At 35.5% G+C, this 57,671-nt stretch carries 44 protein-coding genes (2 of these 44 running past the window's edge); 18 read left to right on the top strand and 26 right to left on the bottom strand.

Translation table 11 applies throughout. The features are described from left to right. Window positions 1–753, top strand: the 3' portion of a protein-coding gene (locus QMO11_RS04105; RefSeq protein WP_282036155.1) for a DUF2797 domain-containing protein. The gene continues 42 nt to the left of window position 1, outside the view; 753 of the gene's 795 nt are visible here — the last part of the coding sequence; its start codon lies off the left edge, out of view; its stop codon occupies window positions 751–753. A gap of 37 nt (window positions 754–790) precedes the next feature. Beyond that, on the top strand, window positions 791–1,453 hold the full coding sequence (locus QMO11_RS04100; RefSeq protein WP_282036154.1) for a potassium channel family protein: 663 nt from the start codon (window positions 791–793) through the stop codon (window positions 1,451–1,453). A gap of 261 nt (window positions 1,454–1,714) precedes the next feature. Here the strand turns inward: QMO11_RS04100 and QMO11_RS04095 are convergent, their stop codons facing one another. From QMO11_RS04095 to QMO11_RS04070, 6 genes are all read right to left on the bottom strand, one after another. Next, a complete protein-coding gene (locus QMO11_RS04095; RefSeq protein ID WP_282036153.1) occupies window positions 1,715–2,965 on the bottom strand; it encodes a hypothetical protein in 1,251 nt (416 codons plus the stop codon). Between the two features lie 78 nt (window positions 2,966–3,043). Then, window positions 3,044–3,784, bottom strand: coding sequence for a DUF6261 family protein (locus tag QMO11_RS04090; protein WP_282036152.1), 741 nt, complete (start codon window positions 3,782–3,784; stop codon window positions 3,044–3,046). Between the two features lie 710 nt (window positions 3,785–4,494). Further along, window positions 4,495–7,914: an efflux RND transporter permease subunit gene (locus tag QMO11_RS04085; protein WP_282036151.1), complete on the bottom strand. Its 3,420-nt coding sequence runs from the start codon at window positions 7,912–7,914 to the stop codon at window positions 4,495–4,497. Between the two features lie 23 nt (window positions 7,915–7,937). Further along, window positions 7,938–9,065, bottom strand: coding sequence for an efflux RND transporter periplasmic adaptor subunit (locus QMO11_RS04080; RefSeq protein ID WP_171973216.1), 1,128 nt, complete (start codon window positions 9,063–9,065; stop codon window positions 7,938–7,940). A 58-nt stretch (window positions 9,066–9,123) separates the two neighbouring features. Then, a complete protein-coding gene (locus QMO11_RS04075; RefSeq protein ID WP_282036150.1) occupies window positions 9,124–10,536 on the bottom strand; it encodes a TolC family protein in 1,413 nt (470 codons plus the stop codon). A gap of 48 nt (window positions 10,537–10,584) precedes the next feature. Continuing rightward, window positions 10,585–11,211 carry a TetR/AcrR family transcriptional regulator gene (locus QMO11_RS04070; protein ID WP_282036149.1) on the bottom strand — a complete coding sequence of 209 codons (627 nt, stop codon included), beginning with the start codon at window positions 11,209–11,211 and terminating at the stop codon, window positions 10,585–10,587. A 141-nt stretch (window positions 11,212–11,352) separates the two neighbouring features. Here QMO11_RS04070 and QMO11_RS04065 point away from each other — a divergent pair, with 141 nt between their 5' ends. The 4 genes from QMO11_RS04065 (at window position 11,353) to QMO11_RS04050 (ending at window position 16,086) form a co-directional block, all read left to right on the top strand. Continuing rightward, window positions 11,353–12,321 carry a hypothetical protein gene (locus tag QMO11_RS04065; RefSeq protein WP_282036147.1) on the top strand — a complete coding sequence of 323 codons (969 nt, stop codon included), beginning with the start codon at window positions 11,353–11,355 and terminating at the stop codon, window positions 12,319–12,321. Window positions 12,322–12,916: 595 nt separating this feature from the next. Beyond that, on the top strand, window positions 12,917–14,212 hold the full coding sequence (locus QMO11_RS04060; protein WP_282036146.1) for an O-acetylhomoserine aminocarboxypropyltransferase/cysteine synthase family protein: 1,296 nt from the start codon (window positions 12,917–12,919) through the stop codon (window positions 14,210–14,212). Between the two features lie 62 nt (window positions 14,213–14,274). After that, window positions 14,275–15,471, top strand: a complete 1,197-nt coding sequence (locus QMO11_RS04055; RefSeq protein ID WP_282036145.1) for a homoserine dehydrogenase — start codon at window positions 14,275–14,277, stop codon at window positions 15,469–15,471. Window positions 15,472–15,645: 174 nt separating this feature from the next. After that, entirely contained in the window at window positions 15,646–16,086 is a 441-nt protein-coding gene (locus QMO11_RS04050; RefSeq protein ID WP_282036144.1) for a DUF4395 family protein, read from the top strand. Here QMO11_RS04050 and QMO11_RS04045 read toward each other — a convergent pair. Continuing rightward, entirely contained in the window at window positions 16,083–16,943 is an 861-nt protein-coding gene (locus tag QMO11_RS04045) for a LytR/AlgR family response regulator transcription factor (RefSeq protein ID WP_282036143.1), read from the bottom strand. The two genes, QMO11_RS04050 and QMO11_RS04045, sit on opposite strands and share 4 nt — an antisense overlap. A gap of 423 nt (window positions 16,944–17,366) precedes the next feature. On the opposite strand from QMO11_RS04045, the gene QMO11_RS04040 reads away from it, so the two are divergent. After that, on the top strand, window positions 17,367–19,868 hold the full coding sequence (locus tag QMO11_RS04040; protein ID WP_282036142.1) for a mechanosensitive ion channel domain-containing protein: 2,502 nt from the start codon (window positions 17,367–17,369) through the stop codon (window positions 19,866–19,868). Here QMO11_RS04040 and QMO11_RS04035 read toward each other — a convergent pair whose 3' ends face one another. From QMO11_RS04035 to QMO11_RS04010, 6 genes are all read right to left on the bottom strand, one after another. Beyond that, the gene (locus QMO11_RS04035; protein ID WP_282036141.1) at window positions 19,869–20,339 is read right to left on the bottom strand and encodes an aminoacyl-tRNA deacylase; all 471 of its coding nucleotides are present in this window, start codon (window positions 20,337–20,339) and stop codon (window positions 19,869–19,871) included. Between the two features lie 146 nt (window positions 20,340–20,485). Beyond that, the gene (locus tag QMO11_RS04030) at window positions 20,486–21,817 is read right to left on the bottom strand and encodes a glucose-6-phosphate isomerase (RefSeq protein WP_282036140.1); all 1,332 of its coding nucleotides are present in this window, start codon (window positions 21,815–21,817) and stop codon (window positions 20,486–20,488) included. Window positions 21,818–21,894: 77 nt separating this feature from the next. Beyond that, window positions 21,895–22,890 (bottom strand): NAD(P)H-dependent glycerol-3-phosphate dehydrogenase, encoded by a 996-nt coding sequence (locus QMO11_RS04025; RefSeq protein WP_075603260.1) that lies wholly within the window; start codon window positions 22,888–22,890, stop codon window positions 21,895–21,897. Between the two features lie 92 nt (window positions 22,891–22,982). Continuing rightward, window positions 22,983–24,710 carry a lysine--tRNA ligase gene (gene lysS, locus QMO11_RS04020; protein ID WP_425595534.1) on the bottom strand — a complete coding sequence of 576 codons (1,728 nt, stop codon included), beginning with the start codon at window positions 24,708–24,710 and terminating at the stop codon, window positions 22,983–22,985. 482 nt (window positions 24,711–25,192) lie between these two features. Then, window positions 25,193–25,429: a fascin domain-containing protein gene (locus QMO11_RS04015; protein WP_282036139.1), complete on the bottom strand. Its 237-nt coding sequence runs from the start codon at window positions 25,427–25,429 to the stop codon at window positions 25,193–25,195. Between the two features lie 251 nt (window positions 25,430–25,680). Continuing rightward, window positions 25,681–27,501, bottom strand: coding sequence for a T9SS type A sorting domain-containing protein (locus QMO11_RS04010; RefSeq protein WP_282036138.1), 1,821 nt, complete (start codon window positions 27,499–27,501; stop codon window positions 25,681–25,683). 788 nt (window positions 27,502–28,289) lie between these two features. Between QMO11_RS04010 and lipA the strand changes: the two genes are divergently transcribed. The 7 genes from lipA to ahcY all read left to right on the top strand — a co-directional run bounded on the left by lipA (window position 28,290) and on the right by ahcY (window position 38,566). After that, entirely contained in the window at window positions 28,290–29,153 is an 864-nt protein-coding gene (lipA, locus tag QMO11_RS04005) for a lipoyl synthase (RefSeq protein ID WP_282036137.1), read from the top strand. 2 nt (window positions 29,154–29,155) lie between these two features. After that, entirely contained in the window at window positions 29,156–29,857 is a 702-nt protein-coding gene (lipB, locus tag QMO11_RS04000; protein ID WP_282036136.1) for a lipoyl(octanoyl) transferase LipB, read from the top strand. Window positions 29,858–30,009: 152 nt separating this feature from the next. Then, window positions 30,010–31,731, top strand: coding sequence for a single-stranded-DNA-specific exonuclease RecJ (gene recJ / locus QMO11_RS03995; RefSeq protein ID WP_282036135.1), 1,722 nt, complete (start codon window positions 30,010–30,012; stop codon window positions 31,729–31,731). Between the two features lie 181 nt (window positions 31,732–31,912). After that, on the top strand, window positions 31,913–32,746 hold the full coding sequence (locus QMO11_RS03990; protein WP_245820793.1) for a hypothetical protein: 834 nt from the start codon (window positions 31,913–31,915) through the stop codon (window positions 32,744–32,746). A gap of 158 nt (window positions 32,747–32,904) precedes the next feature. Further along, complete coding sequence (locus QMO11_RS03985) at window positions 32,905–36,024, top strand: ATP-binding cassette domain-containing protein (RefSeq protein WP_282036134.1); 3,120 nt, start codon at window positions 32,905–32,907, stop codon at window positions 36,022–36,024. Between the two features lie 67 nt (window positions 36,025–36,091). Beyond that, a complete protein-coding gene (locus QMO11_RS03980; RefSeq protein WP_282036133.1) occupies window positions 36,092–37,018 on the top strand; it encodes a bifunctional riboflavin kinase/FAD synthetase in 927 nt (308 codons plus the stop codon). A gap of 90 nt (window positions 37,019–37,108) precedes the next feature. Then, complete coding sequence (gene ahcY, locus QMO11_RS03975) at window positions 37,109–38,566, top strand: adenosylhomocysteinase (RefSeq protein ID WP_282036132.1); 1,458 nt, start codon at window positions 37,109–37,111, stop codon at window positions 38,564–38,566. Window positions 38,567–38,620: 54 nt separating this feature from the next. Here the strand turns inward: ahcY and QMO11_RS03970 are convergent, their stop codons facing one another. From QMO11_RS03970 to rluF, 6 genes are all read right to left on the bottom strand, one after another. After that, window positions 38,621–39,742: an endonuclease/exonuclease/phosphatase family protein gene (locus QMO11_RS03970; RefSeq protein ID WP_282036131.1), complete on the bottom strand. Its 1,122-nt coding sequence runs from the start codon at window positions 39,740–39,742 to the stop codon at window positions 38,621–38,623. 12 nt (window positions 39,743–39,754) lie between these two features. Further along, a complete protein-coding gene (locus tag QMO11_RS03965; protein WP_075603272.1) occupies window positions 39,755–40,651 on the bottom strand; it encodes a rhomboid family intramembrane serine protease in 897 nt (298 codons plus the stop codon). Window positions 40,652–40,690: 39 nt separating this feature from the next. After that, on the bottom strand, window positions 40,691–41,449 hold the full coding sequence (locus QMO11_RS03960) for a rhomboid family intramembrane serine protease (protein WP_075603273.1): 759 nt from the start codon (window positions 41,447–41,449) through the stop codon (window positions 40,691–40,693). 80 nt (window positions 41,450–41,529) lie between these two features. Next, complete coding sequence (gene mutL, locus QMO11_RS03955; protein ID WP_075603274.1) at window positions 41,530–43,458, bottom strand: DNA mismatch repair endonuclease MutL; 1,929 nt, start codon at window positions 43,456–43,458, stop codon at window positions 41,530–41,532. Window positions 43,459–43,538: 80 nt separating this feature from the next. Then, window positions 43,539–43,862 carry a hypothetical protein gene (locus QMO11_RS03950; RefSeq protein ID WP_282036130.1) on the bottom strand — a complete coding sequence of 108 codons (324 nt, stop codon included), beginning with the start codon at window positions 43,860–43,862 and terminating at the stop codon, window positions 43,539–43,541. Between the two features lie 195 nt (window positions 43,863–44,057). Next, window positions 44,058–44,789, bottom strand: a complete 732-nt coding sequence (rluF, locus tag QMO11_RS03945) for a 23S rRNA pseudouridine(2604) synthase RluF (protein WP_075603276.1) — start codon at window positions 44,787–44,789, stop codon at window positions 44,058–44,060. Between the two features lie 47 nt (window positions 44,790–44,836). Between rluF and QMO11_RS03940 the strand changes: the two genes are divergently transcribed. Together QMO11_RS03940 and pdxH are read left to right on the top strand one after the other, a co-directional pair. Further along, window positions 44,837–45,721, top strand: a complete 885-nt coding sequence (locus tag QMO11_RS03940; protein WP_282036129.1) for an MBL fold metallo-hydrolase — start codon at window positions 44,837–44,839, stop codon at window positions 45,719–45,721. Between the two features lie 260 nt (window positions 45,722–45,981). Beyond that, window positions 45,982–46,620: a pyridoxamine 5'-phosphate oxidase gene (gene pdxH / locus QMO11_RS03935; protein ID WP_282036128.1), complete on the top strand. Its 639-nt coding sequence runs from the start codon at window positions 45,982–45,984 to the stop codon at window positions 46,618–46,620. A gap of 57 nt (window positions 46,621–46,677) precedes the next feature. Here the strand turns inward: pdxH and QMO11_RS03930 are convergent, their stop codons facing one another. Further along, window positions 46,678–47,937 carry a hypothetical protein gene (locus tag QMO11_RS03930; protein ID WP_282036127.1) on the bottom strand — a complete coding sequence of 420 codons (1,260 nt, stop codon included), beginning with the start codon at window positions 47,935–47,937 and terminating at the stop codon, window positions 46,678–46,680. A gap of 191 nt (window positions 47,938–48,128) precedes the next feature. Here QMO11_RS03930 and QMO11_RS03925 point away from each other — a divergent pair, with 191 nt between their 5' ends. Beyond that, window positions 48,129–48,710, top strand: a complete 582-nt coding sequence (locus QMO11_RS03925; RefSeq protein ID WP_282036126.1) for an acyl carrier protein phosphodiesterase — start codon at window positions 48,129–48,131, stop codon at window positions 48,708–48,710. A gap of 29 nt (window positions 48,711–48,739) precedes the next feature. Here QMO11_RS03925 and ilvA read toward each other — a convergent pair whose 3' ends face one another. Continuing rightward, window positions 48,740–49,993, bottom strand: coding sequence for a threonine ammonia-lyase (gene ilvA, locus QMO11_RS03920; protein WP_075603280.1), 1,254 nt, complete (start codon window positions 49,991–49,993; stop codon window positions 48,740–48,742). Between the two features lie 395 nt (window positions 49,994–50,388). On the opposite strand from ilvA, the gene QMO11_RS03915 reads away from it, so the two are divergent. Further along, window positions 50,389–52,410 carry a LamG domain-containing protein gene (locus QMO11_RS03915; RefSeq protein WP_282036125.1) on the top strand — a complete coding sequence of 674 codons (2,022 nt, stop codon included), beginning with the start codon at window positions 50,389–50,391 and terminating at the stop codon, window positions 52,408–52,410. 7 nt (window positions 52,411–52,417) lie between these two features. On the opposite strand, the gene QMO11_RS03910 is transcribed toward QMO11_RS03915, so the two are convergent. The 5 genes from QMO11_RS03910 to QMO11_RS03890 form a co-directional block, all read right to left on the bottom strand. Continuing rightward, entirely contained in the window at window positions 52,418–53,125 is a 708-nt protein-coding gene (locus QMO11_RS03910; protein ID WP_282036124.1) for a Crp/Fnr family transcriptional regulator, read from the bottom strand. 375 nt (window positions 53,126–53,500) lie between these two features. Then, on the bottom strand, window positions 53,501–54,286 hold the full coding sequence (locus QMO11_RS03905; protein WP_075603284.1) for an ABC transporter ATP-binding protein: 786 nt from the start codon (window positions 54,284–54,286) through the stop codon (window positions 53,501–53,503). Between the two features lie 10 nt (window positions 54,287–54,296). Then, the gene (locus tag QMO11_RS03900) at window positions 54,297–55,160 is read right to left on the bottom strand and encodes an ABC transporter ATP-binding protein (RefSeq protein WP_282036123.1); all 864 of its coding nucleotides are present in this window, start codon (window positions 55,158–55,160) and stop codon (window positions 54,297–54,299) included. A gap of 23 nt (window positions 55,161–55,183) precedes the next feature. Next, the gene (locus tag QMO11_RS03895) at window positions 55,184–56,275 is read right to left on the bottom strand and encodes an ABC transporter permease (protein WP_282036122.1); all 1,092 of its coding nucleotides are present in this window, start codon (window positions 56,273–56,275) and stop codon (window positions 55,184–55,186) included. Window positions 56,276–56,419: 144 nt separating this feature from the next. Then, a protein-coding gene (locus QMO11_RS03890) for a CmpA/NrtA family ABC transporter substrate-binding protein (RefSeq protein ID WP_282036121.1) crosses the window boundary here: on the bottom strand, window positions 56,420–57,671 show its 3' portion. Its footprint extends 155 nt past the window's final position; the window shows 1,252 of its 1,407 coding nt (coding positions 156–1,407); the start codon falls outside the window, past its right edge; it ends in the stop codon at window positions 56,420–56,422.

The following is a 57,671-nucleotide window of genomic DNA, read 5'->3' as shown; positions in this document are numbered from 1 at the left end:
AATTCAGAGGTTGTATACACGCTCCCAGTAGGTGATGATAGAATTGATCTTAACCCATTTATTGGTAAAAACATTCAACTTACTTTTTTAGATCAGATAAACTGCGTTGCCTGCGGTAAGAAAACCAATAAATCGTTTTCGCAAGGCTTTTGTTACAATTGCTTTCAAAGCTCGCCAATGGCAAGTGAGTGTATATTACGACCAGATCAGTGCAAAGCACACTTAGGCGTTTCGCGCGATATGGAATGGAGTAAAACACATTGTTTGCAGCCACATATTGTATACTTGGCAGTATCGTCTAACTTAAAAGTAGGTATCACTCGTCAATCGCAAATTCCAACACGTTGGATTGATCAGGGTGCGAGTGCAGCCATTATATTGGCAACCGTTCCGAATAGACATATTGCTGGTACCATAGAAAAGTATTTGATGCAATATTACAGCGATAAAACCAGTTGGCAAGCTATGCTAAAAGGTACATCGGCCGAAGTTGATTTAGTGGCTGAAAAGAAAGTTGCCGCAAGTAAGTTACCTGTTGAATTACAACAATATATTCAGAAAGAGGATTTATTAACTCAAATTAATTTTCCGGTAAGTGCTTATCCCGATAAGGTAAAGAGTGATAGTTTTGATAAATCTAAAACCGTATCAGGCGTATTAAAAGGGATCAAAGGTCAGTATTTGATTTTTGAGGACAATACGGTACTTAATGTGAGAAAGCACCGAGGATATTTAGTTGAAGTTAGTTTGTAAGTTAAGCCTATACTTAATCAATATAATTCTATCAATTATGAAGAAAGTAATTAAAAAGTTTATCAACAATCAGTTATTGGGAAATACCATTCTGTTTGTGATTATTTTGTGTTTAATTATTTCTTCGCAGTTATTCTCGAACTATCCAACGGGGCAAGGCATTAACAGAGTTATATTTAATGTGTTAATTGTTACTAGTTTATTATCTATCAAGCAAGGCTTTAACAAGCTTTTTACTTTTGCACTTATTACGGTTATTAGTATAGAAGTAATTAGTTATATCATTAATATACCTTACCTGGAGTTTATTTCCGAAGGGCTTAAAATATTATTCTTCGCCAATATTGTTTATTTATTATTTAGGCAAGTGGCCAGTAGTAAACGTGTTGATAACCGGGTGATTTTAGAGGCCATAAATGTTTATTTATTATTTGCCATAATAGGGAGTTTGTTTGCTGCTATTATTTACATGGGTAATAATAATGCATTTCTGTTTAATACCATTGATAACCCGAATTACTCCGATTTCTTTTATTTTGCCACAATAACAGTTACCACAATTGGTTATGGCGATATTACGCCAGTTACCAACTCGGCGCAGTTGTTAACTATGATATTAGGCTTGGGCGGACAGTTATATATTACGCTTGTTTTAGCTATGTTAGTGGGTAAATATTTGAGTGCACCGTCGAAAAAATAAGGACATAAAAAAAGGGATTTCAACCGTTGTTGAATCCCTTTTCTTTAACCTAAACCCTAATCTATGAAAAAAAACTTCTTATGTCTGTTTTATGCGGATTTTTATAAAATTGGAATGCCTTAGAGACATTCCAATCTATAACCTAAACCCTAACCTATGAAAAAACTCTCATGCTCTTCGTATAGGAATATTGCAAAGCATGTGCCAAAAATATCTTACAATGTGTTTTTAGACTTTGTTAACACATGAAACTACTTTAAGCTATACTGCACAACTTGCTAGCATTTGTTTAAACTCTTGTTTTTGAACTTGGTCAGCGTTGCTTCCTCTACTAATATATTCGCTTAAACCATCGAGGTTGGCTAGTTGTAGGGTTTCTACATCAAAGGCTTTGTTTTTTAATTCGGATAGTTCGCCCAGGCCTGCTTCATTAAATAGTTCTAGTAGCTGTGGATATTGGTTTTCGGGCATATTAACAAAGGTGCTGAGTCGGTCAATTTTCCAGTAACTAATATCGTGTTTTCCCAAACCACTAATTTGCTTTAATTTATCACCTTCGGGTGTTGAGTTGTGTGTAATAAACAAAAATGTTTTGCATATCAGTTTATCCTCAATAACATCCATTACCATGTAGCCCACTATTACACCGTGTAGTTTGTAGGGTAGCAATAAATATTGTTTATAGGCTAATATTGATTTAATTTTTACCGTGTTTTCCCATAAAGCATAATGCAGCGCTTCGGTACTAAGTAGGTTCAGTCGCTCTTTTAATCGCCGTAAGGCATGTGCTTGAATGTGCAAGCTTAATGAATCATGTTTTGTTTGATGTGTAGCAGGCAGTACGGTATTGCAAACCTCTATCCACCTGAAACCAATTGTGAAATCGGGCGAGCCTAATTGAAATATAGGGCGATAGTTACCATTTATACCAACGTAGCTTTTTTTGGCATTTACACCAGATAGTTCGGTTATTACATCTAATGCCGGATTATCTTTAAAGATGGCTGCAATTCTAACGTTTATTGCTATATATTTTGTGCTTGGTATACTCATTTGTAAAGTAACCCGAACTAACATTAATACATAGCGTTCAAAGAATTGTCTGTAGAATTTTTTTTCCAAATCTTTAAATTTGTCTATCTCGGGGTTGTTTCTATCCCCCGTTTCGCGGGCTATTCGTTTTTGCATACCTATGGAATAAGTATACAATATTATAATATCGAAAATGGTTGCATTTCGGTCAGCAACATCTAATTTTTCTTTTAATAGTTTAAAGCGTATTAGTTTGTTTATTTTTTTTAATTCTACCTGAGTGAGTAAATGGTTACAAGATTCGGCAGGTAATAGCTTGGGTAAATTATAGAACATATGGTGTAACTCGCTGGACTTAAATTTTGCATAACACGTTACTAGTTTAGCATCATTTAAAGCAAAGCGAAGGCTACTCAGATATCGTTTATAGGCGCTGGGGCCGTTGTATGTTGTAGTTTTCTTTTTTCTTTTTCGTGCCATGGTAAAAAAGGATCAAAGGTTTTTGGGTATCATAAAGGGCACCAACTCATAAGAGTTAATGCCCATTAGTAGTGTAATTTAGTTTGAGATTTCTTCTGCCTTGCGGGTTGCTTTGGCTTTTAGTAGGGCATCTTGCTCAATAATATATTTATTGATGCCTTTTAGTGTATTGTAACAAGCTTCGTCTTTATTTAGGTTGGATAAACCCTCTAAAACATTAAGCCACATTACAAAATCGCCCTGAATGGCTTTGCGTAAATCGCGTACCTTGGGGCTTTGCTTATTGCCATTTTTGGTACGTTCAATGTTGTAGTTTTTAAAGGCTCCGGCTGAGCCTTCGAGCCTGTTGACATCGGCAGTAAGCTCTAGGGTTTCAAAGTGAGCTTTATTTTCAGGTGTTGCCCAAGCAGCAATAACCCTATCGAGCTGTGCAGTTTGTGCATCAAGCGAAAGCCTATCTAAATTAATATCGAAAGTATCGAATACACTAAGCAGAGTAATAGCCGCATTTTTTTTTGCTGCATCGCGATTAATCGCATTACTTTGAAGCATCACCTTTAGGTAGGCATAATCATCATCGCGCTGCGCGTCGAGCTCACTCCTATCAGAGTAATTTACTTCTTTACTCAATACAGCATTAAGTGTAGTCATGTTTTCTATGATGGGTGCCAGTGCTACTGGTATTACATGCTCGGGTGCAAAATTTTGCTGCTGAGCCACTTTTATACTATCTGAAATAAGAATATAAAAGCTGTCGTTTGTTAAAGCTGGATAGTTTACTGATTCTCTGTGGATTTTTGTAAATTCAGTTGTTGACATAATTCAAGTTGAGTTTATTTATGATTATTGATTTATTGTTTAAGCAAATAGCATAAAGCCTCGTAGATGGCTTGCTTAAAAATTAGACTATCTGCTACAAAGTTGATTATGGCTTGCTATTTTTCAGCAAGGCGTATTTTAAAGTAAAAGTATGTTGCTTAAAATAAGCATGGCTAATATTGGCTTGTTTGTTCCTTGCTTATAAATTAAATGTATATAAACAGCCCGGGATACACGATTTAAATTTTAAGCAAGCTATAATCAGCTTCGGGTGGCTAAATAATATTTTTAAGCAAACACTTTTTCTAATTAAAATACGGTTTTGGAATGGAGGGATAAGTTGCTATTAGCGTAATAGCTATCCCTTAATGGGTCGTTGGCTTAACCAACAAATGGCACGTTTAAAAACAAAACCAAGGTTGTGAAATAAGATTTTATAAATACTTGTGGGTAGATTCATTTAGGCTTGGTACTGGGTTGTTTGTTTAATTTTACTATTATCTAAAATATTGATTTTGATTAATATATCCAATAGTTTGGGAGGATTAGTTATAAACAATAGCGTATAACACAGCTGTGGCATGTGCTACAAATACAGTGTTTTTAGGGCTTACTAAGGCTCTAGTGTTTATTGCAGAGAATCGGTTTTACACCATAAAAAAAGGCCGCTTCAATTAAGAAACGGCCTTGTTATATAGCGATGTAATAACTTACATATCTGCCTCTGTTTTTGGCTTGGCTACTTTATTTCGAACTTTAACAGCTACTAAAAACATAACCGGAGACATAATTAAGGTTAACACTGTTGAGGTGGTTAAACCAAAAATTACGGTCCATGCCATTGGCGACCAGAAATCGGCATTATCGCCACCAAAATAGACGTGTGGATTTAACTCAGAAAGTAAGCCAGAAAAATCGAAGTTAAAACCTGTTGCCAAAGGAATCAAACCTAATACCGTAGTAATTGCCGTAAGTAACACTGGACGTAAACGTGTTTTACCACCTTGTACAATACACTCCATTTCTTCAGCAATAGGTAAGCGCTCAAATTCTTTTAAGCCCAATTCTTTTTTACGATCCTTTCTTAGAATATCAATGTAATCGATGAGTACAATACCATTATTTACAACAATACCTGCAAGGGATACAATCCCTACCCCTGTCATCAGAATCACAAAGTCCATCTGAAAGGTTCCCAATCCAAAAAATACACCAATGGTACTTAAAAGCACGGTACCCAATATGATAAATGGCTTAACAGCAGAGTTAAATTGCGTAATTAATATCATGGCAATTAAAGCAACCGCAAGAAGCAGTGCACCCACCAAGAAATCAGAAGTTTCTTTTTGGCTCTCTTGCTCTCCGGTCATTTTCCATTTATAACCAACAGGCATTTCGTACGATTTTAAAATTTCGCGGATACGCTCATTAATGGTATTGGCATTAAAACCTTCGTTGATGTTTGAGTAAATAGTAATTACCCTATTGTTATCGATACGATTAATTTTTTCGTAGGTAGTGCTGTATTTATAATCGGCAACCGACGAAATAGGCAAGAAATAAGGTGTACCATTTTGCTCAATTCTCATTTTAAGATTCAATAAATGACTGGTACTATTTCTGTACTTCTCATCTAAACGAACCATAATATCAAATTCGTCTTCGTTCTCCTTATACTTATCCACGTTGCTACCATAAACGGCAGTTCTAATGGTACCTGCAATCATTTGAGTTGATAAACCTACCCTACGTGCCTTTTCACGGTCAATTTCAAGCAGCATCTCTGGCTTATTCGGATTCAGATCAATCTGAAGCTTTTCGATACCCGGGATTTTATCATCGTTAATTACACGAATCATATCCTCAGTAGTAGTTAATAGCTCTTGAAATTTGTCTCCTGAAACCTCAATGTTAATAGGTTTACCAACCGGAGGTCCTTCATCTTCTTTCTCAATAAATATTTTAACGCCTAAATAGCCCTGAAATGCATCGGTTAATTCGCGCATTATTTCGGTGGTACTAATACCAAGTCTGTCTTCGTAATCAACAAAAGTAATAGTAGTTAATGCTTTGTTTGGCGATCGATCTGCTTCAAACATTCCGCCTTTACCCTTACCAATGGTTAAACCTACCGATTTAATGATTGGCTCGTATTTACCTATTACCTCGTACATCTTGTTTTCAACGTCTACCATAATGGATTCGGTAACATCTAAATCGGTTCCCAAAGGTAACTCGGCAGTAATGTAAATGGTTTTAGGCTGACTGCTAGGGAAAAATATGGTATTTGTACCCGCAGCACCATAAAACATGATAGAAAATATGAATAGTAAAACAGAAGATACAAGAAGTATTACCGATGTTTTTTTACCCAAAGCTTTACGTAAACTGTTTTCGTACATGCTTTCCATTTTAGGAATTCCTTTTCCTTGAAACCATACGGCAAATGGTTTAACAGCAAATACATTGATGGTAGTTATTAGTAGAGGGATGATAAATATATTACCCCAAAGCATGCTTCCACCTATATAAAACAATACTCCAATAGCACCAAGAATTCCCACAATGATGAAGGTTTTTTTGCGGTTTTTCTTTTCAGTGATGTCTTCAATTTTCATGAATTGTGCAGCAAACACAGGGTTTAATACCAAGGCTACAAATAGCGACGATGCCAACACAATGATAAGCGTAATAGGCATATAGCTCATAAAGTCGCCCACAATACCCGGCCACATTAGCAATGGTAAAAAGGCTGCTAAAGTAGTTGCTGTTGATGATATAATAGGAATGGCAATTTCGCTGGTACCTCTTTTAATGGCTTCTAACTTTGAGAATCCTTCCTCGTGTAAACGATACGAGTTTTCAACCACCACAATGGCATTATCAACCAACATACCAAGGGCCAATAATAAACCAAATAAAATCATGGTATTAATGGTGTATCCCATGGCTGAAAGTACATAGAATGAGATAAACATTGACATAGGGATAGCCAAACCTGAGAAGATGGCATTGCGGATACCCATAAAGATGTAAAGCACCAAAATAACCAATAGCATTCCCATAAGGATACTATTTTCGAGATTACTAATCTGCGATTTTATACTGGTTGATTGGTCATCGGTAATTACAATATTTAAATCTTGCGGAAGCTGACGGGCTTCTTGTTTCTCTCTAATAATGCGGTAAATATCATCGGTAGCATCCAATAAGTTTTCGCCACTTCGTTTTACAATAGAAAGTGTTACCACTGGTTTACGATCTAATACCGAGATAGAAGATTTCTCTTCGAATCCATCAACCACTTCGGCCACATCTTTAATGTATCTGATATTTCCATCTTTGGCACTCACAATGGTATTGCGAATTTGCTCCATCGATTTATAATCAGCCTGCGTTGTAATAGATCTGCGTGTACCATCTACCTTAAGCTCTCCGGCTCCAAGGGTGATGTTCTCCGCCAATAGGGCTTGCTCCACATCGTAGAAAGTTAAATCCATTGATTCCAATAAAAACGGATCAACATTAATTTGAATTTCACGCTCATCAACCCCTACTATATCTGCTTCTCTAATGGATCTTAATGCTTCAAAATCGTCTTGTAAATCCTCCGCAAATTTCTTCAGTGCGTAAATAGAGTAATCTCCCGAAAGGTTAATATTTAAGATAGGGAATTCTGAAAAGTCGATATCATCAACGGTAGGTTCCTTTTCTAAATTATCAGGTAATTCTGATTTTGCTTTATCAACGTTATCCTTAACATCCTGTAAAGCTTGTTTTACTTCAACATCGGTTTCAAACTCAACAATAATTAAACTGTAATCCTGAAACGATGCCGATGACATTTTCTTTACGCCATTTAAACCCTTTAGCTCCTTTTCTATAGGGCGCGTAATAAGGTTTTCCATGTCGGAAGGACTATTACCGGGGTGAACGGTATTCACCATTATGTACGGTATCACTACCTCTGGAAATAACTCACGTTCCATTCCTCTATACGAACTAATACCTGCAACAAGCAGAAAGAAAGTTAGTATGTAAATGGTGTTTTTATTATTAAGCGCAGCAAGGGTTGGCTTAAACTTCCGATAGCCTTTGTTTTCTGTGCCTAGTTCTTTTTCTTGACTCATTATTTATTATTTGAAAAGGTGAGTTACGATTTTACTATAGCTATCTCGGTTCCGTTTACAATTTGATCGTAACCAACCGTAATAATTTGATCTCCGCTTTTTAAACCTTCTGAGATAATGGTTTTATTATCAGAATTAAAAATTGAAGTTACATATTGCTTTTTTGCGATGCTTTTACCGTTTGATTCTGTGGCAACAAAAATAAACTCGCCTTCAAAATCTTGCTTCACTAAAATAGATGGTACAATAATTAAATCGTCGGCAGAAAAAACTCTCAACTTAACCGATGTTAATAGGTTGGGCTTAATTTCGTGCGATTTATTATCTAGGTTAATTCTAACTCTAAAAGTTCGTGAGATATCATTAATTACAGTTGATGAACGGTAAATTTTTGCATCCACTGTTTTCTTTATCGATGGAAAATAGATTTCTGTAGCATCTCCTTTATTGATGGTTCCTAAAAACTTTTCGCCAACTTCAGTATTAACGTATACTTTGTCAATATTTACCACACGCGCAAAAGGTAAGCTTGGACCCGCAATTTCGCCTTTACGTTGAAATACTTCATCCACTACCCCATTAATCTGACTTTTAACACTCATCATATCTTTTTGAGCATTAAGCGATCTTAAGTTTTGTTCTAATGATTCTTTGTTCGATTTAGCTTGCAGGTATTCCATCTCTGAACCAATATTCTGATTCCATAATCTCTCCTGACGCTCAAAAGTAGTAATGGCTAAATTAAGGTTCACTTTGGCTTGCTCAATTTGCGTATCCAAAGCATCATTATTAAGATAGGCCAATGTTTGTCCCTTACGTACATTATCACCTTCTTCCACTAAAATCTCAGTAATTTTTCCGGCTCCTTCGGGACTGATGATTGTATTTTCATCGGCCTTAACCTTACCTGTTACCTCTATATAGTGATTGTAAGTTTCAGGGGTAATTACCTTAGTGGCCACATTAACTGCGCCTTCTTTGCTTCCTGATTCTTCTTCAATCTCTTTCTCAAGTTTCGTAATTTGTTTTTTCAACTCAGTGAAATCAGCTTTTAATTCAGCTAACTCACTTATTTTCTCTTTTGTTTCACTACCCGAACATGCAGCAAGCGAAATTGCTATAAATCCGATTAATATATTACGTGTTTTCATATGCTTAAAATTTATCGTGGTAACCAACATCAGTGTATTGGTAAGAGTTATTAATAGTTTATAATTGGTTTGTTGCTTGTTGATATGCTAAATAATTATTGTAGTACTCTACAGCTGTTTGTCTATAATTAATATGGGCTTGTACCAGTTTGTTTTCGGTTTGCGTAAGCTCTAAACTGTTTAGCAATCCATTCTGAAACTTAATTAATGATTTTTGGTAGATGCGTAAGGCAATCTCACGCGCATCGCGACTATTTATGTATTGCATTCTGGAATTAACCAGGTTGTTTTTTGAAATATAGTAACCGCTTTTCAGGTTTTGCTCTAACTGCAGTCTATCGTTATTCAGTTTCGATAATTCAAGCTTCTCTTGTTTTAATTGAGCAGCTCGTGTACCGCCTGATAGAATTGGAATAGATAGCGTTAAGCCAATGGCCGACCCTGAAGTTGGTATTAAATCGTTTAACTCATAACCTAAGTAATACAAATCGTAATTGTAAAACGCATTCAGCTTAGGCATAAATAAAGCCTTCTGGTTTTTAATAATAAGGTTCTGAATATCCACTTGTGTATTCATAGTTTGATAATCGATATGCGTGGCATAATCAAATGAATTACCCGGCTCAAGTGGAATTGGCGATAAAAGATCCTCCATTGTACTTGAAATCTTAAGCGGCTTATCAATATCAAATCCCATGGCATACTTTAAAACTACCTCGGTTACATGCAACTGTCGTTGCGCCTCAAGAAATAATTGATTCGATTCGTTAACCAAAAGTCTGATTTGGTCCACATCAATATCCTCTCTAAATCCATTTTCATAAAGAGCCTTGGTATCTTTAAGCGTTTTTTCGTTCGTTTCTAAATTTAATTTAAAATCGATTACGTTCTTTTGAGCAACAGTAACTAAGAAGTAGGCTTCTGAAACTGCTTTTCTTACTTCAATATCCGTTTTGTCTTTTGTGTTTTCAGATAATTGCACATAAACCTTACTAGCCTTTAATCCAACAAAAAAGGAACCGTCAAACAGTAGTTGATCTACTCTTCCACCAATCATGCTAGAGTAGTCGGTACCAAAAGTGATTTTCTGAATCATTTCCTCACCAGAGTCAGGATCTGTTATGGCAAGTACATTTTCTTGTAAAGCAAGGTTTTTAGAAAAATTACCATTTACATTAACCTGCGGTAAACCTGTTCCTAATACTTCTCTTACCTTTTTCTCTGCTTTAGTAATTTCAATATTGGCATTCATGCTTTGGTAACCAAACTCTGTTGCATAAGCCAATGCCTGATCTAATGAGAATTCCATGGTATCTGATGGTACACCCAATGTATCGTTGGCTAACGCTAAGGAGTCGGCTGCGGTGTTAGTGCTATCAACCGGCGTCTGTGATTGACTATAAGCTGTTTGTATTATCATTAAAAAAGCAATTGCCAAAGGGATGCTTTTCTTAAAAAATTGTTCTTTCATATATGTATTAGTTTTTTACGTTTCAATTTTGGATGGGATGAATAAAAATTAGTTATCGTTAAGTTTACTTTTCTGCATCAGTTTGTTTAATACTTGCCTTCCTTTCTCAGAACATAGGCCATTCAAGTGGTATAGAAAATATTGTTTATAAAAGTGGCGTGATGCTAGGTCTTGGTCGCTAATCTCATTTATGTCTGGATGGAAATAAGCAGCAGTTACTGTGATAGTATGTTTGGCAATGTAAACAGGGTCAATATCTTCTCTAAAAAGTCCTTGTTCAATTCCGTCTTCAATAAACTTATGTGTTGATTCGAAAAGGAGTTCTCTTTTGAACAATCCAAAACTCAAAAATAAATCGGGATAGAACTTTTTAAGATCGTAAATAAATGTGGGCTTTATTTTCAGGTAAGTTTCAATGTATCTATCTTGATGCTCAATCTCTTTCTCAATAACATTTAAAGTAGAATCGTTAAATTCTTTAGTGGTAGATTGCATATAGCCCTTTAATGCCTCTATGGATTGTGTAACTATATCTGTTTTATCCTTATATAATTGATAAAGCTTTTTTTTAGAAATGCCTAGTTCAGCAGCAATGTCATCCATACTGATACTCTTGATGCCAAATTCGAGAAATTTGCTCAATATTTTCTCAATGTGCTTCTTGTTTTCATTCATGCCGCAAATTTATACCAAAGATTTGACAATGGAAACTATTTTTACGTTAAAAGTTTCTTAAGTTTCAACTTCAATTAGTATAACATTTTCAAGTCATTATCGTTAAACGTGGTATGTTATTCTAGTTTAGCTTGTTCTTAGATGTTTAGAAGTGTTTTTGTAATTTTAATTTTAGTCGTTAGTGTCCCGTGCAGTGCACAGTTCCTAGGTAAACTGAATAAGGGTACTTCGAAGAGAGAGATTAGAAAACGACAGGAAGAAGCGGACAAAAAAAGTTCTTATAATAAGTTTAATAAATTACAGCCAATGGGTAAAAAGGCCACATTGGTGCGTAACGATTTTCTGTGGAGTTACTCAACTGCTAATGTTGTTCCTGATAAAGGAGGAGATATTTCACTTCTATTTCCCAGTAGAATCTCTTTAGGAAGAAGTGATGAAATTGGAGGATCAATTGGTACAATGTTATTTGTGCCAAACTTGTATTACAAAAAACGATGGTATAATAATAAGTTTATGGTAGCCAGTAAACATCAATTGTATTCTTACACTCCATTGTTATATTTATTCGACCGGACTAATTCAAATGCTATACAAAATGCTAATAGTATACCTAATACTATTGCACTGAAGAACGAGCTTATTTTTAGTATGCCCTTTTTAAAGGAGATTAATTGTGGAGCGACGAAAGAACCTTATTTAATAATAAGTGCAGCTATTGCTATTGACTTTGGTATTAGAGTTAATCAAGCCGATTCAATTAGCTTGGATAATAAGTTTCTTACACCACGCAGCGGCGCTGTTGTGGGCAACAATATATTTGGTACTGTCCGATTACAAGCCGATTACATGATATATAATAACTTGTTTCTATCTGCAGGTATAAGAGGTATCATCTCAGATAATACCTATCCAAATGCAATAGAGCATAATGCACATGTGAAATATTCATTTTCACCCAAGGTATCAGTGAGCGCAGGATACTGGCTCACACTTAATACCGGAGGTGGAACTCCGATACTACCAATTATTGATATATCTTATCATTTTGGTTTACGAGAAGGAAGAAGTAAAGGCTTATTTAGTAAGAAAGGTTACAATACTCTTAAATAAACCTTAATAATTCGGGTTAAAAATAGACTAGTTACTATTTAATGATCATTAATATTGTAACTGCTACTACAAACGCTTGTAAAATTAAAAAACGTACTGGTACGTCAATGTCTTTTAATGTAGATGCTACTTGTAATTTAATCTGTCTCATGGCTTTTTAGTTTTGTGTTCTATTAGTAGATGATGCAACTTTTAAATAGTTGCGTCATAACTGAATAAAAATTTCAATAAAAAAATTAATGAGTTAAATAAAGTTTTGATATTAACTGTGAGTTAACAAAATACATGCCACTATTGTCGGAATTATTGTAATGTATAAAGCAGTTATTTTTTTTATTCTCTTTATTTTTCTCTTTATTTGTTTGAAAGAAATTTTTAGTGTTTGAACAAATTCACATATCACCATTCTTATTAGTGCGTAAACTTCGTTTTACACACTCCATTCATTCTACATTTATTTGTAGTATGATGCGTTGTATGATGATGTCACGTTAGTGATGCAGCGCGTTATATACTAAACAAATTGCCATATAATGCGTTCGCCATTATAAACGTTAAGCTTATAATTAATAGTAACCATTAAATATAATTGACCATGGCAGATTTAAAGTTTGAAACATTACAATTACATGCAGGACATGAGGTTGACTCTGATACAAATTCCAGAGCTGTTCCTATTTATCAAACCTCATCTTATATATTTAACGATTCAGAACACGCTGCAAATCTGTTTGGTTTAAAAGAGTTTGGAAATATTTACACCCGTATTATGAACCCCACTACGGATGTATTTGAAAAGCGTATTGCTGCCCTCGAAGGTGGTGTTGGTGCTGTTGCTGTAGGATCAGGTCAAGCGGCTCAGTTTATTGCAATGAATAACATTGTTGAGGCAGGTGATAATTTTATTTCATCAGCTTCATTATATGGAGGTACTTACAATCAGTTTAAGGTACAGTTTAAACGCTTAGGTGTAAATGTAAAATTTGTAGTAAGTGATGATCCTGCTGATTACGAAGCTCAGATTGATGAAAAAACAAAAGCAATTTACGTTGAAACCATTGGTAATCCTAAATTTGATATACCTGATTTCGAAGAGTTAGGGGCCATTGCATCCAAGCACGGTATCCCTTTAATTGTAGATAATACTTTTGGAGCGGGTGGTTATATTTTTCGACCTTTAGAGCATGGTGCTAACGTTGTTGTTGAGTCGGCCACTAAGTGGATTGGTGGACATGGAACTTCAGTTGGTGGAGTTATAGTTGATGGAGGTAATTTTGATTGGGGTAATGGTAAATTCCCATCGCTTTCAGAGCCTAGTGAAGGATATCATGGTTTGGTATTTTCTGATGTTTTTGGTGTAAACGGACCATTCGGTAATATTGCGTTTGCCATAAGATGTAGAGTGGAAGGTTTACGCGACTTCGGACCAGCACTTAGCCCATTTAATTCTTTTCAATTAATTCAAGGTTTAGAAACGCTTTCTCTTCGTTTAGATAGAACAGTTGAAAATGCCTTGAAAGTTGCCCAGTGGCTTGAGGCTCATGATGAGGTTGAGTATGTCAACTATCCAGGCCTAGAGAGTAGTCCTTATCATGATAGAGCTAAAAAATATTTGAAGAGAGGATTTGGAGGCGTAATGACTTTTAAAGTAAAAGGAGAAGCTTCGCGTGGAGATAAGTTTATTAATAGTCTTGAGTTGGTAAGTCATTTGGCTAATATTGGTGATGCAAAAACATTAATTATTCACCCAAGCTCTACTACGCATGAACAATTATCATTAGATGAGCAAAAAGCAACAGGTGTTGAGCCTGGTTTATTACGTTTATCTGTAGGAATTGAGCATATAGATGATATTATTGCAGACCTAAGTGTAGGTTTTGCAAAATCATAATTTTTAAATATTAATGGCTTCTTGTAATTGTTACAGGAAGCCATCTTTTTATCCAGATTAGAATGAACAAGAAATTAAAAATAGGATTATTTGGCTTTGGAGTAGTAGGTCAAGGTTTATACGATGTTCTAAAAAAGAGCCCTGCACTCAACGTAGAAATCGTATCTATATGCGTTAAAAATAAGAAACAACGTTCACTACCTGAAGAGTTATTCTGTTATAGCCCAGAAGATATTTTATCGAATAAGGATATTAATCTAGTAGTAGAGTTAATATCTGATGCCGATGAGGCTTACCCAATAGTAAAGCGCTCTCTAGAGTGGGGTAAAAATGTTGTTTCAGCTAATAAGAAAATGATTGCTGAAAATTTGGCTGAGTTAATCCAACTGCAAAAAGATTATAACGTTTCATTATTATATGAAGCCTCTGCTTGCGGAAGTATTCCTGTTATTCGAAACCTTGAAGAATATTACGATAATGATTTATTATTATCTGTAACGGGTATCCTTAATGGTTCATCTAATTATATTCTTACCAAAATATTTGATCACAATAAACCTTATAACGAAGCATTAAAAGAAGCTCAAGATCTTGGTTTCGCGGAGGCAGACCCGACTTTTGATGTAGATGGTTTTGATGCCTTATTTAAGTTGGTTATTCTTACTGCACATAGTTTTGGTACAATTGTAAATCCTGAGGATGTATTAAATTATGGAATTTCTAATATATCTGATTTCGATATTAATTACGCGAAAGAAAAAGGCTTTAAGATCAAACTTGTAGGGCAGGTAGAGCGACTTGATAATAATAAGCTATCTCTTTTTGTTTTACCTCGTTTGGTGAATAGAGATAAATACATCTACAATGTTGAGGATGAGTTTAACGGCGTTGTTGTAAAAGGATTGGCTTACGATAAACAATTCATGTTTGGCAAGGGAGCAGGTGGTCACCCTACCGGATCGGCGGTTCTTTCAGATATCACTGCCTTAGCTCACGATTATCGTTATGAGTATAAGAAGATGAACTACTATACCAATCTTGATTACGATAAAAGTGGAAGTATTGAAATATATTTGCGTTATAAAAATGAGTCTGATCTGTCGAAGTTTAATTTTGTAAGTGTAACGGAATCCTATTCAGGACCTCTTTATAACTATAAAGTTGGGTTGATCTCTATTGAAAAACTCCTTCAGTTAAAGAACGATCTGCGTGACATGGATATTTTCATTGCGGTTACAGGAAAGACTTTAAGTTATTAATAATTAAAATATTCTTTATTAGAGCCAGAACGGATTGCTACTAGTGATTTATTCTGGCTTTATTATGTTCTGTGTATTTTGTCCTACGAAACATACTCTAATGGTAGGATATAATAAGCTTTTTTAAGAAACAATTGCTTATTGTAAACAGTTTATATATAAAACTGATATGATATGAACCAATTGATATGTCCAATTTCCGCAGATAAAGTATATGATGCAATTCCACGAATAGTTGCATTATCAGTAGTTGTATTACTTGTTGTATTCGCCATTAAGCCAACTATTCTTTTGCCATTATTTCTTTTGGTAGATTTTGCTTTGCGATCGTTTGAAAAAGGGGAATATAGTTTATTGACAATTGTAGCAACTAAAATTAGTTCGTTTACTAATATAAAGGGAGTGCAAATAAATAAAGCACCAAAGGTATTTGCTGCTCGTTTGGGGTTAATATTATCATTATTAATCTTCGTAACTTATCTACTTGGATTTGCTCAACTAAGTTTTGCCTTAGCGCTAGTACTAGGATTCTGTGCAGGACTTGAATTGGTATTTAATTTCTGTTTAGGATGTTATATTTATACTTATCTAATTTTACCTTTTAATAAGAATTAGTTCTTTTTAAAAAGTTCAAATATTTGATCCATGTAGGTTTTCGATACGGGTACTTCAACAATTGGGTCGGTTTCCATTTCAAGTATTAGACCTCCTTTTTCACGCCTAATTATTTTAACCTTATCAAAGTTAACCATGTACGATCTGTGACATCGTTTCAAGGGAAAATCTATAAACTCCTTTTCTATGTTCTTTATGGTATTTCTTAGTAGATGGCGCGAAATACCTTTAGGGCTTACATAGAATATGGTTACATAATTATCTGTAGCTTTTATATACAATAAGTCCTGTAGTTTCAGACTTATTCTCATGGTTCCTTTTTCATCCTTAAAAAGAACCATAGAGTTACTATCTATACTATTTATCTCTTCATCTTGTTCGGTAAGTATTTTCAGCTTATGGATTTTATCCACATACGAAAAGTACAGCCACATCACTGCATATGGTAGCAATAGAACTAAAGTGGTATTTTGAAAGGATACATTAAATACCTCTAGAAATGATCTATCGTCATCAGTTATAAAGAATGCTTCGTAAAAGGTGTAGAATAACGACATACTCATTACCTCAGCAGCTATTATTAGAGCAAAGCCAAGCATAGTAGTCCTTATCTCTCTTTTATTATACTGGTATAATAAAACGCGCGATACAACAACCACAAGAACACCCGTAAGAATAATTAAGCTAGAATAAAAAAAGAGTTCTTGGGATTTCAGGTTTAAACCAAACCAATTCTTCACATCAAATGGTGAGTAAAGGTTTATAAAGAGTAGGGCAAAACCAGCCGTAAAAAGAACAAGGTTTGTAATGTTCTTTTTTAGGATAAAATATGTAGGTATTTTATTGTTTAAATTCATTTAGTACGAAAGTAGGTATAAATTTTTAAGGATAGATTTATTTATTGATAAATATGATGTTAATATTGTGAATTTCAATTAGTGAATTTTCATCCCACATATAGGAATTTCACCCCACATTTCAGTATTTAAGCCCCACTCATGGTCTGCTATACCTTTTTGTTGCACAGAATCATTTTGTTTAGTTTGTTTGTATCGCAATTAGATTTTAAGAAGTCTTATTGCTGTTTTTAAAAGCAATTATTAAATATTAATGATGCTTTATGAGAATGATTAAAATAAAAAAATAGCTACTATTTTTTTACCTTTTCGATTTTGCTAGTACAAAAAAAGCTGTTGCCAAAACGTTGGAACAGCTTTTTTTGATTTATATTGTTACTTTTCTTTATCTTGTTCTAAGCTCCTAGTTAAATCTTTATTATTATGAAATTGTACACCTTATCTCTACTAACTTTAATTTTTCTCTTATCTCCATTAACAGGTTTATACGTATCATCTCAAAATAGCACTCAACCAGATTCAGCAAAGGTTGAGTTAAAATCGTATGCTGTTGAAGAAATTGGAAATGAAACAGAATCTATATTCAATTTGATTCGAAAAACAGACGGAGACTTAAAACCATCTCTTAATATACTTGAGGAAGATTCAATAATATACGATCTAATAAATAGTGTAAGTGAGTTAAAGCAAAGTCTAAATATCGATTCACTCGATAATTTAAATTATAAGGACGCTGAGCATTACTCAATACAAGTTGCCGACTATAAGAAGCAGTTAGATGTTTTTAAACAATCACTCATATCATCATCTATTAATATGGGAGATTTTGTTACTGAGCTTCAAGTATTGCTAAAAAGATGGGCTTTAACCAAGGAGTTAGCCTTAGAAGAAGAACGGCCAGAAAAGCTGATTACCCAGATAGAGAATAATATTAAGCTATTAAAAAAGCAAGACAAGAAAATTAATGATGTTCAGAACCAAACACTCGATTTGCAATCAGATATAACAGGAAGTATTATTTATCTAGATGAATTAGAAACGGGTCTTGTAGAGGTACAGAGCCTTTTGAAAGGAAATATTTTCGCATTGGATAGTCCCCCTTTATGGAAGACTATTAGCTTTAAAACCGATACTACCGAGGTAAAATCATCTAAGTTCAAACTTGTTGTCGCGGATAATGTGAGAACAATTAAAGATGACTTGAATGATAATATCATAGGAATATCCGTATTCTTATTTTTTCTGTTGATTATTTTCTTTGCATTACTGTACTTAAGAACCATACTATTAAAGGAAGGATTAAAAGAATACGATCAATACGTATCCTTATGCCTAATATTATTAAAACATCCATTGGCTTTAGCCTTAATGATAGCTTTGCTTTTTGCCGAAACTATTATTAGTAATATGCCCATTAGTATGTTGTTGAGTTTGGGAATTTTATACACCATTCCAATGGCATTTACAATTCCGAATATTATTAAGGAAGTACCTAAGAATTTCTTCTATATATTCTTTGCTTATATGGGTAGTGTTTTGTGTGGTATTGTTACAGCTGATTTAGTTCTATTCAATCAATTAATACTTGTATTTCAGTGTACCCTAGGTGTTTTTATGGTTTTCTGGATATTTAGAAAGTACCGAAACTTAGATAAAGAATATAGCGATGTTAAACAAAAATTCTATAAGTTCTTATTTGGCTTTTCAGCGTTTGGGTTTATCCTGTCTTTTATCCTATCTGTAATTGGTAATACTGGTTTCTCGAGCTTATTGGTGGAAGGCTATTTTAAATTAATTTTTGGTGCAGTACTGATATCCGCAACCGCGAAAGTATTTATCAATTTAATTGGTGTTTTAGTGAAGTTCGGACCAAGGTTCCGTTCCAACATATTCACCGAATACCCTTCATTAGTTATGAGTAAGGTTAAAAAATACCTAAGTGTATTTGCTTTCTTTTATTGGGTATACTTCTCGCTGGTTAGTTTTAATATATATTCGGATGTTTATGCTTGGCTAGAAGGTGTTTTAACTGCTACAACTAAATTAGGCACCATGAGCCTATCGTTAGGAAGTTTACTCTCATTTTTTATCACATTAATGGTGGCGCTATCGCTATCTAAATTTATTCGATTCTTATTAAACGATGAGGTTTTTACTCACTTTAAAATGCCTAGAGGTGTACCTGGTGCAGTATCAATGATTATTAGGTTATTTATTATTAGTGTAGGATTCTTAATGGCTTTTGCAGCAGCTGAGATAGATATAAGTAACATCACTATTATATTTGGTGCCCTTGGTGTTGGTATTGGTTTTGGACTTCAGAATATTTTCAACAATTTGGTTTCAGGATTAATCTTGGCCTTTGAGCGACCTATTCAGGTTGGAGATACCATTCAGTTGGATAACCTGAATTTAATGGGTGAAGTTAAAGATATTGGCATCAGAGCCAGTACTGTTCGTACATTTGACGGAGCAGAGGTGATTGTACCAAATGGTAATTTGATATCTAATGAGATGGTAAATTGGACTCTCTCCGATGCCACGCGTAGGCAGAAGATAATGATTGGTGTTGCTTATGGTTCAGATTTAAATAAGGTGATGCAAATACTTAATGACGTTTTGCATAATGAAATTTTTGATGGCGTTTTGAAGGTTCCACAGCCAAGGGTTCTTTTTGACGGTTATGGTGAGAGCTCGATTGATTTTAAGATGCTATTTTGGACTCATTTTGATAATGGTTTGGGTACGGTTAGTGATGTTGGTGTTGCCATTTATGATGCCTTAGATAAAGAAGGAATTGTTATTCCTTTCCCTCAAAGAGATCTACATATAATCACAACTCCTGAAAATTTAAATGCAAATATCAAGACAGAAGCGCCTGATGGTAAAAATCTGCCTCCTATTCAAGAGGCAGATGCTGAGTAATTAAGCTGTTTTTAATGCAATTTCGAGTATGGTTGGTTTTACAAGGGCTTCAAAGTCCTTGTATTTCATTTGTATTAGCAAATCGTGGGCACATGCATTAAATGCTACAAAAACTTCGGTTGTTAATGATTTGGCAACATATACAGGCATATCATATAAATTACCAAATGGTGGCATGGCACCAACCTCACAGTTGCCAAAAGAATCTTTAAACTCAGATTCGCTGGCGAGTCTGATGTTTTCGCTTTTTGTTTCAATTCTTAACTGTTCTAAGTTAACATGCATATCACCGGGTAAAACCACCATGGCCAGTTTACTGTCCATTTTTACAATTACAGTTTTGGCAATTTCATGCCCGGTTAAGTGTACGTCGGCAGCGGTTCTTTGCGCAGTGTGAGTTGTGTGGTGCACAATTTTGTTAAACGAGATATCGTTTTCACGTAGGTATTCTTCAATCTTTGTAAGTGGCATAGCTTATCCCTCCATTTAATGATTAAACTCTATATAATTTAATGAGTTTATCTTACAATGTAAAGGAAGCTTATAAACAACTTTAAATTAAAAATCCCCATACACATAGTGTATGAGGATTCAATAATATTGAAAGCTACGTTTAATTATAAACGTGCTTTTATCGCTTTAGTATCTTCCTCGTGACCTGGCTTTTCTAATAAAGCAAACATGTTTTTTTTGTATGCTTCAACACCTGGTTGATCAAAAGGATTTACCTCTAATAAGTATCCGCTAATACCACAGGCTATTTCAAAGAAATAAATCATCTGACCTAAATAATAAGCGTTTAACTCTGGTAATTCAACTTTAATGTTAGGAACATCACCATCTACGTGAGCGATTAATGTACCTAGCTCAGCCATTTTATTTACCTCGTCAACACGTTTCCCGGCTAAGAAGTTTAATCCATCAAGATTAGCTTCGTCAGTTGGTACGTTAACCGTTCTGTTAGGTGTTTTAATGGTTACAATAGTTTCAAAGATGTTACGCACACCTTCTTGAATCCACTGCCCCATTGAGTGAAGATCTGTAGAGAAATCAACAGCAGCTGGGAAAATTCCTTTGCCATCTTTTCCTTCACTCTCACCATATAATTGTTTCCACCACTCAGCAACAAAATGAAGCTTTGGTTGGTAGTTTACTAAAATCTCAGTTCCTTTTCCGTTACGGTAAAGTTCGTTTCTAACAGCAGCATAAGTTGCAGCAGCACTGTTTTCTTTTTCGTCGGCAACAATTTTTTCCATATCCTGAGCTCCTTTTACCAAAGCACGGATATCAACACCTGCGATTGCGATCGGTAATAATCCAACAGGAGTTAATACAGAGAAACGTCCACCAACATCGTCAGGAATAACGTAAGTTTTATAACCTTCTTGGTCAGCTAAAGTACGTAAAGCACCTTTTGAACCATCAGTAACAGCAACAATACGCTCTTTTACTTCTTCAGGAGAGTATTTGCTTACCAATAAATTTCTTAATAAACGGAATGCTAAAGCAGGCTCAGTTGTAGTACCCGATTTAGAAATTGATACTAAGGCAAATGATTTATCTTTTAATAAATCTAAAAGCTCTGCAGTATAATCTTCACCAATATTCTGACCAGCATAAACAACTACTGGAGTTTTACGATCAGTAATTAAATGGTCGAAAGAATTAGAAAGTGCATCAATTACAGCTCTAGCGCCTAGGTAGCTACCTCCAATACCAATAACAACCACAATATCAGCCTTGTCTTGTAGCTTTTTTGCAGTAGCTTCAATATCGGCTAATTGTGCATCGTTAATGCTTGATGGAAGATTTACCCAACCTAAAAAGTCGTTTCCTTTTCCTGTTTTTTCGTATAAAGCTTTTAGGTGAGAAGCCATTTCACTTTTATACCCATTCACTACCTCTTGTGATACAGAGGTTTTCGAGATATCAATTCTTAAGTTTTCCATTTTAAATTGATTTTATAAAATATGGATTATTAATATTTTATTATAGATTATTCTTAAAAATAGGAACTGTAAGGTAATTACCTTAAGTGTTCCGTTAGTAAACGTATTTCAATTGAAGGAGAAATACGTTCGTAAATTATATTATAAACGGCATCGGTAATAGGCATATTTACCTTGTACTTATCGTTTATTTCTTTGATGCTTTTTACAGCATAGTAACCTTCGGCAACCATTAACATCTCCATTTGAGCGTATTTAACCGAGTAGCCCTTCCCTATCATGGTACCAAACATACGGTTTCTACTAAATTGCGAGTATCCTGTTACCAAAAGGTCGCCAAGGTAGGCTGAGCTTTTAATATCGCGTGTAATAGGATGCACGGTATCTACAAAACGTTTGATCTCTTGTATGCCGTTCGACATTAATACGGCCTGAAAGTTATCGCCATATCCCATTCCATGGCAGATACCAGAAGCAACTGCCATAATGTTTTTAAGTACGGCTGAAAACTCAGTTCCATAAATATCATCGGAAACAGAAGTGTTGATATAGGCGCAGTTTAGTAGGTTACCAAACTCACGTCCATTTTTAACATCCTGGCAAGCAATAGTAATATATGATAAGCGCTCAAGTGCAACCTCTTCAGCATGACATGGACCTGATATAACCGCAATTTGATCGAGTGGTACATTATAAACTTCGTTCATATATGTACCTACAATCATATTTTCATCCGGCACTAAACCTTTAACAGCAGATACAATAATTTTATCTTTCAGTGAGATAGATAAATCTTGTAATAAACTTTTTAGAAATGCTGATGGAATAGCTAGAATTAGCACTTCGCTCTCTTCAACAATATGGTTAATGTCGGAGAAGAAGTTAATGTTATCCGTATTGAAATCAACACTAGTTAAATAATTAGGATTGTGCCCGTACTTTCTAAACAATTTAATGTGTTTAGGATTGCGAAAATGCCAGTTCAATGTATCCACATTGTTCATCAGCATTTTAGCAATGGCTGTTGCCCAGCTACCACTTCCTATTATTCCTACTCTTGATGTTTGATCCATATAGTTTTGTTGTCCACTAATTTTTGAGTGGTTTACAAATATAAAACCATAGCACTTAATATACTATGGTTTTATTGTATAAAAATTATGTATTAAGCCAACCAACTCTTCACATCGTCTTGCGATGGGTTTTTAAAGCCTAATTTGTTCTTCTTATTATAACCACAAACTTCTTGATGCAATTTAGTAGGTTTTAACTCCTTAACTTCAGCAACTTTCTTGTAGCCCAATTTAATGATAATTTCTGCCCATTCTTTAGGTACGCCAATTTCTTCGTATTTCTCAACGCCATCAGCTTCCACCTTTTTCTCTGGTTTCATTTGTGGGAAGAATAATACTTCTTGAATAGATTGGTTGTTGGTCATGAACATAGTTAAACGGTCAATTCCAATTCCCATACCTGATGTTGGAGGCATACCATATTCTAAGGCGCGTACAAAATCAGTGTCGATAAACATAGCCTCGTCATCTCCCTTTTCGCTCAGCTTAAGCTGATCTTGGAAACGGCCCAATTGATCGATAGGGTCATTAAGCTCAGTATATGCATTAGCTAACTCTTTACCGTTAACCATAAGCTCAAAACGCTCTGTTAACTCTGGATTATCGCGGTGCTTTTTACAAAGTGGCGACATCTCAACAGGGTAATCAGTAATGAATGTTGGCTGAATGTAGTTTCCTTCACATTTCTCACCAAAAATTTCATCAATCAACTTTCCTTTACCCATTGAATCATCTACTTCGATGTTCAATTGCTTACAAACGTCTTTTAATTCAGCCTCGCCCATGCCAGCAATATCAATTCCGGTATGTTCTTTAATGGCATCAATCATGGTAACACGTTTGAACGGACGTTTAAAGTCAATTTCTTTATCACCCATCTGAACTTTAGTTTGTCCGTGTAATGCTATGGCAACACGCTCAAGCATTTCTTCGGTAAAGTTCATCATCCACTTGTAGTCTTTGTAGGCTACATAAATTTCCATTACGGTAAACTCAGGATTGTGTGTTCTGTCCATTCCTTCGTTACGGAAATCTTTAGCAAACTCGTATACACCATCAAATCCACCTACAATTAAGCGCTTTAAATAAAGCTCGTTGGCAATTCTTAAGTATAAAGGAATATTTAAAGCATTGTGGTGCGTCTCAAACGGACGAGCACTTGCTCCACCTGGGATTGATTGTAATATTGGTGTCTCAACCTCAAGGTAACCTTTCTCGTTAAAGAAGTCACGCATGGTGTTGATAATCTTTGTTCTTTTTAAGAAAGTATCTTTTACCTGATCGTTTACAATTAAATCAACGTAACGCTGACGGTATCTTTGCTCAGGATCAGTAAATGCATCGTATTGTTTGCCATCTTTCTCTTTTACAATTGGAAGTGGCTTTAAGGACTTGGTAAGTACCTTAAATTCTTTTACGTGAATAGATGTTTCGCCTAATTGAGTTTTAAATACATGACCCGTAACACCAATGATATCGCCAATATCTAAAAGTTTTTTAAATACGGTGTTATACATGGTTTTATCATCACCTTCGCAAATATCATCGCGACGGAAATAGATTTGTATTCTTCCTTGTTGATCCTTAAGCTCAGCGAAAGAAGCACTACCCATAATACGGCGGCTCATCAATCGTCCTGCAAGTGTAACGGATTTTAATTCCTCCGCCTCTTCATTCTCTTCGAACTGTTTTATGATGTCCTGAGAGTAGTGGGTTGTTTTAAATTCCTCAGCAGGGAAGGCGTTTATTCCTAACTTGTTAAGTTCCTCAAGACTTTTACGTCTGATTTGTTCTTGTTCGCTTAATTCAACAGTACTCATTCCTATATTTTCAATATAAATTTGTGAAACATCTATGCCTTTGATGCATAGAAACTTCTATCTGATAAAACTAAAACCTATTTATCAGAAGAGAAAATCGGTGCAAAGATAATCAATAAGCTTTAATAATGAAGTTATTATAGTAATCGTGATATTTAAAATGTGAGCTTTTAATGTATATTAAGCTTTTGGGGGTGAATTAATATACTCATTTACAATTATAAACTAAGTATTAAGGTTTAATGAAACTTGAATTTTTATAAGTAAAAATGATTGATACACGTTTGAATAATTAGGAATTATTTCGCGGTTATATTGTTTTGCGATTGAGTAATTGAATAGGTAGTATGGCCTTGTATAGTAACAAAAAGAGGAACCCATTAGTGATTCCTCTTCTGATTAGGGTACTTCGCAAGAAGTTCTTTTTTAAAGTGCATTGGCAAACTTGACTTTAGCCAATCAGGTATGCCTGTTCCTGTACATTACATATTGGCTCGCACGTGTTTATTATTATTTCCTTTCAAAACAAAGGTATCGTTGCCATAACCAACCATGATGAATTTTTCCGATTTACCCATTTTTGTACTTACACAAGTCATGGCTTTTGTTCCATTTTCTGAGCTAAGGTATTTTCCATTACTTCCTTTAAAAGCAACTAGGCCATCTTTAAGCTCAATTATTTCGAACACTTCAGTTTTGTTGGTTTGCGTTTTATACAAGTTAGTGCCTTATCATTTTCAGAACTTACATATTTTATGTTTCCTAAATTTTACATGGAAATGAAACTGCCAAGGGGTTCTGGTTTTTAATGATGAGGGAGATTTTTATTGAAAGGAGGTGGTTGGAGGCCATATTTATTACGGTTTGTAACTTGAGTTTACCAGCAAGTGATTTAGTTAATGGTTTAAGCATAAAAAAAGGGAACCGTATTCCTGGTTCCCTTATGATTATTCTGTTTAGCTGAAATATTCTATTTAATGATTACCCTTTCTACATAGGTTTCATCTTGCGTTTTTATTTTTACCAGATAAATACCCGATAATTCACTTGTATTTATTTCAGCATTTGTACCGTTAAATTGTATTGTTTTTACCATTTTCCCCTGAAGGTCGAATATAGATGCGGTAGCCACTGCATCAATGTTGCTGAGCTTCACATATAGAACATTACTTGCCGGATTAGGATATATTCTTAATTTATCCTCCTTTGATTTACTGACACTCGTTGCATTCTTCAGTCCACTTGTTACTTTAAACTGTTGCCAGTTAGACGCTCCGGTGCTAGTACATAGCATATTGTCTCGCACGTATAAATCGTTATTTCCTTTTAATGCATACACATTATTGCCATAATCAACCATGGTGAATTTTTCCCATGCGCCTATTGAGGTGCGTGTACACGTTAATTCTTTAGTGCCGTTTTCTGAGCTCACATATTTTCCATTACTCCCTTTAAGAGCTACCAACCCTGAACCTATATCAACAATTTCGAATTTCTCGGAAGTACCAACTGTGGTGGTATTACAAGCTAACTGATTTATATCGGCTGAACTCATGTATTTAAAGCTTCCTTGGTTTTGAAATGAAGATAAGCTACCTGTTGATACAGATGTAACATTAAAATTGCTTGATTCATAATCTAAATTAGAACTAAAATCACCTCCAACAGGGCGAATGGCCACACCTAATTGGTATCCATTTGCCACAGCCCAAGCGCTTGCCTGATCAATGGTTAAAGTTGTAGTGCCAGAACCAGAGCTTACTGTTTTTCTGGTGTTGGTAAGCCAAGTGCCTGTTGGTCCGTTTACAATGGCCAGAAGTTCGTTTTGTGCTGCCGATGTATACGAAATTGAAACATCAAATGACGAACCACTCATAACAGAACTAGGAGCAGCAAAAATTGTAACTGAGTTATTCTGTGCAGGTGCATCTTCAAGCTTCCAGGTTCTTGTCCAATCGTAATAAGTTGTTCTTTCCGACCAGGTACCTGTCATTCCGCCATCCGCAGGAACCGGGTTCCAGTCATACGTTTCTGTAACCATTCTAATATACATTGGTAAATTAAAATCTGCGGTTGGGTTTATGGTGTACACATAATTGCCATCGAGGAAAAACTGTATTTCGGATTTGCTTTTCCACCAAGCAGCATAAATATGATAGTCTTTATAAGCCTCCTCACCTATTGATGCCTTGTTGCCTGCAGAGCCCGTTGGAGTAGCTTCGCACGAGGTATTTCTACTGTGGGTATTTGAGCCCATTTCACTCAACTTAGCCGTTGAGCTGCCATTGGTAACCTGCCCAACCACTTCGTTAATATCAAGTTCAATGGTTCTTTTGTCGCATCCTTCTCCTTCGTTACGCACATTTATCAACCAAAATGTCGATGACATAAATGTTTTGTTGGCCTTCATGCGTGTTTCAAAATAATAGCCGATTTGAGCAGCATTGGTTGAGGTGACTAAGCCGCATCCATGTGTCCACGTTTTACCATCAATTACCTTTGTTGTAGAAAATTCAGAGTTTGTAATTCTTAAATTTCCGTCTGCTACAGTAATGGCTTCTTGTGTAAATAAGCCTGGTTCTCTACCCATCCATGTTGTTACTGAAGTTGCCCACTTATTGGTGTTGATAGATGTTCCATCAAATTCGTCGGAAAGGTTATCGACTTTTACCCACTGTTTACCACTTGGTTTAGGGTCGTGTCCTGAATTAAAGCTTGGTTGCGCATACATTTGTATGCTACAGATTAAAATTACAATTGCTTGTAATAGGCGAAGATTGATTTTTTTCATAATTCATTTTATTAGTTAATACTCGAATTTTAAGTGTAAGCTAAATTAAAAATGAAATATTAGATTACGCAGTGGGTTTTATAGAGTGTTGAGGGGGTTGTTGTTTTTAAGTAATTGATATACTGTAAGTAGTTGTTTCGAGAGCTTGCATCCCCAATGGCATAGTAGTAGTGGGAAGTTATTACTATTTAACCTAGGTTAATTTTACGAGAAAAGACATTGGTTAACAAAATAAAAATATTATTTTCATATTAAATAACAAATCAGATAACCCTCCGGTAGTATAGCTGCTGGTAACCCTTCTAAAAATTTCCTGTTGCTTTTGCCGGAGGGCCCTGTTGTTATAAAACATTGTAAAAATACATTTTTTATTTCGAACTCATTTTTTATAAAAAAAGTGCTGTAAGCCCTGAAAGGACTGGGACAATACTGAAATATTGGCAGCCAAACTGAAATAGTATCAAACCAGATGAAAGGACGGCTTCTCACATTGAAAGGACAAAAAATATATTGATAAGAATGCTCCACCATAGTGAAATATCGCCCAATATTTGATAAGTTTGGGATGCCACAATGAAATATTGATGCAAATTTTGAAAACAATAGCCCCTATACTGAATAGTATTCTTCGATACCCTACCCCAAAAATGAACCATACTCACCATTTTCTGTTCTTACTCACAAGCATTACGTAAAAGCTAATATATTTCATAGCTCAATTACTGTCAATTGTTTAACATTGCATTGTGATTTACTACTGAATATGTAGTTATTATAAAAAGAGAAACATGAAAGTAAGAACTAAAAAGCCAGATTGGCTCAAGATACAATTACCCAATACCGCTGATTATAAATGGATGAATCAAACCATCCGCGATAATAAATTACATACCATCTGTACAAGTGGTAAGTGCCCTAATGCAGCAGAATGTTGGAGTGCAGGTACAGCTACTTTTATGATTTTAGGAGATATTTGTACCCGAGCCTGCAAATTTTGTAACGTTAAAACAGGCAAACCTTTGGCTGTTGATCTCAAGGAGCCCATAAGAATTGCACGCTCCATAGAAATTATGAAGTTGAAGCATGCGGTAATCACTTCGGTTGATAGAGACGATCTTGAGGATGGTGGTGCGCAAATATGGGCAGAGACCATTACCAAGGTGAAAGAAAAAAATCCGAATACAACACAAGAAGTATTAATTCCTGATTTTAATGGATTAAAGCATCTGATACAACAAGTAATTGATGCCAAGCCCGAGGTAATTTCTCATAACCTCGAAACCGTTCGTCGTATTACGCCTATTATCAGAACACGTGCCAAGTACGATTTAAGTTTAGATGTATTAAAATATATAGCCGATGCTGGTGTGGTTGCCAAAACTGGTATTATGGTGGGTATTGGCGAAACCGAAGAGGAAGTATTGCAAACCATGCAAGATGCTTACAATTCAGGCGTAAAAGTATTTACTATTGGTCAGTACCTACAACCATCAAAAGAGCACTTAGAGGTTGAAACGTATGTGACGCCTGAAACCTTTGCCAAATACAAAGAAGCCGGTTTAAAAATGGGATTCAAATATGTAGAGAGTGGCCCAATGGTACGATCATCATACCACGCCGAAAAACATATTAATGCTTTAAAAGAAGAATAATTATGGGTGCAACAATATTTGAAGATTTACAGCAAACGGAATATAAAAAGGCTTGGGAATACCAAGAAAGTATCTTTGATGAGATTATTGGTATCAAACTTCACAATCGCGAAAACCAGAACGATTTAAAAGACATCACCAATCGGTTGTTGTTTGTTGAGCATCCTAACGTCTATACCCTTGGTAAAAGTGGAGCTATTAACAATTTGCTTATTAACGACGATTTCCTTAAGAAAATAAATGCCAGCTATTATAAAAGCAACCGTGGAGGCGATATCACTTATCACGGTCCCGGTCAAATTGTAGGCTATCCAATTTTCGATTTGGAGCTGATGGGTTTAACAGTTAAGTCATATATTCATAAACTAGAGCAAGCCATTATTAACTGCTTGGCCGATTACGGAATTGTTGGAGATCGTTTAGATGGCGCAACGGGTGTTTGGCTCGATAAGGATGTTCCGGGCAAGGCGCGTAAAATATCAGCCATCGGTGTAAAGGCGAGCAGATATGTGAGTATGCATGGGTTTGCCTTAAATGTAAATACCGATTTAAGCTACTTTAATCACATTAATCCGTGCGGATTTGTGGATAAGGGAGTTACTTCAATGGAAAAAGAATTAGGCGCCAAACAAGATTTTGAAAAAGTAAAGGCGGATTTATTAAATCATTTAGTAAAAGTATTTGAATTAAATCTAAATAATTAATTTTCACTCTAAAGTACTGATTGCATTTGTTTTAGTTTTTAAAACAAATTGATTTCTTGTGTTTTATAACAGCAAGCTTATTTAAGATGGTTTTGATTATCCATTTTTTTTAGGAAATTTACACCTCGCAAAAAAGGTCGGATTTAAAAAGCATGGATAAACGTTGGAGTATTAAAGAAAAAGGAGAAGAGGATAAGATAGCTCATTTATCGGAAGTGTTAAATATAGACGCCTGTCTATCAAACTTATTGGTGCAAAGGGGTATCGAAACATTTGAAGAGGCTCGCTCTTTTTTTCGTCCAAGTTTAGATCACTTGCACGATCCTTTCCTAATGAAGGATATGGATAAGGCTGTGGATAGGCTAAATCTGGCTATCCAGAATAACGAAAAAGTATATATATATGGCGATTATGATGTTGATGGTACAACCTCGGTTGCATTGGTTTACTCCTTTTTGTCGAAATATATTAATAATATAGATTTCTATATCCCAAATCGTTACGAGGAAGGTTATGGGGTTTCCATAAAAGGTATCGATCATTTTGCAGAGCAAGGTTCAACCCTTGTTATAGCACTCGATTGTGGTGTAAAAGCAGGTGAAAAAATTGATTATGCCAAAGAAAAAGGAATTGATTTTATTATTTGCGACCACCATACTCCAGGAGATACGCTACCAAATGCAGTAGCCTGCTTAGATCCCAAAAGAAAAGATTGCGAGTATCCCGATAAAAACTTATCAGGATGCGGAGTAGGCTTTAAATTCCTACAAGCTTACTGTCAGTTTAACAATATTGCTCCCGATTCATTATATAATTACCTCGATTTGTTAGTGGTAAGTATCGCTTCTGATATTGTACCCATAAGTGGCGAAAATAGAGTTTTAGCTCACTTTGGATTAAATAAACTCAATACAAATCCATGTGTGGGATTAAAGCATATAATTAAAATAGCCGGCATGCAAGGTCGCGAGTTTACCATTAGCGATATTGTATTTAAAATAGGGCCACGTATTAACGCGGCTGGTAGAATTGATAGTGGTAACGATGCAGTTCGTTTATTAATTTGTGAGGACGATCAGTTTGCCTCAGAAATGAGTATCGATATTGATAAATGCAACGATACCCGCAAAGGGCTAGATAGAGATATTACCCAGCAAGCCTTGGATGCAATAAGTAATAATCCCGAATTGAAGGATAGAAAAAGCACTGTTCTATTTGAGCCCGAATGGCACAAGGGGGTTATTGGCATAGTAGCTTCTCGTTTAACAGAGTCGTATTACCGTCCAACCATTATCATGACAGAAAGTAAAGGTTTTGCCACAGGTTCTGCGCGTTCAGTTGATGGTTTCGATTTGTACAAGGCCATAGATTCGTGTAGCGATTTGCTCGAAAATTTTGGGGGACACATGTATGCCGCAGGTTTAACCATGAAGATTGAAAACATTCCTGCTTTTCAGGAGCGTTTTGAGCAATATGTAATTGATCATATCACCGAAGATCAGCAAATACCACAGATTGAAGTGGACGAGTACATCGATTTGAGTAATATCAATGAGAAGTTTTACCGTATTTTAAAACAATTCAGACCCTTCGGACCTGAAAATTTAAAACCAGTGTTTGTATCGCATCGTGTATTCGATTATGGCACAAGTAAAACTGTAGGGAAAGATGCAAGCCACCTTAAGGTTGAGCTTATCGAAGAGAAATCGGGATGTATAAAGCAAGGAATTGCCTTTTCGATGGGAGATAAACTAGAGAAGCTACAAACGGGCAACCCCTTTGATGTATGTTTTACAATTGAAGAAAACGTATATAATGGTCGTTCTACCCTGCAAATGATGGTTAAGGATATGAAATTTCCTTACGAGGATTAAATTTCGATTAAAAATAAGTTCGATAAATCATTTTATTTCTGAAATAAATTATATTTGTAGCAATTGAAATAAAGTAAACATTTTCAATTATTTCAACTCAGACTAAATACGTTGGATTATATGCCGTTATATACTGAGTGAGTATAGATATAATTCAAAGAAAAAAGTAAATAAATATCATATGAAAAACATGAAAACAATAAGTAGAAATAGTCTTGCATCTTTACTGATGGCTGGCTTAGTAGTTTTAGCTGCATGTAATTCAGGAAAGAGTAAGAAAAATAATGCTACTCAAATTGAAAAACAAGAAGTAGAGACTAAGGTTAGAGAGTTTGTTTATCCTCTACCTACATCATACGAGATTGTTGAAATGCTAAATAAAATTGAAGCAGCATATATCTTCGGATTGGCAAATGATCCAACTAAAGCCGGAACGTATTTTACTGAGCGTTCATTAGCAATTAACCTTGGTGTTTTTGGTGGCGATTTAAGTTATGCAAGTACTTACAATCAAAAACAAGAGACTTTAGATTATATCGATGCTTCAAGAAAAATGTTAGAAGGTTTAAACTTATCCAATGCTGTGGATAAAGATTTACCAAGCAGAATTGAAAATAATCAAGAAAATAAAGAAGTTTTAGTTGACCTGATCACAAACTCTTTTTACGATACTTACAACTATTTGTTAAAGAACGAAAGAGAGCCAGTTTCTGCACAAGTAATGGCAGGTGCTTGGGTTGAAGGTTTATATATAGCTACTCATATTTCAGAGGAAACATTAAATAGCCTTGAAATGGTAAGTGTTGTGTTAAAACAAAAAGAGCCATTAGATAAGTTATTTGAAATTTTAAACCGTTTTAAAGATGAGGCTGATATTGTTAAAACCATTGAAGATTTAACACCTTTAGCTGAAATTTATGCTTCAATAGCTTCTGATGCAATTACACAAGAACAAATGAGAGATATTGCAAAGCAAGTAATGATTGTTAGAAATAACTTCGTTAGCGCTGAATAGATTATTCTCAGAAATACAATATTGTAAAAGGTGGTCTCTCATGATCACCTTTTTTTGTTATAGTTGATTTAAGTAAATCCTGCTATATTTACCCTACACAAAACCATATCAATAATTTATAGTTATTATATTGATATAATCCGCAATTACCATTAGTTATGAGTGAAACGCTATTAGATGCTTTAATGAAGTTATTTGCCTTGCTTACAAACGCAAGGAAGGAAAGTAGCCTTGAAAGTGCACGTAAACTAGTTAGACAACAACTGCTTGAAACATTCAATCAGGAGTATGCTGATGTTTATTTGCAACGCTTTAATTTTTATTTGCAATCGTTTCATAAAAACGCGTATAGCGATAACAGAGAAGAGGTAGAAAAACAATCTAACGATAACTTCGATCAGATTGATAGAATCTGTGAAGAACTCAATAAGGAACTCGAAAAAGAAACCAAGCTTCGATTATTTGTTCAGCTCTTTGAATTTATCAGAAAAGAGGAAAAAATAAGTGAAATAGGGGAATCTATTTTAGATCGATTTGCTAAAGGAATGTTGATTGATCAACACGACTTTGAACTATTAAAAACCTTTATACTTGTAGGTCCACTAAAAGTAAAGGATAGAGAAAGTGTTTTGGTGATCTCTGGCGATAAAGAAGCGCCATTAAAAGGATTTAAACATATTTATAACGACCGCCAACAGGTTTATGTGTGGGTTTTGTATTTGGCTTCAACACATACTTTTGTTTTCAGATATACCGGAGATCGAAACCTGTATTTAAACGGACATAAAGTTGAGCAAAACAATTCTTACATATTCTCAGTAGGTTCAGTAATACGTACTTCGCGTATGGAGCCTGTTTACTACGGAAAGGTTGCGGAGCTTTTTGTAGAGCGAGAAGATAAGGCACGTATCCTATTTAGAGTGCGTGATGTGGAATATAAGTTTAATGATTCTCAAGTAGGTGTTCAAAAGTTTAGCTTCACAGGTAGGTCTAATCAACTTATTGGTATAATGGGCGGTAGTGGGGCCGGAAAATCTACGCTACTTAATGTTCTGAATGGAAACTATAAGCCTTCGCAAGGAACAATAAGTATCAATGGTTTAGATATTCATACCCACAGCGAAGATTTAAAAGGGGTAATTGGTTATGTTCCTCAAGAAGATCTCTTAATAGAAGAACTAACCGTTTTTGAAAACCTATATTGCAATGCACTGCTTTGTTTCAGTGATACACCCAAGGATGAGGTGATTGAAATTGTAGAACGAGCCATAATTGATTTTGATTTGGTTGAGGCGCGCGACTTAGTAGTGGGTAGCCCAACTAATAAAGTGTTGAGTGGTGGCCAGCGTAAGCGACTAAATATAGCCTTAGAGTTAATACGAGAGCCTTCTATTCTATTTGTTGATGAACCTACTTCTGGCTTATCTTCAATGGATTCTGAGAAGGTTATGGTACTACTAAAACGCCAAGCCTTAAAAGGTAAATTAGTTATTATTAATATACATCAACCTTCTTCCGATTTATATAAGCTAATTGATAAACTTTTAATTATTGATAGAGGAGGTTACATTATTTATAATGGTAATGTAATGGATGCTATTGTATATTTTAAAAAGCAGGCTAATTACGTTAACTCCGATGAAAGTGATTGTCAACTTTGTGGTAACGTGCAAGTTGAGCAACCTTTGCGGATTATAGAGGCTCGTATGGTCGATCCCAATGGTAGAACCATTAGAGAGCGAAAAATTAAGCCTGTTGAATGGTATAAAAGATATAAGCAAAATATTGAAAATACCTTTGCGTGGCGAAATGATAAGGTTGAAGATGAAAAAGAAGAACTTCCGAAAAACCTTTATAATATACCGGGTCGATTAAAGCAGTTCTTAATTTATACCTATCGCGATGGTTTATCTAAATTTAAAGATAAACAATATGTGCTCATCAACTTGCTCGAGGCACCTATTTTGGCAGTAATGATTGGTTACTTCACTAAGTTTATTAGTGGTACAACAGCTAATCCTGATCAATATATATTTAGCCAAAATACCAATATTCCATCATACCTTTTTATGGCGGTTATTGTGGCTCTATTTTTAGGGCTAAACTTGAGTGCCGAGGAAATTATAAAAGATAAGAAACTCTTACAGCGTGAGAAGTTTCTGAATTTAAGTAGATCAAGTTATTTGAATAGTAAAATCCTGGTTCAGTTTGGCATATCTGCCCTTCAAACTTTTTTGTTGGTGGTTATTGGTAATTATATACTAGAGGTTCAAGGACTTAATTTTAGCTATTGGTTAATACTTTTTTCCACAGCCTGCTTTGCCAATATTTTAGGCTTAAATATCAGTAGCGGACTAAAATCTGTTGTTGCCATTTATATTCTCATTCCTTTAATATTAGTGCCACAATTGTTATTCAGTGGTGTAATAGTGGATTATAGCAAATTACATACAGCCATCTCACATAATACCTATGTGCCGCGCATTGGCGATATGATGGCATCCCGATGGTCGTATGAAGCACTGGCAGTAAACCAGTATAAAAATAATGCCTACGAACGAGAGTTCTTCAACGAGGAAGTGATTATTAGTGAATCATCTTATTACATAGGGATGTTGATTCCTCGAATCAAGCAGCATAACTTGTTAAGTGAGCGTCAATGGGAAGATGGTAAGGCAGAAGATGCTTTAGCCAATAGAATCATTATTGACAATGCATTATTGGATATGAAAGCCCTAGTGGATCAAGATACTAAAGAAAGCATTGAATCTTTACTTAAGATGAACCACAAATTATCCGAGTCGTTATTTACCAAAACAGAGTCTGTTTTAGATGAGGTAAAAAAGGCTTATCAAGAGGTTTATAAACAGGCTAAGAAAGATAAGGACGACAAGTACCATTTAATGGTGGATAACTTGGGCTCGAATAAAGCATTTAACCAATTCAAACATGCTTATTATAATGAGAAGTTAGCCGATTTTTTATTGGATAAAAGTAATATGCAAAAAGTTAAACTAGGCGATGAGAGGTATATTCCCCTTATGGATCCTATTTTAAGAGAGTCGACTTCTAATTATGGTAGGGCACATTATTTTGCTCCATATAAATTCTTCATGGGCGTTCGGATATCAACACCTTTGTTTAATGTGATAATTATTTGGTTGAGTACTTTGTTATTATACTTCACGCTTTATGCTGATCTTTTAAGTAGAGTAATACGTCATTTCGAGAAGTTCAAGTTACGTAAGGCATTCCGCAAAAATGTGGATAGAGTTTAAGAAAGGATAATGGACTTTTGGTATAATAAAATAAAATAAGATTACTTTTGCCAAAAATAGAGTATTCATGAAGGTTTATTCCGATCCAAATAAGTATAATAATACAAGTACGGTTGTAACATTAGGTATGTTTGATGGTGTTCACTTAGGACACAAGCAGCTACTTTCTAAAGTTGTAACTACTGCACGTAATATCGATGCACGATCTGTTGTTGTTACCTTTTGGCCACACCCAAGGTTAGTACTCGGAAAGAATGCTGAAGACTTAAAATTTATTACTACTCTAGATGAAAAAATAGCGCTTTTAGAGAAGGAAGGAATTGACGATTTAATACTACTTCCATTTAATTTAGAACTTGCTGCACTGAGTGCAAAAGAATTTATAGAGCAAGTATTGATAGCTAAGTTTGGAATGCAACACCTGATTATGGGTTATAATCATCGTTTTGGAAAAGATAGAATTGATGATTATTCAGTATATCAGAGTATCGCCAATGAGAATCAATTTGGGATATCCAAAGTTGAAGCTGTAAAAGTTGGTTCAGTTAATGTAAGTTCAACAGTAGTAAGAAATGCCATTGAAACTGGCGATGTTGTTCTAGCTAAGGCATTATTATCTTATACTTTTTCATTAACAGGGAATGTGGTAAGTGGTCAACAGTTAGGCCGTACCATTGGGTTTCCAACGGCTAATATTGAGCCAAACGACTCCCATAAAATAATACCTCAAACTGGCGTATATGCCTGTAGGCTTCTTGTAAAAGGGAATAAATATGATGGGATGCTTAATGTAGGTATTAAGCCTACTGTTTCAAGTAAAACAAAACAAACCATTGAAGTACATATATTCAATTTTTCGGATGATATATATTCTGAAGAAGTTGTAATTGAATTTGTAGATAGAGTGCGTAACGAACAAAAATTCGAAAGTGTAGATGCACTCAAGGCTCAACTCAAAATTGATGAGCAAACTGTAAAAAAACTATTGAGTTAGTCATTTTTTGTGTAAACTGTTTATTGCAAATAGCTTAGAAGATTACGTAAAAAAACTACCTTTGCAAAAAATAATTAAAAGCATATTAGTATGTCAGAGAATTTAGTTGACAACCTTCCTTATAAAATTGCCGATATCACATTGGCTGATTTCGGAAGAAAAGAGTTGGATTTAGCAGAAATTGAAATGCCTGGTTTAATGGCATTGCGCGAAGAATATAAAGGCAAAAAACCTTTGGCAGGAGCTAAAATTATGGGTTCTCTGCATATGACAGTACAAACTGCCATATTAATTGAAACTTTAGTTGAATTAGGTGCCGATGTACGTTGGGTTTCTTGTAATATTTTCTCTACTCAAGATCACGCTGCTGCTGCAGTTGTTGTTGGTAAAGAAGGTACAGAGGAGGCTCCTAAAGGTATTCCGGTTTACGCTTGGAAAGGCGAAACTTTAGAGGAGTATTGGTGGTGTACAGCTCAGGCTTTAACTTGGCCTGATGGTTCTGGTCCGAATCTTATTTTAGATGACGGTGGTGATGCTACAATGCTTGTGGTAAAAGGTGCTGAATTTGAAGCTGCGGGAGAAGTTCCTGCTTTTGATGAAAATGTACATTCTGAAGAAGAAGGGGTGTTTTTAGAGCTTTGCAGAAAAACATTAAAAGAAAACCCTACTTGTTGGGCTACAAAAAGAGAAGCCATTCGTGGTGTTTCTGAGGAAACTACAACAGGTGTACACCGTTTATACCAATTAGCTGAGCAAGGTAAATTACCTTTCCCTGCAATTAATGTAAACGATTCTGTTACTAAATCGAAGTTCGATAACTTATACGGATGTCGTCATTCACTTACCGATGGTATTATGCGTGCTTCTGATGTTATGTTGGCAGGTAAAGTAGCTGTTGTATGTGGTTATGGTGATGTTGGTAAGGGGTGTGCGCAATCTTTAAAAGGTCAAGGAGCTCGTGTAATTATCACAGAAATTGATCCTATTTGTGCTTTACAAGCAGCAATGGAAGGTTACCAAGTATTACCAGTTGAAGATACTTTATCGTACGCTGATTTATTTGTAACAACTACAGGTAATAAAGATATTATTACTGCATACCATATGTCTAAAATGAAGAATATGGCTATTGTAGGTAACATTGGTCACTTTGATAACGAAATTCAAATGGCTGAGTTGTACAAAGTAGAAGGTATCGTTCGTACTAACATTAAACCTCAGTACGATAAATGGACTTTTGCTGATGGACATTCAGTTCTTATTCTTGCTGAAGGTCGTTTATTAAACTTAGGTTGTGCTACTGGTCACCCAAGCTTTGTGATGTCTGCATCGTTTACTAACCAAGTATTGGCTCAAATTGAGTTACACTTAGATGCTGATAAATACGAAAATCAAGTGTACACATTACCTAAAGCATTAGACGAAAAGGTAGCGCGTTTACACCTTGATAAATTAGGCGTTAAATTAACTACATTATCACAAGAGCAAGCGGATTATTTAGGGATACCTGTTGAGGGTCCATATAAACCAGAACATTACAGATACTAATATTTGTGAAGAATATATGAAAGCCTGATACTTTTTGTGTCAGGCTTTTTTTATTTATAAATCTAGTAAGGACTCTTTGGGAGAAAGGTCGAGAATAGTTGTAATGGGGTAATGATCAGAATAACCAACCTTGGTTCGTTCAAAATTATAGGCTTTAAATATCTTATCATGAAAAATAAAATCTATCCTGAAGGATGGCAATTTTCCGTGATAGGTACCGCCAAATCCACTGCCCGACTCTACAAAAGCATCTTGTAATTTACCTCTAACAGTTCTGTAAACATACGAAACCGGTGTATCATTAAAATCGCCACAAACTATAGCCGGAAATGGTGAGTTTTCAATATGTCGGCCAATACTCTCAGCCTGAAACGATCGGCTATCAAAGGCCTCATTCATTTTGGTAAATATAGCTTTAACCCCTTCTCTACGTTCTGTTTCATTAAGGTAAGTAATGCTATCTATAAAATGATAGTTTTCGGCTTTAAGCCGGATAGACTCTAAATGATTATTAAAAACCCTCACTTTAGTTCCATTAATAACTATATCGGTTTGGATACTAAAGTTACTTGTGTTTTTAAAATATAAAGGTTGTTTTCTAGTGATCGGAAATTTTGAAAATGTAGCTAGGCCAAACTTCCGACCAGTTTTAGTTTCAACATTATACTCTATGTGCTTGTATCTGTATTGCTTAAATTTTGATAAGATATTGGCCTCGGAATAGTGCGGGATCTTATTATTAACAAAGAACTCTTGCACACATAAAATATCAGGATTCTCATCTTTAAAAAACTGATATACTTTATTGGGTGTTTCTTTATCTCCAGTCCAGTTGTAACGATCAAACATCCTAACATTATACGACATAATGCTTACTGGCATAGTAAGGCTTGTTTTATCGGTAACCTTAACCGATTGAAGTTGGAAAACATCTTCCCACTGCGACCAAGATATGAGTAAGGCTAAAATAGAGAATATTACACGCTTGCGTAATTTGGCAAGCCATAAAAAACCAAATAGCGCATTGGCTATAAATAGCAAGGGAAATGCAAAGCCAATAAACGAAAGAAAACTAGAATGAACAGGTGATACTTTAGAGCCTAAAACACTTAATAAAAGTAGGGTAACTATAATTACATTTACTAAAAATACTATGTTTCGGAGTAGCTTTCTCAAAATAAGGATGGTTTAATTTTTATCGCTTGCGTCGAATAATGTTCTTTTCTCTTCGTCAGATAAGCTGTCATATCCTTTGCTCTTAATTTTATCAAGGATACGATCTACATTATGTTGGTTGTTATTTTTACGTGAGTTATATTCCATATCCGACATTGGACGCTTCTTGCTGGAATGGGTAACCTTCATATGGTTTTTTCGAGAGAATAAGGTTACCACCTTATCCATCCATCTATTGAATCTCAATGTTGTATCCTTTCCTTTTTGCAGTCTTGAGGCATAAAATACACCAAATAGAGCACCTCCAATATGTGCCAAATGCCCACCAGTGTTCGACATGCTTGAAATACTAATTAAATCGAGAATAAATAGAACTAGTGCTATATGCATTAATTTTACTGGCCCTAAAAACATTAAATGTACTTTTACATTAGGTGCGTATCGGGCTGTAGCAAACAGAATGGCCATTACAGAAGCAGAAGCACCCATCATTACCGCACTTGGTGCTACACTATTTAAACCGGGGAAAATATTATATGACAGAATGTAAAGAGCAGCACCAGCTATACCTCCCATAAAATAAACGCCTAATAGTTGGCGAGGATTAAAATAGTTGAGGAATAAGCGACCAAACCAGTATAGGTAAAGCATATTAAATAATATATGCAGAAAATCGTAGTGCAAAAACATGTAAGTAATAATTGTCCATGGTCTGAACAATAGTGCACTAGGATGCGCAGGAACTGATAACCAAGAAATGATTAAATCACCTAAGTCACCACCACCCATTAAGGCTAGTATGGCATAAATAACTCTGATAACCACAAAAACACCAAGATTAATATAAATTAATCGGGTTAGTGCACCACCTTGTTTAAACGACTCTTTTATTTCATCAACTATCGACATATCAGTAAAACTAATAATATTAAGAAGAGTTTAAAATACTTAGAAACTGGTTTTTCGCCAATGTCTAATTAAGAAGAACCCAAATAACATTCCACCTAAGTGCGCCAAGTGCGCCACGTTATCTCCTGGTTGGTTCATAATGCTATAATATAACTCTAAGGCTCCGTAACCAATAACAAACCATTTCGCTTTAAGCGGAATGAGCATATATAAGTATATCTTTTCTTCAGGAAATAGCATGCCGAAGGCCAATAATAGTCCGAATATTGATCCAGAGGCACCAACCATTGGTATGTTTATCAATTCGTTTAATGTTGCTAAAGATGCATCAACGTAGTTCTGATTCCCCAATAGAATACTTTGTCCTTTTTGGTAAACTTCAGCAACAGCTTCAGGAGGTAAATCAGCGCTTACCATTTTTACCCTGATAAATGACATCACTACATTTATTAGACCTGCCCCTATTCCAGTAACAAAATAATAGAATAAGAACTTTTGTGGTCCCCATACTTGTTCTAAAATTCGACCAAACATGAACAAGGCAAACATATTAAAGAAAATATGTGTCATGCTGCCATGCATAAACATGTAGGTGATGTATTGGAAAAAGTGAAAGTGCTCGCTGCCTGGTGTGTATAGACCAAGAATCTTATTTAAGTCTAAACGAATAAAACCTAGCCCAGGTAAATTAATGCCTTGTTTCATTAAAAACATGGCAAAAAATGCAAGTGCATTAATAATTAAGAGATTCTTAACGACTGGAGGTATATTACCAAACAATGATCTTTGCTGAAACATAATCTTTATTTTTTACCAAGTGTACAAGCATCAAACCAAAATGAATTGATGCCATTGTGTCATTGTATTCTGTGCTTCATTTATTTAAAGCGCGTTTCTATTTCGTCGGTAGTTAAAATAGAAATGATAGTTTTACCATCGGGCGAAAAGTTGGGAACTTGGCATGTAAAAAGCTGTCCCACTATTTCATCCATTTCATCTATTGATAAAACCTGACCCGATTGTATTGCAGATTGCTTCGCTATAGAACGTGCAATTCTGTCTTTTAAGTCAGCCTCTAAGTCAACTTCGCTGGTTTTAAAACTCTCTAAAATACCATCAATTAAGGCCTTCATGCTTATATTTTGCATATCGGCAGGTGTGCCTTTAACCTCAAAGTTATCATTATCATCCACACTAAGGTCTAAGCCAAAAGCTAAAAGTTCTGGCATTAGTTCCTTAACAACCATAGTATCTTCGGCATTGAAGTTTAGTTGTTCAGGATATAAGCATTGCTGTGTCATGGCTTTGCCTACGTTAATAGAAGCCATCAATTGTTCGTATAAAATACGTTCGTGCGCCCTTCTTTGGTCAATCATCATTAAACCTGATTTACCCGAAGTAAGGATATATCTATTTTTTAATTGAAAGCATGAAGATGTTGCTGCAACACTGCCTTCTGACATCTGCATGGTTTGTTGAACCGGTTCAGCACTTGCTATTGTAGTGGTTTCAACTCCCGTTTCAAACGGATTAAATGGAGCTTGTTCTGCAGGAGCACTGTTTTGTGTAGCAACTTGCGATTCAGCTTCAAAACCTTCGTAGAGCTTCTCCCAACCTTGCGTACTTTGCTTTTCTTGTGGTGTATACGATCCTCCGCTACCCGCAGAAGAACCACTACTTTGAGAAACACTCTGACTTGGTTCAAAGGGATTAAAGAAAGGGTTTACCTCTACTTTAGGAGCCTCCTTTGATGATTCATCTATGCCTGTAGGTATTTCTGGTCTACCAGCAGTATCAAAATCAATAGTCGGAATCATATTATGCTTTCCGAGGCTCTCGCGAATGGTTGCATTCATAATCTGCCAAATGGCACGTTCATCCTCAAACTTAATTTCAGTTTTGGTAGGATGAATATTGATATCTATAATTTTAGGATCAACCTCAAGAAATAAAAAGTAAGCAGGTATTGCTCCTGTAGCTACTAAATTCTCATAAGGCTCTGTAACTGCTTTGTGCAGATAAGGGTGTTTCATGAAACGTTGGTTCACAAAAAAGAATTGATCACCAGCTGATTTGCGAGCAGATGCAGGCTTGCCGATAAAACCATGAATCTTAATTAGTACAGTTGAAGTTTCAACAGATACCAATTGCGACAGCATATTTTTACCAACCATATTAACAATTCGTTGCTTTATGTTGGTAACGGGCAAGCTAAACATTGGCATGTCGTTATGAGTTAAATGAAAACTCACATCAGGGTTAGCCAAAACAATTCGCTGAAACTCGTTAATAATATGGCGGAGTTCAGTGCTATCCTTTTTTAGGAATTTGCGTCGGGCTGGAACATTGAAAAATAAATTTTTAACAGAAAAGTTACTTCCTTCAGGACAAGAAATGGCTTCTTGATTATCTACATGTGATCCTGCCAAAGAAATTAATGTACCAAGCTCATCGCCTGTTTTACGAGTTTTTAATTCAACTTGTGCAACGGCGGCAATAGATGCCAAGGCTTCACCCCTAAAGCCCATTGTTCGTATGGCATATAGGTCGTTGGCTTCTCTAATTTTTGAAGTAGCATGTCGCTCAAAAGATAAACGGGCATCGGTGGCTGACATTCCGCAGCCATTATCCACTATTTGAATAAGTGTTCTTCCCGCATCTTTAACTACTATTTTTATATCGGTACTACCCGCATCAATTGCATTTTCAACCAATTCTTTAACTACCGAAGCAGGACGTTGAATAACTTCTCCTGCTGCTATTTGGTTGGCAACAGAATCGGGCAATAATTGAATTATATCTGACATAAATGAATCCTATTTGCGAAGCACGAAATTTACAATCGCATTCTTTAAACGAAATTTTGTAGATGAAGTGTTAGTTGAAATTATAAGTATTCTAAGATCCATTCAGAACTACTATATAAAAGGTAATAAAAGAACATAAGAAGTATGGCAATAATCACAACAATACGTAGTGTTGATTTACGTTTCTCTTTACGAGATACATCAAAGGTAGTTTGTTGCATACGGCGGTTCATTTTACCTTTAATTCTATCTGCATGCGTAGACCCATCATCTTCTTTATCTAAGCCCAACTCCTCGCGAACAGCACGCTTGCGCTCATCTAACTCTTCTTTAGCCTCATCGTAAAAAACAGGCTTATAGTTAAAAACCCTATGTTGCTGATTTTTTATAAAAGTAAACTTCATCTTTATTCTATGTGTGTTCCCTTTCAGATTTATTGAAAGAGTAATTGTGTAACAAAGATACAAGTAATTACTGAGTCTTAAAATACAGAGGCTAGTTTAACTATAGTTTAACAGCTTAAGTTATAATTATCAGTTTAATAAGTTATCAACAATGGTTAATAATACCTTTGATTTTAGCTAAGGATAGCCGAATTGTTATTCAAAAGTTTTTGCAGAATCAGAAACCAAACGGTTAATTTCTTTGAGCTCTTTTTTTGTAATATTTCGCCATTTGCCAACGGGTACATCTAACTCAATGTTCATAATTCGGGTACGTTTCAATTTTGTTACATTGTAACCGAGGTATTCACTCATTCTTCTAATTTGTCGGTTAAGGCCTTGAGTAAGAATGATTCTGAATTCAAACTTACCTGTTTGTTCAACAAAACATTTGCGTGTTACTGTATCTAAAATCGGAACTCCGGCACCCATCTTTTTAATAAATCCAGCGTTAATTGGCTTATCAACTGAAACAATGTATTCCTTCTCGTGATTGTTTCGAGCGCGTAATATTTTATTCACAATATCGCCATCGTTGGTTAAAAAGATAAGACCTTCACTTGGTTTATCTAATCTTCCGATAGGAAATATACGTGTTGGATATTTAATGAAATCAATGATGTTATTTTTCTCCACTTTCGTGTCGGTGGTACAAACAATGCCTACGGGTTTGTTAAAAGCAATATAAACCGGCTTTTCTTTTTGTTGACCAACTAATTTCCCTTTTACACGAACCTCGTCGCCATCTTGCACTTTAGTACCCATTTCAGGAACCTTACCATTAATGGTTACTTTTTTAGCATCAATTAATTTATCGGCCTCTCTGCGAGAGCAGTATCCAATTTCACTTAGGTATTTATTAATTCTAACAGGCTGTTCTAACTTCATAAAATAACAAAATTACAGATGCATATAGCAAGTAATAATTCAATAATATGCAAAAGTACACTACTTTTGCCAATAAAAGAATTATGCAATTATATAAGATTGAAACCGGCAATTTTATGGCCGATGGAGGTGCGTTGTTTGGAGTTGTGCCCAAAGTAATATGGGAAAAAAGATATCCGTGTAATGATCAGAATTATTGTAACCTAAGCATGCGATGTTTGCTTATAAAAACTGAAGGTAGAGTAATTTTAATCGATACAGGTGTTGGTAATAAACAGTCTGAGCAGTTTTTTTCGTATCAACATTTAAATGGAGATGATAGTTTGCATCAATCGTTTGCTAATGTGGGGGTGGGACTTCATGAAGTGACTGATGTTGTTTTAACTCATCTACATTTCGATCATTGTGGAGGAGCTGTTGAAAAGGACGAAAAAGGTGTATTAAAAGCAACTTTTCCCAATGCAAAATATTGGGCCGCACAATCGCAATGGGATAATTATTTGAGTTCGAATGTTAGAGAAGGTTCGGTATATTTTAAGGAAAATATGATGCCTATATTTGAATCAGGAAACCTTGAGTTGATTGATGAAAATACTGAATTATGCCCAGGCATTGAGCTAAGAATATTTAATGGGCATACCAAAGGACAAGTTATTCCTTTTATCAAATATAAAAATACCACTATAGTTTACACCGGTGATTTAATACCGGTTATGGCTAGTTTACCAACGGCATGGGTTTCGGCCTATGATACAGATCCGATTACTTCGATGGAAGAGAAAACCGCGTTTTTAAGTGAGGCGGCGGATAATAATTATACCTTATTTTTTGAGCACGATTTATACAATGAGTGCTGCACTTTGTTGAAAACCGAGAGGGGAATCAAGAGCAAAGAATCCTTCAAACTAGAAGAAATTGATAACTATTTGTAAAGGAGTATTCTCTTATTCTGATAGGGAGTTTATTCGAAACTGGGTCGCATTAAACTCAAACTAAACTCATACCAAATTCAATTTAAACTCATATTAAATTCGATATTTATCGAGTTTCGTATGTATTAAGTGTGTTTTTAGTTTGGATGAATTCCGAAGCAGGTAGCACTGTGTTGCGAAGAAGAGCCTTTAATGCTTGGTTTATTTAAAGGCATAAAAACAAAGCTTAGAGTGCATTGTTTTATTATAAAATTGATGCGATGTTAAGAGATTTATCCAAAATAAGAAAGGACTTTGATAAAGCCAAACTTGATGAAAATGATATTGGTGCTTCGCCAATAGATACTTTTAAAATGTGGTTGAGCGATGCAATAGAAAGTGCCTGTATTGAGCCAACTGCAATGACTCTTTCAACAGTTTCTAAAGATGGTATCCCATCTTCAAGAATTCTGTTATTAAAGAATATTAGTGATAGTGGAGACTTTTGGTTTTATACCAATTATGGTAGTCGGAAGGGTAATGAATTAAAGGATAAACCTTATGCTGCACTAAACTTTTTTTGGCCGCAATTAGAACGTCAGGTCCGAATTGTTGGAATGGCCTCTAAGTTAAAGGAGAAGGAAAGTGATGATTATTTTAATTCTCGACCAAAGGATAGTCAGCTTAGTGCGATAATATCTCCCCAGAGCCAGGTTGTTGAAAGTAGAGAGCAGTTAGAAAAGTGGTATGAAGAGGCTATGGAGTCCAATAAAAGTATTAAGCGTCCGAGTAATTGGGGAGGTTATAAATTGATTCCTACTGAAATAGAATTTTGGCAAGGAAGAGTTGGACGTTTGCACGATAGAATAAGGTTTAAACTAAATCAAGGGGATTGGCTTAAGGAAAGGTTAGCGCCTTGAAACAGTATAGTTAAAAAAGTAAACGCTCTGAATACTTAATTCAGAGCGTTTGTTTTTCTATATCTTTTTTAAGAATTTCTGTATTGTTGATTTTATATTGGGAGTGCCTAATTCTTGAAATTGCGACCTAACTTTCACAATGGGTTTATTAATTCTTAGGGCTTTATTCATATTAAAAGGAGTATCCATAAGTACTAAATCACAATCTGCTTGGTTTAAGTAATCTTGCAATTTATTGAGCTCGCTAGTTTCAAACTTTGTAACAGGGTATATCTTCGAATTCTCATACATTAGTACATCAGATGCTCCGTACTTATCCGCAGCAATGCAGGTTGAAAATTGAGTTTTAGACTCGTTTGTAAATTCAACCAAAGCCACTTTTTTATCCCAAATTAGTTCAAAGTCATCTGCTTCAATTGGTGATGCAGCTTCAATTATTACCGCTTTGTTATTTAATTCGAGTACTTTCTTTCGTAATTTAAGAATTGTAGAAGGTTCAGCTATGCATACCTTATCTATAATAACTACATCTGAAAGACTAATATTAACATCTATGGGTTGATTAAAATAACCATCAATTAGTTTATCAGGATTAATTATAGTTATCAACAAGTCTGGTTTAAAAAAAGGCATGTCTTCATTGGCATTTTCCCAAACTATAATGTCGCAATCAGCAGAATCTTTATCAATTTTATTTAAAACATCATGGTAATCAATGCCTGTATAAACTGTTGTTCGATTAGCAATTTGTTGTTTTATTTCTTCTTTCTCAATGCTCGAATACGGAGAGTACTCCAAGTCAGATAGCTTTGAGAAGCTTTGCGTAATTTTATCTTTTATATCGCCTTCAGGTACTGGATGTTTAACTACAACACTTTTTAGTCCTGCTAGTTTTAATTGCTCTACTACTTTACAGGATACTTGAGTTTTAGTAGCATCCGATCCGCAAACTGCAATTACAGGTTTCAAGTGTTTTAACATGGTAGTATTTGCACCTAAAATTTTAAAGTCGGCTCCGGCAGCTTGTATTTCTGTAGCTAAAGCAATTATTTGTTTTTGAGAGTAGTTGCTTTTGGCAATAACACATTCCTCAATGTCATACCTTTTAATTACCGAGTGTAATTCATCTTCTTTATAGATAGGAATACCTAAAGGATACGCCTTTCCTGTGAGTTGAATTGGGTAGTTCTGGTTTAATATAAGGTTTGCTTGATCTGATAAAAAAGCAATAACTTTATAATTAGGGTTATTCTTAAAATAAACGTTAAAACTATGAAATGCTCTCCCTAAATCACCAATAATTAATACGTTCCTCATGAGGTTTATTTTACAAATTAATTTGTACTTTGAAGTAGCAATAATGCAGGCTTCTGAACAACTTTAATCAGCCGTAGTTTTACTATTACATACGGCTATCAGCGTCGGAATAAAAATACTCAATAATTAAGGGAACAAACTAACCATAAGTAAGGTATAAGTATCCTTTTATCAAAAAACAGTTTTGCTCAATGAATTTTCTGGCCCATATATATTTATCAGGTAATAATCAGCAAATAATGTTGGGTAACTTTATTGCCGATTATGTAAAAGGTAATCAATATGAGAAGTATGCTCCTGAGGTTCAGAAGGGGATATTACTGCACCGAAAAATTGATGGCTTTACAGATAAACACCCTATTGTTAAGCAAAGTGCTCAGCGATTTAAAGAAAGCTACGGACGATACTCATCTGTAGTAATTGATGTGGTTTATGATCATTATTTAGCTAATGCTTGGCCGAATTATTCTTCGGTTCCTCTTGGTGAGTTTGTAAGTAAAACCCATCAATATTTAATGAAGAATTACTTTATGCTTCCTGCTAGAGTAAAAGGGTTTTTACCATTTTTAATTAAAAGTCGTAGGCTTGAAAATTATAAGAACTTGCAAGATATAGAGCGGTCTCTAGCCATAATGGCAAAAAACACTTCGCTCCCTGATAAATCAGAAGAAGCCATTGAAGTAATGAGTAATCATTATCCTCTATTTGAAGATGAATTTGCCTTATTTTTTAGTGAGATGCGCCAGATGGTGCATGCTGAACTAAACCCATAATTCAGCATAATTCCAATATACGTTATGTTTTAAATTAGGTATTGAAATAAATCGGGTCTCTCATTCAGGTATTCCGCAACAAAACCATTTTCAAGCATTCTTTCCTGTAATCCTTCAAAATCATCTTTGTGCTGTAACTCTATGCCAATTAAGGCAGGACCACGTTCGCGGCTTGTTTTTTTACGGTATTCAAAATGTGTAATATCATCAGTAGGCCCTAATACACGATCAACAAAATCGCGCAAAGCACCAGAACGTTGTGGGAAACGAACAATAAAATAGTGTTTTAGGCCTTCGTAAAGTAGCGAGCGTTCCTTAATTTCTTCGGTACGCGTAATGTCGTTATTACTTCCGCTAACAATGCAAATAACATTTTTGCCTTTTATCTCTTTCTCATAAAACTTAAGAGCAGCAATACTCAATGCACCCGCAGGTTCAACCACAATGGCATCGTAGTTATACAGTTCTAATATTTTAGTGCATATCTTACCTTCAGGTACTAAAACAATATCATCCACCACCTTTTTGCATATATCAAAGGTAATTTCCCCTACTCTTTGCACGGCTGCACCATCAACAAACTTATCAATATTTTCGAGGGTAACTAGTTCGCCTGCAGCAATAGAATCCTTCATAGCGGGTGCTCCGGCAGGTTCAACGCCAATAATTTTTGTTTCAGGATGAATTTGTTTCATATAACTTCCCAAACCAGAAATTAAACCACCACCACCAATGGGAGCAAAAATATAATCAATTGGCTTATCGGTTTGCATGTCAATTTCAAGACCCACAGTGGCTTGCCCCTCAATTATTTTGGCATCATCAAATGGATGGATAAAAGTTTTACCACTTTGAGTACATTCTGCCATGGCCGATTTGTAGGCATCGTCAAAAGTATCTCCGGTAAGTACCACTTTAGCAAAATCCTGACCGAACATACGCACCTGATTTACTTTCTGTTTAGGCGTAGTAGTTGGCATATAAATGACCCCATGTATACCAAGTTTGTGACACGAATAGGCAACACCCTGAGCATGGTTTCCGGCGCTGGCACATACAATACCGGCCTTTGATTGATTCTCAGAAAGGCTTTTCATTTTATTATAAGCACCTCTAATTTTATAGGATCTAACTACATGCAAGTCTTCGCGCTTTAGCATTATGTTAGAATCAAACTTTAGCGATAGCTGTCTATTCTCCATTAAAGGTGTATTTTCTATTACATCATTTAATGTTGATTTAGCAGCAATGATTTCTTCTATACGCGGAAAATATGTAGTCATCTTATTATAATAAAATTTAAAGCAATTCAGCTTTTTAATGGAGATAGGTGTTATCAGTTATTTATAATAATATGGAAAACCATCGAGCAATATCTTGATCTAATTGGCCTCAGCTTAAAATCAATTTGTCACTCTTGTAATTCCTCTAAAATTATAAATAACCTGTTGCAAATATAGGCATTTAGCTAAGATGCAGCTTTAAATTCTGTTAATTTGGTGAAATGCTTCAAGCAAGAATAGTACATTAAAATGACAAGCGCAGCTTCAGTTATTTTGTATGGTTTGTTTCTTTCTGCTATTTTAGTCCTCCATTCAAAAAAGAGTTAAAGCCGTCTATGATATCAGCATCTGTAAAAAAAATAAGTCTTGTGTTAGGTCTGTTCTTAACCTGCTGTATGGCCTCTATTTATGCTCAACAAAATAATAGTGCCCTTATTTTTTCTGATGATTTATACCACATGGCTAAACATGTGGATGGACTGCAGCCCATTGCAGATGATGTTGTACGGCCATCAGTTGTTGCATTTATTCCGAATAAGGAAGCCTTACAAATTAATAACTCCCGCAAGGATGCCATTTCTGTATCACTTTGGTTTTGTCCTCAAAATATAAAAGCACATCCAGGCACACTGTTTGGCGAAAATGAGAATTTTTATTTTAGATACCTATCTAATAATCAATTGCAGTTCAATCTTTATTTGCGCCATGATATTAACACAGAAGCTTTAGTGAATGAAGGCCACTGGCAGCATGCCGGTTTTACCATTACCAAAGATGGTGAACTGAGTATTTATTATAATGGCGATTTGGTTTTGCAGGATACCCTAAGAGTGGATTGGAAGCAAAAGAAGAGTGCGTTTATTGTGGGCAACGATAAATACAATATGGGAGCTGAGGGTAAGCTTGACAAGTTGAATGTTTGGGACACGGTGTTAACACCCGAAGAAATGAAGGCCATTTACACGCGTCAGTTAATTGATCCTGTGCTCGATTATAAATTACAAGCCTATCTGCCTTTAAAAGAAAATGCCATTGATGTTTCCAATAATGCATGCAAAACAGATAAAATACAAAATATACTATTTGAAGAGGATAAAGAACGTGGATCGGCTGCTCATTTTACGAGTGATAGCTCACTGATTAAATTCTCAGGTGTTACACTAGGCAAACAGCAATCGGTGGCACTTTGGGTGAAACCTAAAAACGACAGATATGTAGCTGCATTGGTTGGGAACAATGATTTTAGTTTACGTTACTCCTATACAAAAGGACAACTTTGGTACTCGGTGCCTCTGTTGTATTTGCTAGAATCGGAGCGGTTTAAGGTAAAGAATGATAATTGGATTCACGTAGCAGTAACGCTTAGTTACAATCATAAAATATCCTTTTACTTAAATGGAGCACTGCTTAGCGAGCATTCTATAGCGGATCAAACAGGAGGAGCTAATTTTATTGAATTAGGAAGGAGCCTTTGGAATGCAGGTGATTCGTACAAAGGTGCTATGTCGGAGATATTGATATGGGATCGCTTATTGAGTGCTAACGAGATAAAGGATGTGTATAACGGGAAGCTTAAGTTGGCGCAGAAGCAGGAAACATACTTAGCTTATTACCTTGTTTTAGTCTTGGTTTGTATGCTTTTATTGGCATTGCTCGTTATCAAAAAACGCAGAAATGAGAAAACTATCGGTAATCAGAATGTTAAAAAAGAGTTGCTCCTTCCGAAACACAATGCCATTTATTTTTACGATAAGTTTAGGGCTTTTGATGCTGATGGCAACAATGTTTCAGCAGAATTTACACCAACTTTAATTCGATTATTCGCCTTGTTTATTCTATACCCAAAAGTGTATAATAGGAATGTTACTTCGGCTGAAATATCTTCCATTTTATGGGATGCGGATACTGCTAGTCAACAAAAAAATAACAGAAATACAAATGTACATCGCTTGCGCGCGATTTTTAAGAAGATGGGCGGAATACAACTTTTGTTTCAGGATAGAAGTTGGTTTATTGAAACATCTGAGGCTATTTATATTGATGTTAAGCAGTTTGAGGATCACTTATCTAATACTACAGATAAGATTGCCTTTCAGAGCTTAAAATTGGACTCTAATTTAAACAACGATGGGTTTGATGCTATTATTTCGTTATTGAATGATCAGCATTTAAAGTTACTTGCAGAACTTTGTGAAGGGGCCTCTGAAGGCAAGGATTATGAACGAATGGTTCACCTCTCCTTACTTTGGTTAAGCGTTGATTCTCTTTCTGATACTGCTTTGAGATACAGAATAAGAGCCTTATTGCACTTACAGCAAAAGCAAAATGCTTTGAATGCTTATCAACAATTTTGTAAAAACTATCAACAGATGCTTCACGAGGCTTTTGAAATAAGGTTTGATGAGTTGATAAAATAAAGTTGTATTATCCCTCTAAAAAGTAACCACTCTCGCTCAATTCAGCTTCAATTTTACTGGAGTTGAGAATACCAATTTTTTTGCCTTTGGTGCTTACCAAGCCTTCTTTTTTGAGGGCTGATATTACCCGAATGACCTGCTCTTGAGAGGTGCCAGCAAATTCAGCAATATCCTTACGAGAGAACGTGAGATTAAAGAATTCATTATCCTGTCCGAATTTACGTTGTATAAAAAGCAGCCCATTAATTACCTTATCCTTCACGGTCATACGCCCAAATAGCTTGGCATTTGATTCACTCTTTTGAAGCTGGTCGGCATAAAAAAGCATAAAATCGTACATCAGCTCCGGTGTTTTGTGTAGCATCTCTATTAATATATCCGATTGAAAGTGGCACAAAATGGTATCCTGCATGGCACTTGCACTAATATCGTAAACATAGTTTGTTCCAAAACCTCGGTGCCCTACTATTTCGCCATCTTTTGAAAGGCGTATTATCTGACTACTATTGTCATCGATGCTTTTATAAACTTTAACTGCACCCTGAAAAATAAAATATAAACCACTTACAGGTGCACCTTCAAGAATAAACTGTTGCCCATTTTGGCATTTAAACGTGCTTTTACGTTCAATATAGCTTTGCATACTCTCTCGTTCAATGTGCTTTTTTATCAAGCAATTGTTATTGGTACATTCTTTACAAGTGGTTTTATTCATAATCGACTTATTTTATTAGGTCTTATTGATGGCACAATTTTACAAGTTATAATATGCCTCCCTTAATGGCACCGCGAAATGATTGTAAAATTGTTTGATGTGTTTTATTTGTATAAACCTTAGAAAATTAATTTTTATAGGTATATCATTTGTACAAACCTTCAAAAAATATTTTTTCTCGCTTTGTACAAGCTGATAAGTATGAAAAACTAATTTTTCTATAAATAGCATTTCGCCATTCATAGAAAAATTGATTTTTCTGTTAATATACATTTGTATAAAGGCCGAAAAACTATTTTTTGTATGAATTATATGTGATAATTAATTTTTAGCTACATGTATTAACTTTATTTAGTAACAATATCTCTTTGCTTGCTAGTGATCTAAAAAGTTCAATAGATACTGGCGGTACTCATAAAATCGAGGATCTTCAATAGTAGTTTTACGATGGCGCGGACGCTCTATTTCTATGTGTGCCACATCGCCAACTTTAGCATATGGACCACCTGTCATCATAATAACTCTATCGGATAAAAGGATGGCCTCATCCACATCGTGTGTAACCATTACGGCAGTAATTTTTTCCTTGGCCCAAACGTCAATTAGTACATCTTGTAGTTCAACACGCGTCATTGAATCGAGCATCCCGAAAGGTTCATCTAACAATAACACCTTTGGTTTAAGTGCAAATGCGCGGGCTATACCAACACGCTGCTGCATACCTTGCGAAAGACTGCTGGCACGTTGGTGAAACGAATCGCCTAGGCCTACTTTATCTAAGTAATACTTACAAATATCTTCGCGTTGCTTTTTGGTGCCGTGTGCAAAAACTTGTTTCACACCAATCATTACATTCTCCATGGCAGTCATCCAAGGGAATAAACTGGGCGATTGAAATACCACCGCTCTATCGGGTCCGGCTCCTTGAATACGGTTGGCATCCACAATAATATTTCCTTCGGTGATGTCGTTTAATCCTGCAATCATGGTTAATAGCGTAGATTTACCACAACCCGAATGACCAATAATAGATATAAATTCTTCTTCTTTTATTTTGAGTTGAAAATCTTCGAGCACAACAAAATCGCCCTTAGGAGTTGGATAAGCTTTTTTAAGATTAACACACTCGAGCATTGTTTTTTTAGCAGTAACTGTTTCCATAATTCAAGCTTTATCGGTTAATCCTCTTCAGTTTATTTACTTTAATAATTGGCTGTAAGTCGGGCAATGCATAGGCCTCACCTTTACTTCCTGAGCGATGCATACCTACTTCATCTAGATATTTAATAATTGCATTTCGTTCCTTTTTAAAGTTAGGATCAGCATTAATAGCTGCCTTATCGCGCGGACGCGAAAAGCCGATTTTAAATTCTTCGCCCAATGTTGCATTGGGGCCCGGTGTAAGCGGAATTACTCTATCTGCCAATAAAATACCTTCATCAACATCGTTAGTAATTAACATTACTGTTTTTTTCGATTCATTCCAGATACGCTCAATTTCAATCTGAAGCGATCCACGTGTTAAAGCATCCAGCGCACTGAGCGGTTCATCCATTAAAAGAATTTCTGGATCCATGGCCAATGCACGAGCCACTGATACACGCTGGCGCATTCCGCCCGATAGTTGCGATGGATTTTTTTGCAAGGCTGGTGTTAGGTTTACCATCTCGATAAACTTACGCGAGTGATTTACTCGATCTATTTTGCTCATTTTCGGAAACACTTGCTTTACAGCAAGCTCCACATTACCTTGTACCGATAGCCAAGGCAGTAAAGAGTAGTTCTGAAATACCACTCCTCTATCGGGTCCAGGACCCGTAATCTTTTTACCCTTTAGTAAAACTTCGCCCTCGTCGGGCTCAATTAATCCAGAGATGAGGCTTATCAAAGTAGTTTTACCACTTCCGGTGAAACCTACAATGGCTATAAACTCGCCTTCTTCAATGGTGAGGTTGATGTTTTTGAGTACTTCAACCTTTTTATCGCCTGTACCGTATGATTTAGATACATTGCGTAATTCTAAAAATGCCGCCATAATTGTTGGTTTTAAGGTTGAAATTATTTCGCTTCGAAGCTGATTAACTTCTGAATAAACATCATCACTCTATCAAGCATAAAGCCGATAAAACCAATAACGAACATGGCCACTATTATTTTTGCATTGGAGTCGTTGGCTCCATTCTGAAACTCTTCCCAAACAAAAGATCCTAAACCAGGACTTTGTGCTAATAATTCAATAGCAATTAATACCATCCAGGCCACTGAAAGTGTAATACGTAAACCCGTAAAAATCATTGGAATTGATGCTGGTAATATCACTTTAAAGATATTGCTGAAAACACTTAAGCGTAATACTTTTGATACGTTAATGTAATCGGGATTTACCGATGATACACCCATGGTAGTGTTTACCAATGTGGCCCACATACTACAAAATCCTACACTAATAAAGGATATGATAAAGGCTTTATCGGAATCGGAATTGGCCATAACCGTTTTTACAACCATTGAAACCAATAGTAACCAAACTACAGGAGAAACAGGTTTTAAAATTTGAATAATCCAGTTGATTGAACTGCGTAAGGTTTCGCTTAAACCCAATACAATACCTACTGGGATGGCAAAAAATGCTGCTAACAGAAAGCCTGCAAAAACCGTTTTTAAACTGGTTATAATTTGATCAACAAACGAAGGGCGACCCGTGTAGGTAATGGCTTTTAGGCCTTGCTCTTTACGTTGTTTGTTTATGGCTGCCGTTTTTTCTTTAAAGGCCGATTTCTTTTCCGAGATCATTTTATGATCGTTCCATAACGAGATCGCGCCTTGTTTAACATCAGCTGGCGAAGGCAATGAGTTAGGCTTACAGCTTAAATCACCAGAATCGATACACTCGGCCATTTGTGCTGCCGCAGCATCGCCCTGAACCGATCTTGTTTTTTCAATTTTAATATCTCGTTCCTTATTATAAAGGTAGGATGCGCCAAAATTACAAACGCCTAGGAATATAAATACCGATAGCACCGGAACAACAATTTGCCTTAGCACCAATCTAATATTTTTATCTTTTTCTTTGCCCTGAATTAATTTGATTAGTGGCTCAAGAAATCCTAAACCACTCCATTTTAAGGCATTTAATATTTTTGTTTCCATATTGATTTTATTAGTTGGATTTGTTTTGAAAATCTATTGCTGTTTTAGTTGAAGAAAAAGTGCATGAAACTTCCGGAAAGCATGCACTTTTTCTTCCTTTCCAACTAAAAAAACAATAGTGAAATAATTGTTTATCTTTTCTTACTAGTTTGATTTTGCTAGTGTTTTAGCATCCTTATTACCAATAGCGAACTTGGTTAAATATTCGTTTGGCTTAGTTCCATCAAACTCAATACCATCAATAAAGTCGGGTGTTATTGCCTTATATCCATTGGTTGATGGAATATCTGATGCTGGTATTTTACCTTCAGCCACAAGTGCTTCAGCAGCTTTCGTCCATACATCCGGACGGTAAACTTTCTTGGCTGTTTCGGCATACCACTCATCCGATTTAGGTTCTGAAATTTGTCCCCATCTGCGCATTTGCGTTAAAAACCAAACGGCATCAGAGTAGAAAGGATAAGTTGCATTGTGCTTATAGAAAACATTAAAATCAGGAAGATCGCGCTTGTCGCCTTTTTCAAATTCGAAAGTACCAGTCATTGAGTTTGCAATTACGATAGAATCAGCTCCCACATAATCCGACATGGCTAAAATACCAACGGCTTTGCCTCTGTTAGCAGGATTATCTAACCATTTACCTGCTCTAATTAAGGCTTTGGTTACGGCTACTGCTGTATTTGGATTCTCAGAGATAAATTTCTCAGTCATTACAAATACCTTTTCAGGATTGTTTTTCCAAATCTCGTAGTTGGTTACCACAGGTACACCAATTTGCTTAAATACCGCTTGTTGGTTCCAAGGCTCTCCAACGCAATAACCATAAATAGTTCCTGCTTCTAAGGTTGCTGGCATTTGTGGCGGTGGTGTTACCGATAATAACACATCAGCATCAACCTGACCTTGAATATTGCTAGCAGTGTACATACCAGGATGAATTCCTGCAGCTGCTAACCAATAACGTATTTCATAATTATGAGTGGATACCGGAAATACCATACCCATTTTAAATGGTGTTCCGTTGTTTTTATACTCAGTAACAACTGGTTTTAAAGCATCGGCAGAAATTGGGTGAATAGGTTTGCCTTCGGCATCTTTAGGTACATTCGATTTCATTTTATCCCAAATGGCATTGGATACCGTAATGGCATTTCCATTTAAATCCATCGAGAATGGTGTAACCAGGTTGGCTTGACGACCAAATCCTGCAGCAGCAGCAATAGGCTGGCCTGCTAACATGTGCGAGCCATCTAATTCGCCATCAATAACTCTATCTAATACATTTTTCCAGTTACTTTGCGCTTCGATGGTAACGAATAAACCTTCGTCTTCAAAGTATCCTAACTCTTTAGCTATTGCTAGAGGAGCCATATCCGTTAGTTTTATAAAACCAAAA

Origin of the sequence: Saccharicrinis aurantiacus (assembly GCF_947489045.1) — a bacterium.
GTDB classification, from domain to species: Bacteria; Bacteroidota; Bacteroidia; order Bacteroidales; family Marinilabiliaceae; genus Saccharicrinis; species Saccharicrinis aurantiacus.
The sequence above is the reverse complement of the archived record's forward strand: the minus strand, read 5'-3'. Positions and strand labels throughout refer to the sequence as shown.

Excerpts from the sequence above, each read along its gene's own strand:
- QMO11_RS04100 (WP_282036154.1), top strand. The coding sequence starts at position 791 with ATGAAGAAAGTAATTAAAAAGTTTATCAACAATCAGTTATTGGGAAAT.
- QMO11_RS04095 (WP_282036153.1), bottom strand. The coding sequence starts at position 2,965 with ATGGCACGAAAAAGAAAAAAGAAAACTACAACATACAACGGCCCCAGC.
- QMO11_RS04090 (WP_282036152.1), bottom strand. The coding sequence starts at position 3,784 with ATGTCAACAACTGAATTTACAAAAATCCACAGAGAATCAGTAAACTAT.
- QMO11_RS04085 (WP_282036151.1), bottom strand. The coding sequence starts at position 7,914 with ATGAGTCAAGAAAAAGAACTAGGCACAGAAAACAAAGGCTATCGGAAG.
- QMO11_RS04080 (WP_171973216.1), bottom strand. The coding sequence starts at position 9,065 with ATGAAAACACGTAATATATTAATCGGATTTATAGCAATTTCGCTTGCT.
- QMO11_RS04075 (WP_282036150.1), bottom strand. The coding sequence starts at position 10,536 with ATGAAAGAACAATTTTTTAAGAAAAGCATCCCTTTGGCAATTGCTTTT.
- QMO11_RS04070 (WP_282036149.1), bottom strand. The coding sequence starts at position 11,211 with ATGAATGAAAACAAGAAGCACATTGAGAAAATATTGAGCAAATTTCTC.
- QMO11_RS04065 (WP_282036147.1), top strand. The coding sequence starts at position 11,353 with ATGTTTAGAAGTGTTTTTGTAATTTTAATTTTAGTCGTTAGTGTCCCG.
- QMO11_RS04060 (WP_282036146.1), top strand. The coding sequence starts at position 12,917 with ATGGCAGATTTAAAGTTTGAAACATTACAATTACATGCAGGACATGAG.
- QMO11_RS04055 (WP_282036145.1), top strand. The coding sequence starts at position 14,275 with ATGAACAAGAAATTAAAAATAGGATTATTTGGCTTTGGAGTAGTAGGT.
- QMO11_RS04050 (WP_282036144.1), top strand. The coding sequence starts at position 15,646 with ATGAACCAATTGATATGTCCAATTTCCGCAGATAAAGTATATGATGCA.
- QMO11_RS04045 (WP_282036143.1), bottom strand. The coding sequence starts at position 16,943 with ATGAATTTAAACAATAAAATACCTACATATTTTATCCTAAAAAAGAAC.
- QMO11_RS04040 (WP_282036142.1), top strand. The coding sequence starts at position 17,367 with ATGAAATTGTACACCTTATCTCTACTAACTTTAATTTTTCTCTTATCT.
- QMO11_RS04035 (WP_282036141.1), bottom strand. The coding sequence starts at position 20,339 with ATGCCACTTACAAAGATTGAAGAATACCTACGTGAAAACGATATCTCG.
- QMO11_RS04030 (WP_282036140.1), bottom strand. The coding sequence starts at position 21,817 with ATGGAAAACTTAAGAATTGATATCTCGAAAACCTCTGTATCACAAGAG.
- QMO11_RS04025 (WP_075603260.1), bottom strand. The coding sequence starts at position 22,890 with ATGGATCAAACATCAAGAGTAGGAATAATAGGAAGTGGTAGCTGGGCA.
- lysS (WP_425595534.1), bottom strand. The coding sequence starts at position 24,710 with ATGAGTACTGTTGAATTAAGCGAACAAGAACAAATCAGACGTAAAAGT.
- QMO11_RS04010 (WP_282036138.1), bottom strand. The coding sequence starts at position 27,501 with ATGAAAAAAATCAATCTTCGCCTATTACAAGCAATTGTAATTTTAATC.
- lipA (WP_282036137.1), top strand. The coding sequence starts at position 28,290 with ATGAAAGTAAGAACTAAAAAGCCAGATTGGCTCAAGATACAATTACCC.
- lipB (WP_282036136.1), top strand. The coding sequence starts at position 29,156 with ATGGGTGCAACAATATTTGAAGATTTACAGCAAACGGAATATAAAAAG.
- recJ (WP_282036135.1), top strand. The coding sequence starts at position 30,010 with ATGGATAAACGTTGGAGTATTAAAGAAAAAGGAGAAGAGGATAAGATA.
- QMO11_RS03990 (WP_245820793.1), top strand. The coding sequence starts at position 31,913 with ATGAAAAACATGAAAACAATAAGTAGAAATAGTCTTGCATCTTTACTG.
- QMO11_RS03985 (WP_282036134.1), top strand. The coding sequence starts at position 32,905 with ATGAGTGAAACGCTATTAGATGCTTTAATGAAGTTATTTGCCTTGCTT.
- QMO11_RS03980 (WP_282036133.1), top strand. The coding sequence starts at position 36,092 with ATGAAGGTTTATTCCGATCCAAATAAGTATAATAATACAAGTACGGTT.
- ahcY (WP_282036132.1), top strand. The coding sequence starts at position 37,109 with ATGTCAGAGAATTTAGTTGACAACCTTCCTTATAAAATTGCCGATATC.
- QMO11_RS03965 (WP_075603272.1), bottom strand. The coding sequence starts at position 40,651 with ATGTCGATAGTTGATGAAATAAAAGAGTCGTTTAAACAAGGTGGTGCA.
- QMO11_RS03960 (WP_075603273.1), bottom strand. The coding sequence starts at position 41,449 with ATGTTTCAGCAAAGATCATTGTTTGGTAATATACCTCCAGTCGTTAAG.
- mutL (WP_075603274.1), bottom strand. The coding sequence starts at position 43,458 with ATGTCAGATATAATTCAATTATTGCCCGATTCTGTTGCCAACCAAATA.
- QMO11_RS03950 (WP_282036130.1), bottom strand. The coding sequence starts at position 43,862 with ATGAAGTTTACTTTTATAAAAAATCAGCAACATAGGGTTTTTAACTAT.
- rluF (WP_075603276.1), bottom strand. The coding sequence starts at position 44,789 with ATGAAGTTAGAACAGCCTGTTAGAATTAATAAATACCTAAGTGAAATT.
- QMO11_RS03940 (WP_282036129.1), top strand. The coding sequence starts at position 44,837 with ATGCAAAAGTACACTACTTTTGCCAATAAAAGAATTATGCAATTATAT.
- pdxH (WP_282036128.1), top strand. The coding sequence starts at position 45,982 with ATGTTAAGAGATTTATCCAAAATAAGAAAGGACTTTGATAAAGCCAAA.
- QMO11_RS03930 (WP_282036127.1), bottom strand. The coding sequence starts at position 47,937 with ATGAGGAACGTATTAATTATTGGTGATTTAGGGAGAGCATTTCATAGT.
- QMO11_RS03925 (WP_282036126.1), top strand. The coding sequence starts at position 48,129 with ATGAATTTTCTGGCCCATATATATTTATCAGGTAATAATCAGCAAATA.
- ilvA (WP_075603280.1), bottom strand. The coding sequence starts at position 49,993 with ATGACTACATATTTTCCGCGTATAGAAGAAATCATTGCTGCTAAATCA.
- QMO11_RS03915 (WP_282036125.1), top strand. The coding sequence starts at position 50,389 with ATGGCCTCTATTTATGCTCAACAAAATAATAGTGCCCTTATTTTTTCT.
- QMO11_RS03910 (WP_282036124.1), bottom strand. The coding sequence starts at position 53,125 with ATGAATAAAACCACTTGTAAAGAATGTACCAATAACAATTGCTTGATA.
- QMO11_RS03905 (WP_075603284.1), bottom strand. The coding sequence starts at position 54,286 with ATGGAAACAGTTACTGCTAAAAAAACAATGCTCGAGTGTGTTAATCTT.
- QMO11_RS03900 (WP_282036123.1), bottom strand. The coding sequence starts at position 55,160 with ATGGCGGCATTTTTAGAATTACGCAATGTATCTAAATCATACGGTACA.
- QMO11_RS03895 (WP_282036122.1), bottom strand. The coding sequence starts at position 56,275 with ATGGAAACAAAAATATTAAATGCCTTAAAATGGAGTGGTTTAGGATTT.